This is a genomic window from Flindersiella endophytica, from assembly GCF_054779015.1.
In genome coordinates, this window is the sequence record NZ_BAAGYY010000014.1 from 1 (window position 1) to 46,701 (window position 46,701).

27 protein-coding genes and 3 pseudogenes are annotated in these 46,701 nt (G+C 67.9%); 13 read left to right on the forward strand and 17 right to left on the reverse strand.

The genetic code is table 11. The features are described from left to right. Positions 1-435: 435 nt before the first annotated feature. The 5 genes from ACYVF6_RS15440 to ACYVF6_RS15460 all read left to right on the forward strand — a co-directional run bounded on the left by ACYVF6_RS15440 (position 436) and on the right by ACYVF6_RS15460 (position 4,606). The gene (locus ACYVF6_RS15440) at positions 436-1,803 is read left to right on the forward strand and encodes a serine hydrolase domain-containing protein (protein ID WP_460521656.1); all 1,368 of its coding nucleotides are present in this window, start codon (positions 436-438) and stop codon (positions 1,801-1,803) included. A 732-nt stretch (positions 1,804-2,535) separates the two neighbouring features. Next, positions 2,536-3,003, forward strand: coding sequence for a Rossmann-fold NAD(P)-binding domain-containing protein (locus tag ACYVF6_RS15445; protein ID WP_460521658.1), 468 nt, complete (start codon positions 2,536-2,538; stop codon positions 3,001-3,003). 226 nt (positions 3,004-3,229) lie between these two features. Next, a complete protein-coding gene (locus tag ACYVF6_RS15450; RefSeq protein ID WP_460521704.1) occupies positions 3,230-3,655 on the forward strand; it encodes a site-specific integrase in 426 nt (141 codons plus the stop codon). A 125-nt stretch (positions 3,656-3,780) separates the two neighbouring features. Further along, the gene (locus tag ACYVF6_RS15455) at positions 3,781-4,305 is read left to right on the forward strand and encodes a hypothetical protein (protein ID WP_460521660.1); all 525 of its coding nucleotides are present in this window, start codon (positions 3,781-3,783) and stop codon (positions 4,303-4,305) included. Positions 4,306-4,354: 49 nt separating this feature from the next. Then, positions 4,355-4,606 carry a hypothetical protein gene (locus ACYVF6_RS15460; RefSeq protein ID WP_460521662.1) on the forward strand — a complete coding sequence of 84 codons (252 nt, stop codon included), beginning with the start codon at positions 4,355-4,357 and terminating at the stop codon, positions 4,604-4,606. 303 nt (positions 4,607-4,909) lie between these two features. Here the strand turns inward: ACYVF6_RS15460 and ACYVF6_RS15465 are convergent, their stop codons facing one another. The 10 genes and pseudogenes from ACYVF6_RS15465 to ACYVF6_RS15510 form a co-directional block, all read right to left on the reverse strand. After that, positions 4,910-5,197, reverse strand: coding sequence for a hypothetical protein (locus ACYVF6_RS15465; protein WP_460521708.1), 288 nt, complete (start codon positions 5,195-5,197; stop codon positions 4,910-4,912). 321 nt (positions 5,198-5,518) lie between these two features. Continuing rightward, positions 5,519-5,767 (reverse strand): annotated as a pseudogene (locus ACYVF6_RS15470) (helix-turn-helix domain-containing protein); the annotation flags it as partial. A gap of 51 nt (positions 5,768-5,818) precedes the next feature. Next, entirely contained in the window at positions 5,819-9,211 is a 3,393-nt protein-coding gene (locus ACYVF6_RS15475; protein WP_460521664.1) for a glycosyl hydrolase family 2 protein, read from the reverse strand. Between the two features lie 1,234 nt (positions 9,212-10,445). Then, positions 10,446-10,831: pseudogene (locus tag ACYVF6_RS15480) on the reverse strand (IS21 family transposase); the annotation flags it as partial. Between the two features lie 153 nt (positions 10,832-10,984). After that, positions 10,985-11,773, reverse strand: a complete 789-nt coding sequence (locus tag ACYVF6_RS15485) for an alpha/beta fold hydrolase (RefSeq protein WP_460521706.1) — start codon at positions 11,771-11,773, stop codon at positions 10,985-10,987. A 125-nt stretch (positions 11,774-11,898) separates the two neighbouring features. Further along, positions 11,899-12,816 carry a 4'-phosphopantetheinyl transferase family protein gene (locus ACYVF6_RS15490; RefSeq protein WP_460521666.1) on the reverse strand — a complete coding sequence of 306 codons (918 nt, stop codon included), beginning with the start codon at positions 12,814-12,816 and terminating at the stop codon, positions 11,899-11,901. Beyond that, positions 12,782-15,919 carry a type I polyketide synthase gene (locus tag ACYVF6_RS15495; RefSeq protein ID WP_460521668.1) on the reverse strand — a complete coding sequence of 1,046 codons (3,138 nt, stop codon included), beginning with the start codon at positions 15,917-15,919 and terminating at the stop codon, positions 12,782-12,784. Before ACYVF6_RS15495 ends, ACYVF6_RS15490 begins: the two co-directional genes overlap by 35 nt. 22 nt (positions 15,920-15,941) lie before the next feature. Next, entirely contained in the window at positions 15,942-22,358 is a 6,417-nt protein-coding gene (locus ACYVF6_RS15500) for an SDR family NAD(P)-dependent oxidoreductase (protein ID WP_460521670.1), read from the reverse strand. A gap of 23 nt (positions 22,359-22,381) precedes the next feature. Next, positions 22,382-34,648 (reverse strand): SDR family NAD(P)-dependent oxidoreductase, encoded by a 12,267-nt coding sequence (locus ACYVF6_RS15505; protein ID WP_460521672.1) that lies wholly within the window; start codon positions 34,646-34,648, stop codon positions 22,382-22,384. A 608-nt stretch (positions 34,649-35,256) separates the two neighbouring features. Continuing rightward, positions 35,257-36,063 carry an alpha/beta fold hydrolase gene (locus ACYVF6_RS15510; protein ID WP_460521674.1) on the reverse strand — a complete coding sequence of 269 codons (807 nt, stop codon included), beginning with the start codon at positions 36,061-36,063 and terminating at the stop codon, positions 35,257-35,259. An 876-nt stretch (positions 36,064-36,939) separates the two neighbouring features. Between ACYVF6_RS15510 and ACYVF6_RS15515 the strand changes: the two are divergent. Further along, a pseudogene (locus ACYVF6_RS15515) lies at positions 36,940-37,429 on the forward strand (transposase); the annotation flags it as partial. A 976-nt stretch (positions 37,430-38,405) separates the two neighbouring features. Further along, a complete protein-coding gene (locus tag ACYVF6_RS15520) occupies positions 38,406-39,065 on the forward strand; it encodes a hypothetical protein (RefSeq protein WP_460521676.1) in 660 nt (219 codons plus the stop codon). 68 nt (positions 39,066-39,133) lie between these two features. On the opposite strand, the gene ACYVF6_RS15525 is transcribed toward ACYVF6_RS15520, so the two are convergent. After that, complete coding sequence (locus ACYVF6_RS15525) at positions 39,134-39,652, reverse strand: hypothetical protein (RefSeq protein WP_460521678.1); 519 nt, start codon at positions 39,650-39,652, stop codon at positions 39,134-39,136. Between the two features lie 71 nt (positions 39,653-39,723). Between ACYVF6_RS15525 and ACYVF6_RS15530 the strand changes: the two genes are divergently transcribed. Next, positions 39,724-40,308: an alpha/beta hydrolase gene (locus ACYVF6_RS15530; protein ID WP_460521680.1), complete on the forward strand. Its 585-nt coding sequence runs from the start codon at positions 39,724-39,726 to the stop codon at positions 40,306-40,308. A 431-nt stretch (positions 40,309-40,739) separates the two neighbouring features. Here ACYVF6_RS15530 and ACYVF6_RS15535 read toward each other — a convergent pair whose 3' ends face one another. From ACYVF6_RS15535 to ACYVF6_RS15545, 3 genes are all read right to left on the reverse strand, one after another. Continuing rightward, positions 40,740-41,393, reverse strand: a complete 654-nt coding sequence (locus ACYVF6_RS15535) for a hypothetical protein (RefSeq protein WP_460521682.1) — start codon at positions 41,391-41,393, stop codon at positions 40,740-40,742. A 42-nt stretch (positions 41,394-41,435) separates the two neighbouring features. Continuing rightward, positions 41,436-41,771 (reverse strand): hypothetical protein, encoded by a 336-nt coding sequence (locus tag ACYVF6_RS15540; protein ID WP_460521684.1) that lies wholly within the window; start codon positions 41,769-41,771, stop codon positions 41,436-41,438. 86 nt (positions 41,772-41,857) lie between these two features. Next, positions 41,858-42,031: an RICIN domain-containing protein gene (locus ACYVF6_RS15545; protein ID WP_460521686.1), complete on the reverse strand. Its 174-nt coding sequence runs from the start codon at positions 42,029-42,031 to the stop codon at positions 41,858-41,860. Here ACYVF6_RS15545 and ACYVF6_RS15550 point away from each other — a divergent pair. After that, positions 42,012-42,233 (forward strand): hypothetical protein, encoded by a 222-nt coding sequence (locus ACYVF6_RS15550; protein WP_460521688.1) that lies wholly within the window; start codon positions 42,012-42,014, stop codon positions 42,231-42,233. The two genes, ACYVF6_RS15545 and ACYVF6_RS15550, sit on opposite strands and share 20 nt — an antisense overlap. An 81-nt stretch (positions 42,234-42,314) precedes the next feature. Here ACYVF6_RS15550 and ACYVF6_RS15555 read toward each other — a convergent pair whose 3' ends face one another. Next, complete coding sequence (locus ACYVF6_RS15555) at positions 42,315-42,767, reverse strand: SRPBCC family protein (protein ID WP_460521690.1); 453 nt, start codon at positions 42,765-42,767, stop codon at positions 42,315-42,317. Positions 42,768-43,014: 247 nt separating this feature from the next. On the opposite strand from ACYVF6_RS15555, the gene ACYVF6_RS15560 reads away from it, so the two are divergent. Further along, on the forward strand, positions 43,015-43,629 hold the full coding sequence (locus tag ACYVF6_RS15560) for a peptidase inhibitor family I36 protein (protein ID WP_460521692.1): 615 nt from the start codon (positions 43,015-43,017) through the stop codon (positions 43,627-43,629). Between the two features lie 122 nt (positions 43,630-43,751). On the opposite strand, the gene ACYVF6_RS15565 is transcribed toward ACYVF6_RS15560, so the two are convergent. Beyond that, positions 43,752-45,008: a tetratricopeptide repeat protein gene (locus tag ACYVF6_RS15565; protein ID WP_460521694.1), complete on the reverse strand. Its 1,257-nt coding sequence runs from the start codon at positions 45,006-45,008 to the stop codon at positions 43,752-43,754. 320 nt (positions 45,009-45,328) lie between these two features. After that, positions 45,329-45,451, reverse strand: coding sequence for a hypothetical protein (locus ACYVF6_RS15570; RefSeq protein WP_460521696.1), 123 nt, complete (start codon positions 45,449-45,451; stop codon positions 45,329-45,331). A 91-nt stretch (positions 45,452-45,542) separates the two neighbouring features. Between ACYVF6_RS15570 and ACYVF6_RS15575 the strand changes: the two genes are divergently transcribed. The 3 genes from ACYVF6_RS15575 (at position 45,543) to ACYVF6_RS15585 (ending at position 46,514) form a co-directional block, all read left to right on the forward strand. Beyond that, positions 45,543-45,773 carry a hypothetical protein gene (locus tag ACYVF6_RS15575; RefSeq protein ID WP_460521698.1) on the forward strand — a complete coding sequence of 77 codons (231 nt, stop codon included), beginning with the start codon at positions 45,543-45,545 and terminating at the stop codon, positions 45,771-45,773. A 9-nt stretch (positions 45,774-45,782) separates the two neighbouring features. Further along, entirely contained in the window at positions 45,783-45,932 is a 150-nt protein-coding gene (locus tag ACYVF6_RS15580; protein ID WP_460521700.1) for a hypothetical protein, read from the forward strand. Between the two features lie 342 nt (positions 45,933-46,274). Then, entirely contained in the window at positions 46,275-46,514 is a 240-nt protein-coding gene (locus tag ACYVF6_RS15585) for a hypothetical protein (protein ID WP_460521702.1), read from the forward strand. The last annotated feature ends 187 nt before the right edge of the window (positions 46,515-46,701 follow it).

Genomic DNA, 46,701 nt, shown 5'->3' on the forward strand with positions numbered 1-46,701 from the left:
CGACGTCGAGGCGCGCCTGATCTGGACCGACGACCCGACGCGCACACCCCACCCTGACCCGTGGAGTTTCTGACACCGAATCTCTCCCGAAGTCGGCGGCAACCTATCGACGCGTGTCGAGCATGTGTTCCCTTTAGCCTGGTCTGTCGCCGGTGGGGTTGGCCTGCTGGTTTGTGTTGTCGATGCTGTCCTTGACGTGGCTGGTTTTAGGTCGCCTTGCCGATGAGGCCGGTACGCGGCAGACGCCTGCTGTGTAATCTTCACTGGTTGAGACTCCTGCTGACCTTGCCGGCCGTGCTGTCCGCGGTCGGGGTCTAGCGGCCCGGGTGCCGGCGGTGAGTTGCTGCTCCCACCGCTGCTGCCTCGGGGATGGGGCGTCAGTCGGCGTATTCGTCGTTGCGGTGTAGGCCGGAGGGTCGGCCATGAGGGAGGGCTATGGCAAGGCTGGACGGGGTCGGGGACTGGCTGGATGAGACGTTCGCCGGCAAGGTGGCTGCCGCCGGTGTTCCGGGTGCCGCGATCGCTGTGCTCGCGGGCGACGAGGTGGTCGAGCGGGCAGCTGGGATCCTCAACCTGCGCACCGGACTCGAGGCGACCACCGACTCGGTCTTCCAGATCGGCTCGATCACCAAGGTGTGGACGGCGACGCTTGTTATGCAGCTGGTCGACGACGGGTTGCTCGACCTGGATGAGCCGGTGCGTAGGTACCTGCCGTCTTTCCGCGTCGCCGACGAGGTGGCCAGCGCGGCCGTCACCGTGCGCCAGTTGCTGTGCCACTGTGGCGGCTTCGAGGGCGACTTCTTCGTCCCGACCACTCGCGACGACGACGCTATCGAGAAGTACGTCGAGGAGGTGGTGCCGGGGATTCCGCAGCATGCCAAGCCCGGCGAGGTCTACTCGTACTGCAATGCCGGCTACTCGATCCTCGGCCGGATCACCGAAGTGCTGATCGGCACCTCGTGGGCACAGGCGCTGCGTACTCGGCTGGTCGAGCCACTGGGCCTCCAGGACGTCAGCACCCGCGCCGAAGAGGCCATCCTGTTCCGCCCAGCGATTGGGCATGTGCGGCCCGCGCCAGACGGGCCGCTGGAGCCCACGAAGCTTTGGGCACTGGACGAATCGATGGCGCCCGCCGGCGCGATGGTCATGTCCGCCCGGTCCGTGCTCGCGTTGGCCCGGCTCTATCTCGCCGGTGGCGTCGCACCGGACGGTAGGCGGCTGCTGTCCACCCAGAGCGTTGCCAGCATGTGGCGATGCCACATCGAGGTGCCGGGGCATCGGACAGGCGGCTGGGGGCTTGGCTGGGGCCTGTACGACTGGCCGGGTGGGAAGGTCGTTGGCCACAACGGCGGGCTCTTCGGGCAACAGGCCTTCCTTCGGGTGGTCCCCCAGCACGATGTTGCGATCGCCCTGCTCGCCAACAGCGAGAGCTCCGTGCCGCTCTACCTCGACGTCTTCACTCACCTGCTCGGCGAGCTTTGCGGCATCAGCGTACCCGCGCCGTCCGAGCCGCCTGCCGAATCAGAGCCCATCACCAACGCGGAACGCTACATCGGACGGTACGAGTTCTCCGCTGCCCAGCTGAAGGTCGAGGAGGTGCGACGTGGCGGGCTCGAACTGGTGGTGACGCAACCGCCTGAAGCGCCAGAACGACTGCGCTTGGTGCGACTGACCAAAGACGTCCTCATCGTCACCGAGCAGCAGAACGGCACCTACGACGTCTGCACGTTCCTCGGAGATGACGGCGCCGGCCGTGCGAGGTTCCTCCACATCGCTGGCAAGGCGATTCCGCGTGTCGGTTGAGGGGTGAGAGCGATAGCAAGTCTCGACAAGATCGGAGACTGGCTGGCCGATCACCACACCCTGGACGGCGACGCTCGTCATCCAGCCGGCCGACGGCGGGTTGCTCGACCTTGAGGTGTGTCCACACCGAATCGAATCCTCCAGACGGGTGATCAGCCCGGCTGCCACTGAGGCGACGCAGCCTCGACCTGACCGTCAACGACTGCTCCGTCAGTCGATTGGTGTCGTGCCGCGGCGATTTGGTCTGCGCGTCGTTGGCCGTGTGCCAGGGCGAGCTGGGTTCGGAGTGTGGTGTTCTCGTCGGCGAGTTCCTTGATCCGCAGGTAGGCGAGTTCGAGTCGACGTCGCCACGATTCGTCGCTGGCGGGTGAGCTGGTTGGTTGGGTCGAGGTTTGGTCTTGGTGGAGCAGGTCGTCCTGGGTGTAGATCCAGGAGCGGGCGACGCCGGCGGTCTTGGCCAGGCCTGCAACCGTCAGCTTGGTCTACGTCACCTGGTTGCCCGCTCGTTCGGACGCCGTGGTCCGCAGGCTCACCGCTCTTGCCGCGTGGCTGAGTCCTGGAACCACCAGCGTCACCTGACAACGCCCACCGCCAGGTGACCCGGACGTTCGGGCTGCGAAAGCTCCTGGTCAATACCGTTTCCTTACCGGCCGGTGGGTTCGCCGTGCCGTGCGGGTGGTCGATGTTCCTGGCATGCTGATTCCGACCGCTCGAAATCAGTTGTGGAGGGCCATGTCTTCATACGCCGAGGTCCTCGAGGCCGCGAACGACATCGTGCTGCACAATTGGCCGAAGGAAGACGTGCCGGAGACTCTGGCCAGAGCCGGTTACGCCGTGACCGTCGTCGTCGGACCGCGGGCCGACGACATCTATGTGCACGAGGTAGACGGCGGCGAAGTGGTCGTGCGCAGGGCTGGACGGCCGCTGGAGCATGCCGACCTTGTCTACGTGTTTCCCTGGCCCGGCTTCGTCCTGGGTGAGGAGTTGCCGCGGATGGCCGCTGAGGGCAAGCGGATCGGCGCCTCCGTACTCTGGTACCAGTCCGGCCGTGCAAGCGACGGCGCCGACGATCTCGAGGGTTGTTGGCTCCCTGACAAGGAGGTCGCCGAGATCCGGAGGATCGCCGAGGCGGCGGACCTCCGTCTCATTCACGACGTCTACATCGCCAACGTCGTACGTGAGTTCCCTAGGGCCAATTGATCGGTGTCCTTGGTGTAGTTGACGGAACCGTGGATCCCGTCACCAGCTCTGAGGTCTGCAGTGTTCTCTTGGATGTGTCCTTGAGGTGATTGCCTTGCTTGTGGGTACAGTCGCTATCTGTATCTTTTCGTTTACAGAAGGTAAGGTGGCGGTTGTGCGGGTGCAGCGGGTGCTGGATCCGGGCGAGGGTCCGGAGTCGTGGACGGTCCTAGGTTCGGGGTTTGTGGTGGTCGAGCCGGTCGATCTGTTCTTGGCGCATCTCACCTCGATCGAGCGGTCACCTGGCACGGTGCGGTCGTACGCGTTCGACCTTCGGGACTTCTTCGCGTTCCTGATTGCGCATGGTCTTGACTGGCGGTCGGTGCGGCTGGAGCATTTGGGCCGCTTCGTGGGCTGGTTGCGGCTCTCACCGTCGGCTCGTGCGGCCGAGGTTGCGGCGTTGTCGACGGTGGATGGGCGATGTTCGGCGGCGACGATCAACCGCAAGCTGGCAGCGGTGGGGTCGTTCTACAGGTTTCATCACCGACACCCGGCTGATCAACAACGACGTCCCGCAAGAAGTTGTCCGCAAGCTCCTCGATCACACCTCCGTCGAGATGACCGCCCACTATGCGCGCCTGCACGACAGCACCCGTACTCGGCGACCAGGTAGTCGGTGTAGAGCCGGATCAGCGCAGATGGGACCGGGATCTCCCGCTGACCGCTCTTGGCCCTCGCGCCGTTGTCGTTGGATCTCAGCCGAACCCGGATCAAGGTTCCCGCGGCATCAATGTCTTCGTGGCGCAAACCAAGCACTTCACCGATCCGCATCCCGTATCGGCCAGAAGCTGGATCAGGAACCGGTCCCGCAGTCGGTCGCAGGCATCGACGATGCGCTGGACGTCCAGGTCCGACAGGGTTCGTGGTAACCGCCGCTGCGTCTTCAGCTTGATCGTGCGCCGGCACTTGTCGCCATCCGATCCCAAGTGGGCCAGAAACGGCCGCCACCCCCCACGCACCCCGCCCGGCTTCATCGACGACAACAGCTCTGCGCAGTCGACCCCGGTCTGCTTCGCCGCAGCGTGCCGGCCGAAAGTCGTTCAGAAGCTGCTCGGCCACGCCTCGGTGACCACTACGACCTCGACGTATAGCCACCTCGGGATCGAGGACATTCGTCGCGTCCTCGACAAGGTTGGCTGGCTCGGCACCGAGCGCGGCGCAGCGGAGATCATCGAACTGACGGGAAGCGGCGTGTCGCAAGCATTGGGAACGGGCACGCAAGGTCGACATCCACGGCAACGACGTCATCATCACCCCAGATAGCCCGCTCGTCGACGCCGAATGGGCCAAACACCATCTCGCCCGGGCCACCGTGGCGCTGCCCAACGGTTACTGCGGGCTGCCGCTGCAGCAAAGCTGCCCCCACGCCAACGCGTGCCTGACCTGCCCGGTCTTCATCACACAGCTCAAGCTCACCCGCGGGATCATCGAACGTGCCCGAGAACGCGGCCAGCTCCGACTCGCCGAGATGAACCAGCGCACGGCGGACAACCTTCTCACGATCATCACGAGCCTGGAACATCCCTCGCCGACGACAGAACCGAGCTCCAGCGATGCAAGCTGACAACTCCGCATATCTCAAGGACGCGGCCCGGCGCCGACACCAACGAGCAACTCAAGCTCTCCACGACCTGCAGGCCAAGAGAACTGCGCGGCTGCGACCGAGCCGGGATCGAGGTCTGGTCTGAGGTATGTGTTCCGTTCTGCGATGCCGCAGGGTCTACCGATCTCCTCATACGCGACCCACCACGCCTTGGCGGGCAGGACGCGCGTATCCAGCCCGGCCTGGACGAGCATCCGCCGGGATGCTCCAGCTGGGCGACGAAGTCGACGGACACTGCCTCGGACCATCCAAGCTGGACGATCTTCAGCCCGCGCCGGCGTTCGCGGCGTTGGAGACATCGTGCTGCCCGAAGATCAGCGCGACCTCTTCGCACAGGATCATGACCTCGGGAAGCTGCGGAGTCGGGGTGATCTTCTCCCCGCCAGCCGCGCTGTTGGCGCGGTAGTCGATCACGGCCTCGGCCGCGCGGAGCATCTTGTCGACCTCGGCCTGGCTGGTGGCGACGCAGTCGATAACCGGCCGATGAGTCCGACCTTCGAACCATGGTTGGAGCCACGGCCGTGCGGTACGCCGGCCCTTACCATCGATCATCCAGACAACCACGTCCACGCACCGCGTGAACGTGGTTGTCTTGACGTTGATCATGTTGGACTTGCCCTTGCCCCGTAGGCCGACCGTCGGCGACCTTCTCTGCGAAGGCCGGGTCCCTGCTGACCTTGAACGTGCCTTGCCGATGCGGTTCGAGCCCTTCGGCACGCTACAGCCCGGCCACATAGTGATGGGAGACATATACGCTCTCCACCCGCTTGACGAACTTCGCCATCTCGCGACTCGACCAGTGCGACAGGCCAGTCTCCTTGGTGGACTCTCCTGCGTGGCAGCCAGAATCCATGCCCGGATCCGAGACGGCACCTGTTCACGGCCGGCTCCATGCGGGCGATCCAGCAACCCGGCCACGCCGTCGACCTCATACCGGGCAAGCCACACATCCACCGTCGGCCGCGACACCCCAGCCAGCGCAGCGATCTCCTGCTTCCGCCGACCCTCAGTGCACCACAACACGATCCGCGCCCCCCGTGTGCCCACCAACGCCGACAGCCCGAACCGCCCGCCACCGCACGCAACTCCGCCGCCTGCTCCACCGACAACTCCATACCCCATAGCCACGCCAAGTTCATTAACCCCACGTAAACAAAACAGAATCACGAGACACTAGTTGCTCGAGGTTCTGAGGATCTTCACCGGCCCGAGAAGGCCGGAGGGAAGGAGCGGGGAGTCAGCGCGGAGGACGTTCAACGACGTCCATGTGTACTTCTTCGTGGTGTTGGGCTGTAGGTCGCCGATCAGCCGGTTGGGCCAAAGGTTGGTCACCTTGATCTCCAGCGTGTTCGTGCCCGGCTTCAGCGCGCCGGTGACATCGGCCCGGAACGGCGTGCACCACAGCACGCCGGCGGACTTGCCGTTCACCGTGACCTCGGCGACGTCCTTCACGCTGCCCAGGTCCAGTACCAGCCTGGCGCCGGTGGTGAACCAATCGGCCGCGGCCTGGACGGTTTTGGTGTAGGTGGCGGTGCCGGAGAAGTACTTCACCCCGGGGTCGGGATGGTCGTTCCATGCGCTCAGCCTGTCGAGGGTGATGCTGGCCGGAGCGCCTCGGTTGGGCTGGAACGCGACCTTCCAGGAGCCATCGATCGTCCCGATCGGCGTCTCCTCGACTTTCGGCGGCGTGCCGCCTTGCGCGGACCCGGGCTTGCGGAACACCACGAATACCGATCCACTCGCACCGAGATCCAAGGGGACGGTGGTGCGTCCGTCGGCGACGCGGTACGCCGCCGGGTTGATCTCGCCGGTTATGGCATCCCAGAGTTCGGGTGCCTTGCCGGCCACCCGGAACGTGGCTTCCACCCTCTCCGCGCGGTTGCGGCGGTTGTGGACGAAGTAGATGTCGCCGTCTGGCAGCGTGCGATGGAAGTAGGCCAGGGCGGTGTCGCTTTGCGGCTTGGTGTGCGCGAAGTCCGGCAAGACCTTGAGTGCCTGCAGAACCTCGGCCGCGGACTGGCCGGCGAACACCTGCCCGTTTCCGACCTTCCGCGTTCCCTCGCCGGACCCCCAGAGCTGATCGGCGATGGACGTGAACTCGGCTTGGTCGTCGCTGTTGCTGGGGCTGTCTGTCGGCTTCGGACCGGCCACGCTCGCGCCGGCGGTCACCAACTGGTAGATCTTCTTCAGCACGCTCAGCGGCATGTGGACGGCGTTGTCGTCGAGGACCAGCAGGCGATAGCTCATGCCGGAGCGCGTGGTGATCCGGTCGTTGGTGACGTCGATGCGGTTCAGGACCACGTGCGAGCTGGCGTAGTCGAGCGCATAGCCCTCCGGCACGTCCGGCCCTTGGTCGCCGAAGAGTGCCGTGATGTTGGAGTCTTCGCCGTAGTAGTAGAGGACGTCGGCGACGGCGCGGCCCTGTTGAAGCAGATGGCTGCAGCGCGAGAGGTAAGTGATCCAGGGCTGGGCATACTCGGCCCAGGTTTCGTGGCGGGTAAACCACTGCCCGTAAATCTGGGCCAGTCCTGGAAGTTTGTCGTCCACCGGCTGGTGGGTGCAGCCCTCGTAGTCGATCCGGTTCACCCCGTCCGCGAACGCGACATCCGCGGCCGGTTTGAGCCTCTCGGGTGAGAAGGCGAACGCATTGCTTTCCTCGCCGCCTGAGTCGGCGGGAAAGGTATTGGACACGACCAGGTTCTGTCCATAGATATGGGCCACGGAGGCAGCTTCGCGGAGGTCCTCGTTATGAGGAGGATCTTCCCCCACTGGGTTGCCGGCCCACGCCGCGCCCATCGGGGCGGCGGCGCTCCGCTTGACGTCCATGCCATCTGCGACGTACTGACGGTAGAACTCGTGGGACTGACTGTGACGGCCCATACCGCGCTCTTTGAGCATGTCCGTGAGCTGATCGTAGGTGTACTCGGCCGTCATCTCGGCGATCGTCTTGCGGAAGTCCCAGAGGAACCGGTCGCTGGCTTCGGAGCTTTCCACGACATGGCCGATCAGCACCGGGAGCCATGGCTTCATGTCGTAGCCGCGGCGCTTGGTGAACTCCGGGATCATTTCGTCGGTCCAGTTGGCCTGGCCGCGTTCGTAGTTGTCGTTGTGCAGGTAGTTCAGGCCGCGTTCGCCCATCAGCCCGCCGGTGGCTTGCTCGAACTTGTCCAGGTAGTAGTCGTAGTAGGCCTGCACGGCCGACTTGCTGAGCTTGTCCACTTCGAGACCGGTCGCCTCAGGGGTTGTGCCGCGGTTCATGGCGCCGACGAGCGAACAGCCCAGCCGCAGAATGGCCCATTTGCCTGCCGGGGGTGTCCAGTTCAGCGTTCCGTCCGGCTCCATCGTCGACGCGAGATCAATGACGTCTTCCTTGCGCACCACGGCCTCGCCTGTGACAGGAGGCGTCGTCCACTCGTAGATGCCGGGGGGCGTTGAGAACGTCGCCGACTTCTCCTCGACGCGGTTGACCCGACCGGAGGTGTGTAGGGCGAGCCCTGAGATGTTGGCGGCTTGCGGGGCGGACGAGCCCGTTTGCCTGGCGAGGATGGCGACGCGGAAGAACTTCGCGGTCACCGGAGCGAACGAAATCGTACGCGCGCCGACCGAATACGGCAGCACGAAGCTCGACAGGCGAAGCCCAGGAATTTCAGCGGCCACACGGAACCGTTGACCGTCGTCGCTCACCTCCAGAGTCTGATCCGAACCTTGACCTGGCATCGTCGGTCCTCCCCGTTTGAGGTCGCCGAGATAGATCGACAGCCCTCGCACCGTGACCGGCTTCTGGAACTCGAGTTGAATCCACGACTTCTCGCCTACTGGCGCGGGCGGAAGCAGCGTGCCGTCGGCGTAGTCGCCGTCGGTCAGCTTGGCCAGGTCGAAATCGCCGCCGCTGGAGGTGACCTTCGGCTGCAACCCGGCCAGGGACTCGTCGTTGTCCGGGAGCCGGTACGCCATCACGGCGGCGTCGGCATACCAGGGGTCCGGCAGGTTCAGATCACCCCCACCCGGGGTGTTCCTGATGTCCAGGTTCTGGAAAGGGCCGATCACGGTCGGCGGATGGGCCAACGTGCCGCGGAACGGCTTGCCACCCTCCACTCGGGTCTCCGTCCACACGAACTTCTTCATGGCCTGTTCGGCAGGGACCCAAGGGCCGCCGCTGGCCGACCATCCGGGCGTGGCCGAACAACCCATCTGGAGGCCCAGTTGGTCAGCCAGCCTGGCCGTATACCCGATGTCGTCCATCCACTGAGGCGACATGACCGGCACGCGTTCGACGATATCCGGCGTGCGCAGGGTTTCGTCCTCCCGCATGAAGCCGCCGAAGCCGACGCGCTTCATCCACCCCAAATCCTTCCTGATGCCATCCTGAGTAACGTTTCCCTCGCCCCAGAACCACCACACGCGCGGTTTGGCACTGTTCGGCGGATCCTGGAAGTCTCGTTCGAGCTGGTCGCCGGCACTCCCCGCCTGGTTCGCGGCACTGCCGCCAAGCTCCGGCGTGGCGCACGAGCTCAGCGGCGCGACAGCCAGAGCGGCACTCAGTTTCATCAGCGTACGGCGTTTCATCGGCTGGCCTCCACAAGTTCTGAGTGATGCGGGCGCCCGCCAGCCAAGCAAGCGTGATGTTGTCCGCGCGTATGCAGATTTCGATATGCCCTCGATATGCCCTCGATATGCCCTGGCTCGGCTCGTCGGCTACTGCTCCGCCATTAACAAACAACCAGCGGAAAACTTAACACGGCCTAGTGTCTCGTGATTCTGTTTTGTTTACGTGAGGTTAATGATCTTGGTGTTGGCAATGGGGTATGGAGTTGTCGGTGGAGCAGGCGGCGGATCAAGTCGAAGGCGGCCATCGGCTCCGCATCCCCTGGCACGTAGGTGCCTTCCGCTTGCACAGAGGCAGCCGTCCCATGATGATGTGCTGGTCGAACCGGGCACCCGCAGAGCCGATCGGTCGAGGTTCGTGAGACGTAGAGCACCCAGAGCCGGGGGCCACAGTCCGTTTGCCCTCGCCGGAGATCCTTAGGGCGTTATTGTTGCAATGCGCGGGGCAGTAGCCTCGCGGAGTGGGCCCGGCAGCCTTCCGGACGGTGGGTGAGCCGGGTTTCGCGTATCTGGGCAGCTCCTATACCCGAGCGACTCGGGCGACGACCAGGCGGACGGTGGCGCGCCAGCGGCCTCCGCGGGTCCAGCACATGCGACAGCATCGGGATGGCTAGCAAGGGCTCCTCGTGGGCACGCAGGTGCACGTACGTCAGGCTCTCGGCGGACAGGCCTTGTGGGCGCGGGCGTAGAAGACGCGGCGGTCGTTCTCGACGAGTGAGTCGTCGCGTTCGAGGGTGAGGCGGTGACTTCTCTCATGAGTTTTCGCCCCAGGTTCTCGCGAATTTTTGGCCCCACCCGAGGGCTGGCACGGTGATTGTTCGTACGAGCTTGGCCCCACTTGTTGATCTTGGTCGCGGTTATGGGGCCGGTGGCTCGTCGGGATGAGGCGGCGGGTCGGCGCTGAACTGGCGAGCGTCGAGGGACGCGGGTGTTCCGGTGGTCGGGTGCCAGCCGCGGCGGCTGAGGAAGCGTTGTAGTTCGTCTTGGACGGTTGGGCTGGCGTGGGTGAGGAAGTCCCAGGTCAGGGCGAGCAGCTCGGTGACGAGCCGGTCGTGGCTGGGCCCGTAGTCGGCGTCTGGTGGTGGGTCTTCGGGCTGGTCGGTGTGGCCAGCCGTCGCCTGGTCAGTGATGCCACCGGCGGCTGCTCACCCAGCACGTCGGCTGGTGTCGGCATCTGGGTGGCGGCGTCGTCTTGGGCGGCCTTGCGGGCCTCGACGGTCAGGGCGTCGGCGGTCAAGGTGCCGGCTTTGAGTGCTGTGGCGATCCCGGCGACCACGTGTTCGTGGGCCATGCTGCGGTGCAGCAGCAGAACCTCGATCAGGGCGCGGGTGCCTTCGGCATCGCCGCGAGCCTTGCGCACCGCTGCCACCAGGCGTCATGCATCGGGGTGAACTTGCCGGCCGCGCGGGCCTGTTCCAGCGCAGTCGAGCCGGGCAACGCCCCGGGCTTGCGCAGCAAGGCCTCCAGGTAGTGGTCGAGCTCCAGAAGGGACTCCAGCTTCCCGGTGAGCCGATCGTGCCGCGCGACCTCGCGGCGGCCATCGAAAACGACCAACTCGTTGGCGTGCAGCAGCACTCGCACTTTGGTCAGTTTGTCTGGAGAACCCAGCTCGGGCCGCCGTTGAGCTCCCGCAAGTAAGGCACCACCCCGTGATTTGCATGCGGCCGCCGAGCATCGCGCCGTTCGCAGCCGTGGATGCCTCGCCGGGAGTTGCTTGTGAACTGGAACGGCTCGCTATGCGGTTTGATCGTGTCCATTCCGTGATGGCTGGGTCCCTGGGCGGCTGGGCGAAACTTCTGGAACGGCCGCACTTGCCACCGGTGCAGCTATCGCGACCGAAGCGAAAACAGACACCGCTGCGATTGAAGGCAGGATGTCGTGCGCATATCTGACCCCTAACGATGCTGTTGGCACTGATGCTGACCGCCTCCGGGGAGAAACGAATGGCCATTGACACTCGCGGCCGGCTGCAGACGGAGTCACCAAATCGTCGGCAAAGTTGATCACCAGGCAAGGCGCTCCGATGGCGGGGAGCGTGGCGCGCTGGTCGGATACAGCGGCGGCAGCGTACTGCTCGGCCATACCGCTGTCCCCGTCTGCCGCCAGCTCCAGTAATGCCAGCCAGTCGGCGATCACCTTGTCGTCGGCCAACGTGCTAGGAGAGAGCATTTTCAGCGCCATCAGGGCGGCGGCGTAACCGGACGGTAGCTTGACGCCGCTGCACAGGTACTCCGTCAGGCCGCCTAAGAACGCCGAACGGAAGGTATCCACGCCGGGTGCGGTGGCGATCAGCGCCATTGAACGGATCAAGTCTGGACGACTCCCGGCGAGCTCTTGACCGATCTTGGCGCCGAGCGAGTAGCCAACCAGGCGGCACGGCGCGAGCCCGAGCCCATCGATCGCGCCAACCGCGTCGGCTACCAGGTCGTCGAAGCCGTAAGGCTTGGCCGGCTTCGCGCCCGAAGGGCCACCCCGGTGGTCGTAGCTAATCGTCTGGTAGCCATCGGTGACCAGTGCACGGATCTACGGCTGCCAAATCGTGCTTCGGGTCCCAGCACCCGTGACCAGCAGGATGGGGTCGCCTTCCCCACGTATGTCATAGTCGAGCTCGACATCGTTGACTGCTATGCGTGCCATCTCAGCTCTTCTCATTCGTTTGCCAGCGTTTCCGGGCGGTGAGCGCCCGGAGGATCGGGATGAGCGAACAGCGCAGTAGGTGCGGGTGGATCGGCTAGCTCTTCCTCTGGTGCCGCCACCGCCGCGGCGAAGCCGGGTGGCGCTACGAGGTCGGTTACCCGCCATCCCGGCAAGCTGGCGGGTGCCGACGCCGTGCCGAGGTAGTCGAGCGCCGGGTCACGCCCGAGGCCTGTGCCCAGTCCCTTGAGGTAGGCCTCCTTGCGCACCCAAACCCGAGCGCAGGCAGCTGGCTGCTCGTTCTCGGGCAGTACGCGGATCTCCGCTGCCTCCCGCGGATGCAGTGCGGCCGCGATGTGCTCTGCCGTTGCCACGGAGGGCATCTTCTCCACATCGGTGCCGACCGGCTGAGCGGCGACCGCTACCAGCGCAAGTCCTTTGCTGTGGGAGAGGGAGAAGTACACCTCGTTACCAGCAACCGCTGGCCGGCCGTGAGCTCGACCGCACAGCGGACAGGCTTCGCGGACGAGCTGCACACAGTGTGGAGCAAGGCCGAGGTACGCCCCCAACAGAACCCGCAGCGCCACGTGAGCGGCCACGTACGCCACCCGATCGGCCTCGCGGTGGAAAAGGGTGGCACGCCTCAACTCCTCGGCATCGAGCATCGTGGAGCCCGCAGGTACGGCTGCGTCCGCCCGCCGAACGGAGTCCACGAACCAAAGGGCGGGAGACTCCCCAGGTGCGGGTGAGCTGACCTTCCCGGGCCCTGCGGCGAAATCGAACCATGTGGATGTGGTGATCGCATCAGACATGTGCAGGTTCCGCCCCTGAAGCGTCCAACCAGCGGCACGTTGTTGGCCGTGCCGCCCAGTGGGACCGGCTGGAACGCCGCGCAGCTCAGTGTGTCCGGCCGGCAGCTGAGACCTCGGCATCGATATCTTGGCCCGCCGACTCCGGCGCTGCAGGCGAGCTCAGCATCTCGGCGATGTGGCGGGCAAGGGCCGACGCCGAACCGCTGGCAAGGATCTCCTTGGCGGGAACGGCAATTCCGTAGGCGCGCTCGATCCGCTTGCGGAGGGCGACGGCGCCGATCGAGTCGAAGCCGTGGCGGATCAGCTCGTCGCCCGGGTCGATCCGGTCCTCCGGAACCGCGAGGATCCCGGAGACCCAGGCAAGTATGCGGCTCCGGAGGGCCGACTCGGAGTAATCCACGGCATCGTTCGCGTCGTCGTCCTGCGGCAGGTCCTCGGCGATGCTGTGCGCGCTTCGGCCGTTCCCAGGAGTCACGAGCCCAGCCGGTTCGAGCCAGAACCGCGTGCGTTCGAAGGAGTAGGTCGGCAACGAAAGGGATCCAGGTGCGTTGGGAAGAACGGCCGCCCAGTCGACGCCGACGCCCCGGGTGTGGGCCGCCGCCAGCGCGCTGAGCAGCGCCGTGCTCTCCGCCTGATCCCGCTTCATGAGTGGGGCGAAGAGGTGGTCGTCACCGGGCAGGCAGTCCGGTCCGAGTGTGCTCAGGACTGCGTCCGGGCCGAGTTCCAGGAACACCTTCACCCCGCTGTCCCTCAGCGTCCGCACCGTGTCGAGGAAGCGGACCGGCGCACACGCCTGCTCGACCCAGTACTCGGCCGAGGTCAGACGCTCGGCCAGGGAGCCTGTGACCATGGACACGACCGAGATCTTCGGTGAGTGGAAACGCAGCGGCTTTACCGCCCGCCCGAACTCCTCCAGTACGCCCTCCATGTGCGCGGAATGGAAGGCGTGGCTGACGTGCAGCCGCCGGGACGACGCTCCGCGGCGGGCCGCCTCCGCCGCGATGGCGGTGACCGCGTCGAGGTCACCCGAGATGACCGTCGCGGCAGGACCGTTGACCGCGGCGACGTCCACCGCCGCGCCGTTGTCGCTCCACGGCTTCAGCAACTCGCGTACGTCGGCTTCGGGCGCCTCGATCGCGAGTACGGCGCCTCCGGCTGTGGCGGCATGCATGAGCCGGCCACGCGCCTCGACCAGGGTGGCCGCGTCGGTGAGCGACAGCACACCGGCCACGTGCGCGGCCGTCACCTCGCCGATCGAGTGACCGGCCAGGTAGTCGGGCCTGATCCCGTACGCCTCGGCGAGCCGGAACAGCGCGACCTCGACGGCGAACAGCCCGGCCTGCGCATAGCGGGTCTCGTCCAACCGGGCCTGATCACCGTGGAAGACGAGATCCGTCAGCGAACCGCCGAGTGCGGGGCTGAGCTGGGCGCTGACGGCGTCGAACGCCTCGGCGAACGCCGGATGGGTGGCGTACAACTCGCGGCCCATCCCGATGCGCTGGCTGCCCTGGCCGGTGAAGAGGAACGCCAAGCGCGACCATACGGCGCGGCCGGTCACAACGGTGTCCGACGCGGCGCTGGTGCTCAGCGCGTCCAGCCCTGCGAGGAAGTCGGCACGGTCCGTCCCCGTCACCGCACCGCGATGGGTCAGGGCGGCCCTGGTGGTGGCCAGGGCGCGGGCGACCTCCGCCGGCGTCAGGTCGGGGTTCGTACGCGCCCATGCGGCAAGGTTCGCAGCCTGCCTACGCAGCGCCGGTTCGGTGGCCGCGGAGACGAGCCAAGTCAGCGGCATGACCGGGGCTGGGGACGCCGGGGTCGGCTGCTGGGTGGGGGGTGGCGCCTCGATGATGACGTGAGCGTTGGTGCCGCCGGCGCCAAAGGAGGAGACGGCCGCACGGCGAAGGCGGCCCTGATCGGGCCAGGCCTGCGGGTGTGTGAGAAGGCGGACAGCGGAGTCCCAGCTGACATCGGGGTTCGGCGCGTCGATGTGGATGGTGCGCGGCAGCTGGTTGTGGTGCATCGCCTGGACCATCTTGATGACACCCGCGATGCCCGCGGCGTGCGCGGTATGGCCGATGTTGGACTTGATGGAGCCCAGCCACAGCGGCCGGTCGGCGGGGCGGTCGTGGCCGTAGGTGGCCTGGATGGCTTCGACTTCGATGGGGTCGCCGACGCGGGTGCCTGTGCCGTGGGCCTCGACCACGTCCACGTCGCCGGGCGCGAGGCCGGCGTTGGCGAGAGCGGCCCTGATCACCCGCTGCTGGGAGGGGCCGTGGGGTACGGTCGGGCGGCTGGAGGCGCCGTCCTGGTTGACGGCCGAGCCGCGTACCACGGCCAGGACGCGGTGGCCGTTGCGACGAGCGTCGGAAAGCCGCTCGGTGAGCAGGACGCCGACGCCCTCGGACCAGCCTGTTCCGTCCGCAGCCGCCGCGAAGGACCTGCACCGGCCGTCCGGCGACAGCCCGCGTAGACGGCTGAACTCGATGAAGGACCCTGGTTCGGCCATGACGAATACGCCGCCGGCCAGGGCCAGCTCGCATTCACCCAAACGCAGCGCCTGCACGGCCAGATGCAGGGCGACCAGGGAGGAGGAACACGCCGTGTCCACCGTCATCGAGGGCCCCTCCAGCCCGAAGGCGTACGACAGGCGGCCTGAATGCATGCTGGGTGCGAACCCGGTTATCCGGTACCCCTCTACCCCCTGCGGAGGGTGGTGCCCCGAGGAACCGTAGAACTGGTAGTTGCTGCCCACGAACACGCCCGTATGGCTTCCGCGGAGCGAAGTCGGATCGATCCCGGCGCGCTCCCAGGCTTCCCAGCTCGTCTCCAGTAGCAGTCGTTGCTGCGGGTCCATGGCCAACGCCTCGCGCGAGGAGATGCCGAACAGGTCGGCGTCGAAGTCACCAGCGTCATAGAGAAAGCCGCCCTCGCGCACGTAGCTGGTGCCGACTTGGTCCGGGTCGGGATCGTAGAGGGCATCGACGTCCCAGCCCCGGTCGCTGGGAAAGGTTGAGACCACGTCGCGGCCGGAGTCCACCAGCTCCCACAGCTCTTCGGGCGAGCCGACCCCGCCGGGGTAGCGGCACGCCATGCCCACTATGGCGACGGGCTCCCGCGCGGCCTCGGTCAATCGCAGGTTCTGCCGCCTGAGCTGCTTGGCCTCGCGCAGCGACGTGCGCAAGGCCTCGACGAGTTCCTCGTTCGAGGGCTCGGTCTCGCTCACTGTGTACCACCCATCTGATCGGCTATGAATTGGAGTCGTTGAACGCGATGTCGATAAGGCTCCGCGCGTCCAGGGAGTCGAAATCGGTGTCGTCGTCCGGGTCGGACCCGGCCGGGCTGACACCGACCGCCACCTGCTGCGCCGGAGCGTCGATCGCCAGCTGCAGCAAGGCATCGAGCAACCCTGCCTCGCGCAGGCGTGCGAGCGGTATCGCCGCAAGAGCGTCGCGTACCGTTACCTCGTCCGGCTCGGCCGGTTCGCGAGGCCCCTCAGAGCCGGGCAGCAACTCGGCCAGGTGTTCTGTCAGCGCGAGCGGTGTCTGATGTTCGAACAGCAGCCCGACCGGGAGCCGCAGGCCTGTCGCTCTTGCCAGGCGGTTGCGCAGTTCGACGGCTGTCAGCGAGTCGAAGCCCAGGTTCTTGAACGTGTCCTCCGCCGCCAGCGCCCGGGCGTCGACATGACCTAGCACCGCCGCCGACTGCTCACACACCAGGTCGAGCACCGCGCGGTTGCGCTGGGTGGTGTCCAGCCCGCCCAGACGTCGCACGAGGTTGTCCGCTGACTCGGTCCGGTCGGCGGCGCGCGGGGCGCGGCGGCGGTCGCCCACCAGGCCGCGCAGCACCGGAGCCACCCCCTCGATCCGCCCGCGCAGCGCCACTGCGTCCAGCTTGACTGGCAGCAGCACCGCCTCCCCCACGCCCAGCGCGGCGTCGAACAGCCGCACGCCTTCCTCCGCAGAGAGTGCCAGCGACCCCGAACGTGCCAGCCAGGCCTGGTCAGTGATCCCCGTCGCGCCGGTCACCCCGCTCGGCGAGCTCCACGGGCCCCAGGCCAGCGATGTCGCCGGCAGGCCGCTCGTTTGCCGGTACCGGGCCAGAGCGTCGAGGAAAGCGTTGGCCGCCGCATAGTTGGCCTGCCTCGGGGATCCGAGCGTTCCCGCGGCTGAGGAGAACAGCACGAACATCGCCAGGTCGGCGTCTCGGGTCAGCTCGTGCAGCGCCCACGCCGCGTCCACCTTCGGCGCGAAGACGGTACGCAGCCGCTGCGCCGTCATCGATGTCAGCGCGCCGTCATCCAACACGCCCGCCGCGTGCACCACGCCGGTCAGCGGATGCGCGTTCGGCACGCTCGCCAACAGGCCGGCCAGCGCCTGCCGGTCGGCGACGTCGCACGCGGCCACCGTGACATCGGCGCCCAGTTCCTCGAGTTGGCTGATCAACTCGTCCATTCCTGCTGCAGTTGCGCCCGGGCGTCCGGCCAGGACCAGATGCCGTACCCCGTGCTCGGCCACCAGATGGCGGGCGATCAGTGCGCCCGGCACCCCGGTGGCTCCGGTGATCAGAACCGTGCCCTGCGGATCGAGTGGTCGCGGCACGGTGAGTGCGGCCTTCCCACGAAGCCTGGCCTGGCCGAGCTGGCGGAACGCCTCGGGGGCGCGGTGCACATCCCAGGCCGTGAGCGGCGGCAGCGACAAGGTGCCGTCGTCGAAGAGCGCCAGCACTTCGGCGAGGATCGCCGCGAGTCGTTCCGTCCCCATCTCCAGCATCTCGAACGCCGTGTACTCCACGCCGTGCGACGCCCGCATCGTATCCGCGTCCCTGATGTCCGTCTTGCCCATCTCCAGGAACCGGCCCCCCGGCCGCAGCAGCCGCGCCGAGGCGTCAACGAACTCATTGGTCAGGGAGTTCAGCACAACGTCGAACCCGGACGGGAAGGCAGACTCGAAGTCGAGTGTGCGTGACGAGGCGATGCGTTCGTCCGTCAACCCTTGCTCACGCAGCGCCGCCCACTTGCCGGTGCTGGCCGTGCCGTACACCTCGGCGCCCAGGTGCCTGGCCAGTTGCACTGCCGCTGTGCCTACACCGCCCGCCGCCGCGTGTACGAGTACCGACTGACCGGGCTTCAGCCCGGCGAGGTCTACCAGTGCGTAATAGGCGGTGAGATAGGCGGTCGGCACGGTAGCGGCCTGTGCGAACGACCAGCCTCGCGGAATTCTGGCCAGCAGCCGCCGGTCCGTCCTGGCCAGCGGACCGATGCCGCCCCTCACCAGGCCGAACACCTGGTCTCCGGGGGCCAGGTCGGTGACGTCAGCCGCGTTCTCGGTCACCACACCGGCCACCTCGGAGCCGTTGTTCAGACTGCACGGGCCTAGGCCGAGTGCCGTCATGACGTCGCGGAAGTTCAGCCCGGCAGCGCGTACGGACAGCCGTACCTGCCCTGGCGCCAGCGGCGCCGTCGCCTCGGGCGCCGGCAGCAGCGCCAGCCGGTCCAGAGCCCCTGCCTCGGTTACGTCGAGCCGCCACGCGCCTGTCTGCTTCGGCGGCACGAGGTCGGGTGGACCGACGCGACCGAGACGAGCGACGAACAGCTCCCCTTCACGTAGTGCCAACTCCGGCTCCCCCAGAGCCGCCGCCGACGGAAGGACTCGCGTCGACGCGGCGGAGCCATCGGTGTCGACCAGTACCAGCCGCCCAGGGTGCTCCGCCGCCGCCGAACGCACCAGGCCCCACACAGTGGCCGCAGCGGGATCGGGTTGCTCAGTTCCGACGGCCACGGCTCTTCGGGTGAGGACGATGAGGGAACCGGCGGCGAAGCGGTTGTCGGAAAGCCAACCGTTGATCGCGTCGAGCACGTGGGCTGCCACGGCGTATGCGGCGGCAGGTGCGGGAGCGTCGCCAGTGGTCACGGGCAGCACGAGCACGTCCGCAACCTCTTCCTGCGCCCGTGCTTCGCCCAGCACCGGCAGGCCGCCTTCCGGCACCTCGGCGCCGGGCATGGGAAACACCGGTAGCGGCGTCCACTCCAGCCGGTAGAGCGGCTCGGCGGCAGCAGCTGCGGTGAACGGACGCAGCAGCAGCGATCCGACGGCGAGGACGGGTCGGCCCGCTGGGTCGGTCGCGGTGAGTGTGACGGTGTCGGGACCGGCGGGGGTGATGCGCACATGGAGGCTGGTGGTCTCCTCGGCTCGCAGGGTATGCAGGTGCACGTCCGTCCAGGCGAACGGGAGGAGCAGCGCTGCGCCCTGCTCGGGACCGGTGAGCACGAGGGGGTGGAGGGCCGCGTCGAGGAGCGCGGAGAACGGGGATCGGCCTCCGGGGTCAGTCGGGTCGCCATCCGCCGACACCTCGGCGTAGATCTCCTCTCCGCGCCGCCACATCGCTTTGACCGCACGGAAGGAGGAACCGTAGTCCACGCCGAGGTCGGCCAGCCGGTCGTAGAGGTCGGCGGGCGAGATCTCCGCTGGCCGGGCGTCAGGTGGTGGCCAGGCCGCAGTGAGCGGAGCGGCTGACCGGCCGGGCTCGCCCTGCATGACGGTGCCCTCGGCGTTTCGCGTCCACGGCTCCGGCTCAGCTCCCCGCACGATGCGGGAGTGCACGGTCACGGTGCGCCGCCCGTCGGCGTCGGCGGCGGCCAGGAGTACCCGCAGCTGGATCTCCCCGTCCTCGGGAACGATCAGCGGGGCTTCCAGGACGAGTTGTTCCAGCTGTCCCGCCTCCACCTCACGGCTCGCGCAGGCGACCATGTCCAGCACCGCTGTGCCGGACAGCAAGATCTGCTCCCCAACCCGGTGATCGGCCACCCAGGGATGCGTCGCCAGAGAGACACGTCCGGTCAGCAGCAGCGCTCCCGCATCCGGCAGTTCCGTCACGGCGGTCAGCACCGGATGGCCAACGGGGGTAAGGCCGGCCGCGCGGATGTCACCCTGCGCCGGCGCGGGCCAGTAGCGGTGGCGTTGGAAGGCGTAGGTGGGCAGGGTGATGTGTTGTGCGCCTCTGCCTTCGAAGCAGGCGAGCCAGTCGACGTCGATGCCATGGCAGTGGGCCTCGGCCAGTGATGTGAGCAAGAGGCGGTGTTCGTCCTCGCCGCGGCGCAGGGTCCCCAGCGCGACAGCCTCCACACCGGCCTGCCAGATGGTCGCTCGGAGGGGGACAGTGAGGACGGGGCGGGGGCTGATCTCGATGAAGGCGCGGTGGCCGGCGGTCAACAGCGCCGTGATGGCTTGTTCGAATCGCACTGTCTCCCGCAGGGAGAGATACCAATACCCGGCGTCCATCACGGTGTCGTCGAGCAGGACGTCGCCAGTGAGGGAGGAATAGACAGGTATGTCGCCTGCGTGTGGTTGGATGCCGGTGAGGAGTTCGGCCAATTCGGCTTCGATCTCCTCCACGCGGGCTGAGTGGGAGGCGTAATCCACCCCGATGCGGCGGACCCCCGCTCCTTCTTCTTCGCAGTGGTTGAGGAACTCGTCCAGCGTCTTCTGGTCGCCGCTGACGATGACCTGGGTCGGGCCGTTGATGGCGGCGACGAAGATGTTGCCGGGCCAGGCTCTGATGGTTTCCTCGACCCAGCTGGCTGAGCGGGTCACCGAAGCCATGCCGCCTCTACCGGTCAGGGTTCGTAGTGCGCGGCTGCGGAGGGCGATGATTCTGGCGGCGTCCTGGAGGCTGAGCACTCCGGCGACGCAGGCCGCGGCGATCTCTCCCTGAGAGTGACCGACCACCGCCGCCGGCTCCACACCAAACGACCGCCACACCTCCACCAACGACACCATCACCGCCCACAACACCGGCTGCACAACATCGACTCGGTCGTACCCCGGTGCGTTGTTGGTGCCGCGGATGACATCAAGCAACGACCAGTCGATCAGGGGTTCCAGAGCGGCGGCGCACTCACCCATCCGGCGGGCGAACACAGGAGAAGATTCGAGCAGGCCTGCAGCCATGCCCAGCCACTGCGCACCCTGCCCGGGGAAGACGAACACAGGGCGGACAACCGATCGGGCGGACCCGGTCACCACTTGAGAGGTGTCACCGCCATGGATCAGTGTTTCGAGGCCGTGTTCGAGTTCGGCGCGGTCGCTGGCCACGACCACAGCCCGTTGTTCGAAGTGTGCACGACCCACGGCAAGGGAGTAACCGATGTCAGCCAGTTGGATGTCGGGATGGTTCCGAAGATGGTCGAGGAGCCTGCCGGCTTGGGCACGCAATGCCAACTCCGTTTTGGCCGAAAGCAGGATCGGGATCTCCTGCGATGCTTCGCGTAAGGATGCAGTCTCCTGCGACCCGGACTCTGACACCTGCTCCAGGATGACGTGGGCGTTGGTGCCACCAATGCCGAACGAAGAGACCCCCGCACGGCGAGGGTGCCCGGTCTCGGGCCATGCTGTCGCCTCAGTCAGCAACGCCACCCCGCCGCCAGACCAATCCACATGCGGGGTGGGCTCGTCCGCGTGCAGGGTCTTGGGCAGCAGCCCGTGGCGCAGCGCCATGGTCATCTTGATGACGCCGGCGACACCGGCGGCAGCCTGGGTGTGCCCGATGTTCGACTTGAGGGAGCCCAGGTGGAGCGGGTGGCCGGCCGGCCTGGTGCGGCCGTATGTAGCGAGAAGGGCCCCGCCCTCGATGGGGTCGCCCAGCGCGGTGCCCGTGCCGTGCGCCTCGACGGCGTCGATGTCATCGGGAGCGAGGCCAGCGGCGGCCAGTGCGTCGCGGATGACGCGCTGCTGGGAGGGGCCGTTGGGCGCCGTGAGGCCGTTACTGGCGCCGTCCTGGTTGACGGCGGAGCCTCGGACCAAAGCCAGGACGGGGTGGCCGAGGCGGCGGGCGTCGCTGAGGCGTTCGACCAACAGCAGCCCGGCTCCCTCGGACCAGCCAGTGCCGTCCGCGCTCGCGGAGAACGCCTTGCAGCGGCCATCGAGGGCGAGACCGCGCTGCCTGCTGAACTCCACGAACAACCGCGGGGTTGCCATCACCGTCACACCGCCCGCCAGGGCCAGCGAACACTCGCCCCGCCGCAGCGCGGCAACGGCCAGATGCAATGCCACCAGCGAAGAGGAGCACGCCGTGTCCACGGTGAGGGCGGGCCCTTCCAGGCCGAGGACATAGGCGATGCGCCCGGACACGACGCTCCCGGAGGCGCCGACGGCCAGCAGCCCTTCCAGGTCTCGGGGGGCGGGAGTCAGGAGGGTGGCGTGGTCGCCGTACATGGCACCCACGAAAACGCCCGTGCGACTGCCACGCACCGAGTCCGGGCGGATGCCCGCGTCCTCGAACGCCTCCCAGGCGGTTTCGAGCAGCAGCCGCTGCTGCGGGTCCATCGCGTGCGCCTCGCGCGGTGAGATGCCGAAGAATCCCGCGTCGAAGAGCGTGGCGTCTGTGAGGAAACCGCCCTCCTTGACGTATGACGTGTGCGGGGTGTCGGGGTCTGGGTCGTACAGAGAGGACAGGTCCCAACCGCGGTCGACGGGGAACTGGCCGATGGCATCAACCTCGTCGGCGACCAGTCGCCACAGGTCCTGGGGCGAGGCGACTCCGCCGGGGTAACGGCAGGCCATGCCAACAATGGCGATCGGCTCGTGCTCACGGTTCTGCAGCCGCTCGTTCTCCTTCAGCGCGGCTCGCAGCGCCTCGGTGAGCTTCTCGGTCGATGTGGATGCCATGGGTGTGCTTTCGCCTTCTAGGGTCAGGACTCGCTGTCGCCGAGTGCCCGGCGGATCAGGTCCTCGGCGGTCATCGTGTCCAGCTGGCTGGGATCGTCGGGTGCGACCACCGCGTCGTCAGGTGCGTCGTCGAGTTCGGGCACGAGGTCGGCGAGCAAGCGCTTCGCCACCGCTTCGGGCGTGGGGTGATCGAAGACCAGCGTGGCTGGCAGAGCGATGCCAGTCGCGGCGGTCAGGCGGCCGCGCAGTTCGATCGCGGTGAGAGAGTCGAAGCCGAGGTCCTGGAACGGCTGGTCAGCGGTCACCCGGTCGTGGGAGGCGTAGCCGAGGACTGCAGCAACCTCCCACCGCACGGCCTCCCGGAGAATGTCGCGGCGCTCTGGCCGGCGCGCGCGGGCCAGCCTGGCCCGCAGATCGGTCACCGGTGTTCGCTGGGGCACGGCGGGCGAAGGGCGCGCAGCGTGGGCGAGGGCGCGCAGCGGCGGCGGGGCCACGTCCGGGTCCAGCGCCGCAAGGTCCAGCTGGGCCGCGGCCAGAACCGGTACCTGGGCGACGACGGCCGCGTCGAACAGGGCCAGCGCCGCCTCTGCAGGCAACGCCACGATGCCGGAGCGGGCCATCCGGCGCAGATCTGCCTCGCCCAGTCCCTCGGTCATCGTGCTCTCGTCCGCCCACAGGCCCCAGGCCAGGGACACGGCGGGCAGTCCTTGGGCGTGGCGTGCCTGGGCCAGCGCGTCCAGGCAGGCGTTGGCCGCCGCGTAGTTGGCCTGGCCGGCGGAACCCAGTAGGCCCGCGAGCGAGGAGAACAGGACGAACGCCGACAGCGGCGCCTCACGGGTCAGCTCGTGGAGGTGGACCGCGGCCTCGGACTTCGGCCGCAGCACCCGGTCGATCTGCGCCGGGGTGAGCCGCTCGACGACCGCGTCGTCCACGACCCCGGCCGCGTGCACCACGCCGGTCAGCGGCCACTCCTCCGGAACGGCGCCTACGACGGCGGCCAGGGCGTCGCGGTCCCCGGCGTCGCACGCCACGACGGCCACCTCTGCGCCGGCCGCGACCAGTTCGGCCACGAACGCCTCGGCGCCCGGCGTGTCGATGCCGCGCCGCCCAGTCAGCAGCAGCCGCCGCACGCCGTACCGGTCGACCAGGTGACGGGCGACCAGCCGGCCCAGGGTTCCCAGGCCGCCGGTGATCAGCACGTGGCTGGTCTTGACGAACGGCGCCTCGGCGGCCGCCACCTCGAGGCGTTGGCGGCGCAGCTCCGGGACTCGCAGCTGCCCGGCGCGGACGGCCACCTGAGGCTCACCGCAGGTCAGCGCGGGAACGATCTGGCGGATGGATTCCGGCCTGCCGTCGGTGTCGGCCAGGAGGAAGCGCCCGGGGCGTTCCGCCTGCGCGGAGCGGATCAGGCCCCACGCGGCGGCCCCGGCCACGTCGGCGGTCTCCAAGTCGGCGCACGCGACGGCTCCCTTCGTGAGCAGGGCGAGACCGGAGCCTTCGAGGCGATCGTCGGCGAGCCACCACTGGACGACGCCGAGCACTGCGTGGGAAGGGATACCGGGCACGAGTGGGTCGGTGGCGATGGCGAGCGCGGGCACCGGCGCGCCGTCGTCCAGCGCGCGGCTGAGGGCGTCCAGGTCGGGGTAGGCGCGCACGGCCACACCGGAGGCGCGCACCACCTCGGTTACCTGCGCCGCGATGTCGTTTCCGCCCACGACGGCCCACGGACCCGCGGCGGAACCCTCCGTCAGCTCACGCCGTGCCCACTCCAGCGCCAGCAGCGCGGCGCCGCTGTCGGGGCTGACCGCGTCCACGGGGAGCTCGCGCACTGCGAGCGCGTCGGCACGAAAGACCGGCGTGCCGGCCTCGTCGGCGACGAGCACGGCGCGGGTGCCGTCCGGCTTCCGGCGTAGGCGGACACGCAAGGCCGTCGCGGTCGCCGCTGCGGGCGTGGCGTGCAGCGTCAGGCCGCTCCAGTGGAACGGGACGAGGAGCCCGCCGCCTTCCTCACCACCGTCCTCCCCGCCCGTGTCGGCGAGCGCAGCGTGTAGCGCGGCGTCCAGCGCGGCCGGGTGGATGCCGAAGCCGTTGCCGTTCGCGCGGGCCGCCTCCGGCGGGATGACCTCCGCGTACACGTCATGCCCGTCCCGCCAGGCGGCGCGCAGTCCCTGGAAGGCAGGCCCGTAGGCGTAGCCGCGCTCGGCCAGCCGGGGGTAGAGGTCGTCGACGGGAAGCGGCGTGGCCTGCTGGGGTGGCCAATGTGCAAGCACGCCGATGTCGGCTTCTGCGGCGGAACCCTGCGCGCCAAGGGAGCCCGTGGCGTAGCGGTTCCACGCCGCGTGCGGCGCTTTCTCGGGCCGTGCGTAGAAGGTGAACGCGCGAGTGCCGTCCGCGGCGGGGGCGTCGATCACCAGCTGGACGGTGGTGGCCTCGGTGAGCGGCAGCGGCTCGTGCAGGGTCAGCTCGGCCACCGCGCCCACGGCGCTGGTCTGCCGCGCCGCGTGCAGGGCGAGCTCGGCGACGGCGGCACCCGGCAGCAGCGGCCGGCCCAGGACTGCGTGGTCGGCGAGCCACGGTTGCGCGTCGGCGTCGAGCCGCCCAGTGAACACCCATCCCTGGCTGCCGGCGAGCTCGACGGCGTGGTCCAGCAGCGGGTGGCTGCCCGCGCTCTTCGCCGGGGCAGCGGCCGGTGCGCTTAGCCAGTAGCGTTCGCGCTGGTATGCGTACGTGGGCAGGGCCACGGTCCGGCCACCGGGGAAGAACGCGCCCCAGTCGACGTCCGTGCCGTTCGCGTATACCTCAGCCAGGGCCGCGGTGAACGTACGAGCCTCGTCGTGGCCGCAGCGCAGCAGCGGAACGGCGGTGACGGGACGCCCGGAGGTGTCGGCCGAGCCGGACCGCACCAGGGCCGAGAGCACCGCGTCCGGGCCGAGCTCCAGCCAGTTGGTGACGCCATGCTCGGCCAGGAACCGCACCCCGTCGTGGAACCGGACGGTCTCCCGCAGCTGCCGCACCCAGTACTCGGGGTCGGCCAGTTCCCCTGCCGTGGCGGGCCGGCCGGTGACACCGGAGACGATCGGCACGACCGGGTCGGCGAACCTAACCTGGGCCGCCACCCGGCGGAACTCGTCGAGAACCCCATCCAGGTGCGGCGAGTGGAAGGCGTGGCTGACGCGCAGCGGCTTCGTCCGCCGGCCGGCCGACGCCCAGTGGGACGCCACCCGGGTTACGGCCCGCTCGTCGCCGGAGACCACCACGGCGTCCGGCCCGTTGACGGCGGCGATGACGGCCACGCCGCTTCGCCGGTCCAGTTCGCCCAGAGTGACGGCGACCTCCGCCTCGGTGGCCTGGATGGCGGCCATCGCGCCGCCGGCCGGCGCCGACTGCACCAGCCGCCCGCGGGCCGCCACCAGCGTGCAGGCGTCCTCGAGGTCGAGAACGCCCGCCACGTAGGCCGCGGCGAGCTCGCCGATGGAGTGGCCGATGAGGTAGTCAGGGGCGACGCCGTAGTGCTGCACGAGCCGGAACAGCGCCACCTCCACGGCGAACAGGGCTGGCTGGGTGTAGCGGGTCTGGTGGAGCAGAGCGGTCCGCTCGGTTTCGTTCTCGGCGAGGATCAGGTCCTTCAGTGGCACGTCCAGGTACCGGTCCAACTGCTCGCAGACCGCGTCGAGGGCGGCGGCGAAGGCCGGCTGGGTCGCGTAAAGCTTCCCGCCCATGCCGGCCCGCTGGCTGCCCTGCCCGGTGAACAGGAACGCCAGCTCGCCCGAGCCACCAATGCTGCCGGTCACGACGTTGGACGCCGGTTCACCGCGTTCCAGGGCTGCGAGGCCGTCGAGCAGTTCGGCGGTGCCGGCGCCCAGGACGACGGCACGGTCGGTGAGCAGGGAGCGGGTGGTGGCCAGGGAGTATCCGAGGTCGAGGTGGGCGGGACCCAGCTCCGGACCGGCGGCGGTCGCCAGCGGCCGCAGCCGGGCGGCCTGGGCCCGCAGCGCCGTGGCACCGCGGGCGGAGAGCGCCCAGGGCAGCACGGCGGGCAGTCGCGGTTCGGGTGGCGGCGACGCGGTATTGATTTCTGGGTCAGTCGCGGGGGGCTGTTCAAGGATGAGGTGGGCATTGGTGCCGGAGATGCCGTAGGCGGAGACGGCGGCGCGACGGGGGCGGCCGGTGTGTGGCCAGGGCGTGGCCTCGGTCAGCAGGTGGAGTGTGCCGGAGGACCAGTCGACATGGCGGGTGGGCCGGGTGAGGTGGAGGGTCGCGGGAAGCCGGCCGTGACGCATGGCCTGCACCATCTTGATGACGCCGCCGACGCCGGCTGCGGCCTGGGTGTGGCCGATGTTCGATTTCAGGGAGCCGACGAGGACGGGGTTGCCGGGGTCCCGGTCCTGGCCGTAGGTGGCCAGGAGGGCGTTGGCCTCGATGGGGTCGCCGAGAGTGGTGGCGGTGCCATGGGCTTCGACGGCGTCGATGTCGGCGGCGGTGAGGCCCGCGGCGGCCAGGGCGTCGCGGATGACTCGCTCCTGGGACGGGCCGTTGGGTGCGGTCAGGCCGTTGGAGGCGCCGTCCTGGTTGACGGCTGAGCCACGAACGACGGCGAGCACCTCATGGCCGTTCCGGCGCGCGTCCGACAGCCGCTCCAGCAGCACCACTCCCACCCCCTCTCCCCAGGCGGTACCACTGGCGGAGTCGTCGAACGACCGGCAGCGGCCGTCGGCGGCCAGCCCGTACTGCGGGCTGAACTCGACGAAGGGCGCCGGTGAGCTCATGACCGTGACGCCGCCGGCCAGCGCGAGATCGCACTCCCCCTGCCGCAGCGCCTGGGCGGCCAAGTGCATGGCCACCAGGGAGGACGAGCAGGCGGTATCCACGGTGACAGCGGGTCCCTGCAGACCCAGGGCGTAGGACACGCGGCCGGAGACCACGCTCAGGACGGTGCCGGTGTGTAGTCGCACGCCGTAGTCGCTGTACATCACGCCGCTGAACACACCGGTGCGGGTGGATCGCAGCGTGGCGGGGGCGATGGAGGCGTTCTCGACGGCCTCCCAGCTCGCCTCCAGCAGCAGCCGCTGCTGCGGATCCATCTCGATAGCCTCTCGCGGGCTGATGCCGAAGAAGCCGGCATCGAACCGGTCGGCGTCGTACACGAACCCGCCGTGCCGGGTGTACGTCTTGCCTGGACGGCCCGGCTCGCGGTCGTACAGGTCCTCGATGTCCCAGCCCCGGTTGTTGGGGAACGGGCCGATGGCATCAGTCCCGGCGGCGACCAGCTCCCACAGATCCTGCGGCGAACGAACTTCCCCGGGGTACCGGCACGCCATTCCGACGATCGCGATCGGGTCGTCCTGGGCCGGCGCGGCGCCTCGGCCGGCCTCCGCGGAAGTGGCGGGGGCAGCACCCGTCGCCTGTTCCAGCTCGGCGAGAAGACGGTCGGTCAGGGCGGCCGGAGTGGGATGGTCGAAGACGGCGGTGGCCGGCAGCCGGATGCCGGTGTCGGACTCGATCCGTCTGCGTAGCTCCAGTGCCGTGAGGGAGTCGAAGCCGAGGTCCTTGAACGTCGCGTCCACTCCGACGGCCGCGGGACCGTCCAGCGCCAGGATCGCGGCGGCCGCGCGGCGGATCACCCCGGCGGTAGTCCTGCGGCGGTCGGCCGGTGGCAGGCCGGCGATGCGGCGGGGCCAGGTGGACGCGTCGGTGCCGGCAGCTGCCGCACGGCGGCGCGCAGGGCGAACCAGGGAGCGCAGGATCGCGGGGGCGGACGCGGCGCGTTCAGGGTCGCGGAGCGCGGCCAGGTCCAGCTTGGCGGGCACGAGCATCGGCCGGCCCGAGGCGAGCGCCGCGTCGAACAGTTCCAGGCCACGCTGGGTCGACAGCGGCAGGATCCCCTGGCGGCCCGACCGCGCAACGTCCGTCCGGGCCAACGCCGCGGTCATGGCGGATCGCGTCTCCCACAGCCCCCAGGCGAGGGAGACAGCCGGCAGCCCCTGGACACGGCGGTGGTGCGCCAAAGCGTCGACGAAGGAGTTGGCGGCGACGTAGTTGGCCTGTCCGGGGTTGCCGACCACGGCGGCCAGCGAGGAGAACAGCACGAACGCGGACAGTGGGAGATCTCGGGTGAGGTCGTGCAGGTGCCAGGCGGCGTCAGCCTTCGGGCGGAGCACCTCGTCGACCATGTCCGGGGTCAGATTCCGCACGGTGGCGTCGGAAAGGACGCCCGCGGTGTGGATCACGGCCGTCAGCGGATGCTGGTCCGGGATGCCTCGCAGCAGCTCGGCCAGCGCCTCCCGGTCGGTGGCGTCGCAGGCGGCGATGGTGACCTCGGCTCCGGCCGCCGCCAGTTCGGCGGCGAGGTCGGCCGCGCCCTCGGCGGCCTCACCCCGGCGGCTGGTGAGCAGCAGGTGCCGTCCGCCGTGCCGGGCGACCAGGTGGCGGGCGAGTGCACTGCCCAGGCCACCGGTTCCGCCGGTGATGAGTACGGTCCCCTCCGCCATGTCCGGGGCGAGGAACGAGGTGTCGCCGTCGGGGGCCGGCGTGGGCACGAGGCGCGCCGCGTACAGCTTTCCGTCACGTAGGGCCAACGGCCGCGGGTCGGCGCACGCGGCGCTGATGGCAGCCGCCAGCCCGCTGCCGCCGTCGATGTCCAGCAGCGCGAACCGGTCGGGGTGCTCGTTCTGGGCGGGAATCATGAGCCCTCGAACGGCGGCGCCGGCCAGGTCCGGTACGTCCTCCTCCGGCCGGATCGCCACCGCCCAGCGGGTGACGAGCAGGACGCGGGGTGGCTCGAGGCGCTCGTCGTCCAGGCAGCGCTGAACGAGGGCAAGCACCTGCCGGACGGCGGCATGGACCGCGGCAGGGCCGGTGTGGTCGCCGTCTGCAACCGCCTGGACGTACACCAGCGTGCTGGGGACCGGCGCGCCCTCGTCCATCGCGGCGCACACTGCGTCTGCGTCCGGGTAGCGATCCACGGAGATGCCGTCCGCGGCGAGCGCGTCGGCCACGCTCGCGGCGTCGGCGAGCACGGCCCATCGGCCCGGTCGCGGCTCCGAGGTGATAGGGACGACCGGTTCCCAGTCGAGGTGGTACAGATCCCGTTGAGCGGCCGGCGCCAAGGCGGTGAGCCGGTCTGCGGGCAGGCGCCGCAGTACGACGGATTCCACGGTCAGCACCGGCTGGCCGCTGGGATCGGTGGCTGTCAGGGAGGCACTGTCCGGGCCGGTCTCCGTCCAACGTACGCGCAGGGACGTGGCTCCCGAGGAGTGCAGGGTGACGCCGCCGAAGGAGAACGGCAGCCGAAGCTCCGGCTCGCTTCCGGCCTGGCCGCTCAGCAGGAACAGGTGCAGGGCTGCGTCAAGAAGAGCGGGATGCATGCCGTACCGGGCGGCGTCGGCGTGGCAGTTGTCGGGAAGCGACACCTGCGCGTACCAGTCCGTCCCCTGCTGCCAGGCAGCGTGAAGTCCTTGGAACGCTGGCCCGTAGCCGTAGCCGATGTCGGCCAGCCGCTCATGGAGGCCGTCGAGCGCAAGCGGGCGGGCGCCCGGCGGAGGCCAGTCCGCCGACAGGGCTGCGGACGGGGCCGCCTGCGCTGTCGGTGCGAGCAGACCCGACGCGTGCCGGGTCCATCGATCGTCCCTCGCGTCTTCGTGCGGTCCGGTCACGGCGGTGTCGGAAAGTGAGTGGATGGAGAAGGGGCGCGCTCCGGCGTTGTCGGGAGCACCCACGGTCACCTGGAACCGCACGCCGCCACTGGGAACGACCAGCGGCTCCTCCAGGACGATCTCGCGCAGCAGCTCGCAGCCGAGCTGGTCGCCGGCGGTCACCGCGATGTCGACCATGGCGGTGCCGGGGAGGAGGACGGTGCTGGCGACGGCATGATCGGCGAGCCAGGGGTGGGTGTGGAGGGAGAGCTGGCCGGTGAGGAGCAAACCGTCGTCGTGGGCGAGGGTCGTCATCCCGCTGAGCAGGGGATGATCGATGGGGTTGAGACCCACGCCGGTGGCGTCGGTCGCCGGGGCTGGAGTGTCCAACCAGTAACGGCGGCGTTGGAACGGATAGGTGGGCAGCGTGACGCGTCGCGCGCCCGTGCCCTCGAACCAGGCGGACCAGTCGACGTCGAGGCCGCGGCAGTGGGCCTCGGCCAGCGAGGTGAGCAGCCGGCGGTGCTCGTTCTCGTCGCGGCGCAGGGTGCCCAGCGTGACAGCGTCCACGCCGGTTTGGTCGATGGTGGCTTGGAGGGGGACGGTGAGGACGGGGTGCGGGCTGATCTCGACGAAGATCCGGTGCCCGGCCGTCAGCAGTGCGGTGGCGGCCTGCTCGAACCGCACGGTCTCGCGCAGGTTGCGGTACCAATATCCGGCGTCCATCAAGGTGTCGTCGAGCAGCACCTCGCCGGTGAGGGAGGAGTACACCTGCACGTCACCCACGCGCGGCTCGACACCGGCCAGGAGCCCGGCCAGCTCCGCCTCGATCTTCTCCACGTGGGCCGAGTGTGAGGCGTAGTCCACTTCAACGCGGCGGGTCTTGGCGCCCTGCTTCTCGCAGTGGGCGAGGAACTCCTCCAACGCCTCGGAGGCACCACTGACCACGACCTGCTCCGGGCCGTTGATGGCGGCTACGGAGAGCTGGCCGGCCCAAGCGCCGATGGCCTCCCGCACCCAGGTGGCCGGACGTTGCACCGACGCCATGCCACCCCGACCCGAGAGGGCCCGCAACGCGCGGCTGCGCAGGGCCACCACCTGGGCGGCGTCCGCAAGACTCAACACCCCAGCTACACATGCCGCGGCGATCTCGCCCTGGGAGTGGCCGACCACGGCGGCAGGCTCCACACCGAACGACCGCCAGACCTCGGCGAGGGAGACCATCACCGCCCAGAGCACCGGCTGGACGACGTCGACCCGGTCGTATTCCGATGCCCGGACCACGTCCAGCAGGGTCCAGTCCACCCAGGGTTCCAGGGCGGTGGCGCACTCAGCCATCCGCCGCGCGAACACCGGGCAGGACTCGAGCAGGCCCGCCGCCATGCCCACCCACTGCGCACCCTGCCCCGGAAACACGAACACCGCACGACCCGCCACCGCGCGAGTAATCTCGGCGTCCTGCACCAGCGCCTCGAGGCCACGCTCGAGCTCAGCTCGATCCCCCGCCACCGCCGCGGCCCGCCAGTCAAACCGAGCCCGGCCCACAGCGAGAGAGAAGCCGGCATCGGCCAGCCGGACATCCGGACGTTCCCGCAACGCCTCGAGAAGCCTGCCGGCCTGAGCACGCAACGCCGGCTCTGACTTCGCCGAAAGCAGGACCGGGACCGCACTCATAGGCGCGACATCCCGCGGCCCAGACCCGGGCGCCTCCTCCAGGATCACGTGGGCGTTGGTGCCGGAGATGGCGAACCCGGAGACGCCCGCGCGGCGGGGACGACCGGTCTCGGGCCACGGTGTCGTCTCGGTCAGTAGCGAGACCTCACCTGCGGTCCAGTCGACACGTGAGTTCGGCCGGTCGATGTGCAGGGTGCTGGGGAGCAGCCCGTGGCGCATCGCCATCGTCATCTTGATCACCCCGCCGACGCCGGCGGCGGCCAGGGTGTGTCCGACGTTCGACTTCATCGACCCCAGCAGCAGCGGTCGGCCGGGGGCTCGGTCCTGCCCGTAGGTGGCGAGGACGGCCTCAGCCTCCATCGGGTCGCCGATGGTGGTGCCGGTGCCGTGCGCCTCGACCACGTCGACGTCGGCGGCTGTGAGGCCGGCGGCGGCCAGCGCGTCGTGGATAACCCGCTCCTGGGACGGGCCGTTCGGCACAGTGAGGCGTTTGCTGGCACCGTCCTGGTTGAGCGCCGAACCCCGGACGACGGCGAGCACCTCGTGGCCGTTACGGCGCGCGTCCGACAGGCGCTCCAGCAGCAGCATGCCCACGCCCTCGCCCCAGGCGGTGCCGTCCGCCGCGTCCGCGAACGGCTTGCACCGTCCGTCGGGGGCGAGGCCGCGCTTGCGGCTGAACTCCACGAACAGGCCAGGAGCGGCCATCACCATCACCCCGCCGGCCAGGGCGAGGTCGCACTCGCCACCGCGCAGCGCCTGCATGGCCATGTGCAGCGTGACCAGGGAGGAGGAACAGCCGGTGTCGACGGTGACCGCGGCGCCCTCGAGACCCAGGGTGTAGGAGACCCGTCCCGACAGCACACAGGTGCCGGTGCCGGTAGCCAAGCGCCCCGCGACCGCGCCGCTCGCCTCGTGCCACCGCGGCCCGTATTCCTGCGTCATCGCGCCGACGTACAGCCCAGTGCGGCTGCCGCGCAGCGTGGACGGATCGATGCCGGCCCGCTCGATCGCCTCCCAAACGGTCTCCAGCACCAGCCGCTGCTGCGGTTCCATCGCCGTGGCATCGCGAGGACTGATGCCGAAGAACGCGGCGTCGAACTGGTCGGCGTCGTGGAGGAAACCGCCGTTGCGCGTGTAGGAGCAGCCCGCACGGTTCGGATCGTCGTCGAAGAGCGTGTCGAGCGGCCAGCCACGGTTGTCGGGAAAGGCGGAAACGGCGTCCCGTTCCTCCATGAGGAGTTGCCACAGATCTTCCGGGGAGGCGACCATGCCCGGGAACCGGCACGCCATGGAAACGATCACCACGGGGTCGTCGGATGTCACGGCCGCGCGCTGGGACGCCTCCTGGGTGCGCTCGGTGCCTGACAGCTCGGCAGCGAGGTGGCCGGCCAGTTGCCGCGGCGACGGATGGCTGAACAGCAGCCCCGCCGGCAGCCGTAGGCCGGTGGCGGCAGCCAGCCGGTTGCGCAGCTCCACGGCCATCGCTGAGTCGAACCCGATGTCCCTGAACGACTCGGTGGGTCCGACCTCGCCTCGTGCGTCGTGGCCGAGGACCGCAGACGCCTCGGAGAGCACCAGTTCGGTGAGGCGCTGGGTGGCGGCCCCTTCGACCCGGTTCGGTAGGCCCTCGCTGTCCGGCTCGGCCGAGGGCAGCTCGACCACGGAGGCGGTGCTGGGGAACGCTGGACGCCAGTCCACCTCGGCGCCCGCTGTGTACAGCTCGGCCAGCGAGGTCAGGAAGCGGCGCGGGCCGTCATTGTGGCGACGCAGCGAACCCACCACGACCGCGGCCGGGTTCGTATCGTCCAGAATCTGCCCCAGGGCCAGGGTAAGGACAGGGTGGGGGCTGATCTCGACAAAGGTGTCGTGGTCGCGTAGCGAGCGAATAACCCCTTCGAACCCGACAGTTCCGCGGAGATTGCGGTACCAGTAGTCGGCGTCCAACGACCGGGTGTCCAGCAGCCCACCTGTGACGGTTGAGTGGAAGGGCACCGATCCGCTGCACGGCCTCAAGGGCGCCAGTGCGGTGAGGAGTTCGTCGCCCAGCTGCTCCATCTGTGGGGAGTGAGCCGCCACATCGAACGGGATGCGTTTGGCGTCGACCCCCTCGGCGGTGAGCTCCGCCAGCAGCTCGCCGATGACGTGCCGGTCGCCTGAAAGGACGACGGACCGCGGCCCGTTGACCGCCGCCAGTGCCAGTCTCCCGGGCCAGCGTTCCAGCAGCGGCTCGACCGACGCTGACAGCAACGGCACCGAAATCATCGCGCCGCGGCCGGCAAGCTGGGCCTGCGCCTTGTTCCACAGTGCCACCACGCGGGCGCCGTCCTCCAGGGACAGTCCGCCCGCGACGACGGCGGCCGCGATCTCGCCGCTGCCGTGTCCGACCACCGCGGCAGGCTCCACGCCGAACGCGCGCCAGAGCTCGGCCAGACCCACCATCACCGCGAACAGGGCGGGCTGAACGACATCGTCGCGGTCCAGGCCGGGCGCGCCGGGCGCGGCGCGCAGCACCTCCTCCAACGACCAGTCCACATAGGGGACCAGTGCTCGACTGCAGTTCTCTACAGTGCCCCAGAACACCTCCGAGGCGTCCAGAAGATCGGTCGCCATGCCGGACCACTGTGAGCCCTGCCCGGGAAAGACGAACACGGCGCGTTTCCGCGTCCTGGAAGTCCCGTTGACCACATTGGTGCTGGGGCGGCCCTCGACCAATGCGGTCAGCTCGGCGATGACTTCCTCGCGTGTCTCGGCCAACAGGACCGAACGGCTGGACATCTGGGTCCGGGATACGGCCAGCGACAGGCCTAGATCCGCGGGCGACGGCTCGTCGACCGGGCCGTCGCGCAGGTGCATGAGCAGTCTGTGGCCCTGGGCGCGCAGGGCCACTACGGTATCCGCGGACAGCACCCAAGGAATCACCCTGCTGCGGAGAACTGCCTGGCCCTCCGTCTCGTCGCCCTTCTCACCGTAGACGCTGTTTCCCACTCAATTTCTCCACTCAACCGACAGCCCGTCTGGAATTGCGAGCCCGAACATCCTCCGACACCGCATCGGAACCACAACGAACAGCGGTCTTCACGGACTCGGCGGACAGTTCATTTGGGCACACCGTTCTTGCTATGGCAACTTCTCCGCATGGCTGCTGGCGGAGAGGCGAACTGCGCTTGATGCTCGGTGCGCCGTCCGATGCGACAATATAGATGGCGGCATCAAAGTTCTGTGAAAAAGCGATACACGTTCTTGAGTGAGCATCCGAAATTCCCACCTGCCCGGTAAGCGTTCATATCGAACCAATGTAAAGCCGTACTTGACACATGTATTCGACGTGCGTCTAAGCACCCACTAAGTTACCGGGTACAACAGTACGCCGACACGTCGCGCGTATTCGGCGCCCGATGCGCTCATCAAAGCAACCTCGGCTGGCGACGATCTTGACTAGTTGCCGCTCAGAGTCGCGCACCTCACCTGCGAACGTCTGTGCGTAGAACCTCGGTCAGCTCATTCACGACCAGCCGTGGCGTGGCGGGCCGCGGATGACCTGCCGCGATTCGCCGATCAAAGGGCTAGGTCATTTCGAACCGGTGCACAGCCCCTCATACTCGATTCCTCCTGAAGAAGTCGAGGACGATCGCGTTGATGTCCTGCGGCCGCTCAAGCAGCCCCAGATGGCCACAGGCGGTCAGCTCCGCTCCTTCGCAGTCCGGGATCAGCTCGGCCACCTCGCGACCGGCGGCGGCCGGGGTCACCAGGTCGTCGGTGAAGCTGATCACCAGGCAGGGCGCTCGGATCGCGGCCAACTCGGTGCGCTGGTCGGGTACGGTGGCGGCCGCGTACTGCTCGGCCATGCCGTTCTCCTCCTCCGCCGACAGCGCCAGCAGCTCCAACCAATCGCCGATCACTCGGTCGTCGGCCAGGGTGTGAGGAGAGAACATCTTCAGTGCGGTCAACGCGGCGGCATAGCCGGCGGGCAGCTTGATGCCACTACGCAGATACTCGGCAAAGCCATGCAAGAGCGCCTCCCGGAAAGTGTCCACGGCAGGCGCGGTTGCGATTAACACCATCGACCGAACCAGCTCCGGGTGGTTGCTGGCCAGCGCCTGAGCGATCTTGGCGCCGAGCGAGTATCCAATCAGGTGGCACGGCGACAACTCGAGCTCGCCGATCAGGCTCACGGCGTCCTCGACCAGATCCTCGAAGCCGTACGGTACGGCTGGTGTAGCGTCCGGCGAGCTAGCCCGGTGGTCATAGCTGATGGTCTGGTAACCCGCAGCGGCCAGCGCGCGGATCTGCGGCAGCCAGATCGTGCTGCGTGTGCCGGCACCTGTGATCAGCAGGATCGGCTCCCCGTCTCCACGGACGTCGTAATCGAGCTCGACGCCGTTCACCGCGATGCGTGGCATCTGATTGTCCCTCCCCGCCTGGCGGCGTCGACAGTTGGCGTGCCGCAGCTCAGCCTCCCGGGCACCCGCTCTTTCCAGTCATTTGCTGAGGTCAGCATTGACGGGGGTAAGGTAAACAACCTGCTTTGGTGGACATTCTTCTTGGTCGGGCTAAGTCGCATCCTTGCGTACTCCAGGGCAACCATGCTGTGACACGCGACACGCTGTTTCCGCCGAGCGTGGCGAGCACCTGCTCGGCTTCGGCTTTGGTGTAGCGGCCAGGCTCGAACGTCGAGTAATGCTCCGTGAGAGTCGTGGTCAGCCTCACGTAGTTGGCGCCGCGCGGAACGAACTTGCGCCCGGTTGTCACCTCCTCCAGATGGCCGTACCGCTCCCCAGCGGGTGTCACCGACAGCGGGGGCGAGTCGGTCGCCTCCGACCAAACCGGCGACCTGCTCGCCGCTGCGATCCCAGCGTCCTCAGCCGGCCGGCTCGCGGCCGCGACCCCCGGCATAGACACCAGAGTCGTTGCCAGGGTCGCCAACGAGATGGTCGTCGTCTTACGCCACATGAAACCTCCACTCCAGGCCGGGGGCCGCCCGCCAAACGCTACATATCGACCAGTGCACTCATCTTCAGACGCCGAGCACCTTGGCACGCGCTGCTGGCGCGGTACTAGCGCGGCGCTGCACCCCCACTTGGTTGAGGGAGCTGCAGTCGCTGATCCGTGCGACTCGATCGGCGCTGCGATCTCGATCCGAGGCCGAACCCGTCCGACGATCGAATGGAATGAGGCGACCATCTCAGGTCCCGGGTATGCGTCAGTACAACGCCGGCGATCCGTGGTGAGTCGCCGCTTTAGGTGAGTTCGTCAAGGAAAGGAAAGGAGCTGCCCGGGTGTCTCCCGACAAGAAGGCCTCCGAGACAACGGATGTTGCTGGCGAGTACGCCGTGGCCGAGGAGTTGGCTCGGCGGCCAAAGGCGGCGGGGGTGGGTCTGGTCGGTCCTGGTGGCCTGTTGCAGCGGCTGACCAAGCAGGTACTCAAGACCGGTCTGGAAGCCGAGATGACCGAACATCTGGGCTATGAAGCACGAGGCGGCCGGCCGCAACCGGGGCAACTCCCCCGACGGCACCCGTACCAAGACCGTCACCACCGATGTCGGTCCGGTCGAGATCGCCGTCCCGCGCGACCGGGACGGGTCGTTCGACCCGAAGACCGTGGCCAAGCGCAAACGCCGCTTGCACGGTGTGGATGAGATGGTGATCTCCCTTGCCGCCAAGGGACTGACCACCGGGGAGATCTCCGCACACCCGGCCGAGGTCTACGGCGCCGAGGTCTCCAAGGACACCATCACCCGGATCACCGACGCCGTGCTCGAAGAGATGAGCGAATGACAGAACCAACCACTGGAACAGGAGGCGGTTCTACCAGTCGTTGCGAATCTTGATCGGATGGGATTCCTGTGCCGAGGTACTACGCACCGAACAAGACGCCGGTTGGGGTGAAACGGCGGTGCTTCGAGCTGATCCGTCGAGGTGTCCGCAGCTCCGTTGCGTCTAAAGGTTGTCCCCTAACGGGCGTGTCGCCTGGCTGGGACGGTTGCTGGTGATCATGATGTTGGCCCGTGGGGCAGATCAGTGCGGATCGGGTGGAGTGGGTGCCGGTGTTCACCGGCCTGTCGGTGCGACAGTTCAAGCGGCTAGCGCGACACCGGCGTTATTGCGAATATCCTGTAACGATTTGTCTTGACGGTTGGATTTCGTGCTCCTGCCGGGCGTCAGTGGCCAGTCCGACCTCGACAGATACGGACAGGTCGGCTCCCCACAGTGGACGTACTGACTTCCCACGGGCGATAGGTCGGTTATGTGTCGGCTCGGCGAAGAACAGAGCGATCGTCTTGCTCAGCGGGCTGTGGATGCTGTACACGCTGCGGGCGCCGGCTAGTGGCGCCAGCGGCGTGCCAGCGCGGGCCACTATGGTTTCGCTGTGATACGGACATTTTGGCGCCGCTACTTGCTTGTTCCAGCCGCGCTGCTCCTCGTTTCCGGGTGGATCACCGGGTGCGCAGCAGCCGGCTCCAGCCCTTCCAAGCCGTCGAGTCCTGCCAGCCCGAAGCCCACAGCCAGCTTCGACGAATGCGCCCTGTTGACCGGCGACGACTTTCGCCGAGTGCTCGGAGTGTCCGGCTACCGCATGTTCCTGCGTTACGCCAAGCCACACGAAACCGGCTGGAGTCTCCATTGCGTCTACACCGGGCCGAAAGACGGCCAGCCCAGCGTCACTGTCAGGGTCGAGACCGGCCGGCCATCCGACTGGTTCGCCAGTCCTGAGAAGCCGGCGAAAGACGCGAGCGGATCGCCGATGCCGCAGGCCAAGCCGACACCCGTCGCGGATCTGGGCGATGCGGCCTGGACGTTCGTCTCCTACAGGGAGGCGCTTGGCCAGTACCAGGCCAGCGATGCGACCGTCCGGGTCCGCAAGGGCTCGACCGGCCTCGAGATCAGCCTGAGTATCTCTGATCAGGACGACCCCGACAACGTGGACTTCGGGCCTGGTCTGCGCCTGAGCGAATCGGCGATCGGCCGGATCAGTGATCCTGTCGAAGTCGTGGCCGAAGCTGCGACCGGTGCGTGTCGCAAGCTCGACCTCGCCGCTGCCTCGGCCGCCTACGGGATCGAGCTGACCGGCAGCCGCTCGCACACGCTCGACGAGACGACCACCTGCGCTCTCGCCGGGCGGAAAGGCATGTTGTGGATCCACGCTGAACAGGGGGATGATGCCGTCGAACGGTTCCGCCGTAACAGCGGGGCGGGTCTGCCGATCTCCGGCCTCGGAGATCAGGCGTATGGCACACCCAAGAGCAAATACATCCTGACCGGCGACCGGATGCTGACCGTGAGCCTTGCTCCGGACGACGGCGAAGCGTACGCCCGCGAGTCGGGTAGGTCCGGAATCGAACTGATGACACCGACGAAGCAACAACTGGCGTTCCTGAAATCCGTGGTCAGTAGCTTCAGCTAGTACGTCGTGAGGCGGCGGGCGTAGTAATCGATGCGGGTCGCCGCCTCTCTGAATAGCGGCTGCGCGTTTCATGGTCGTTGTCCGGAGATGCTGTCCTGGAGGGCAGTCAGTGAGATGAAGGCGCGGTCTGTGCCGAGGTGCTCCGGGGTCGGGCCTGCGGGGGTGGGCACTTTGGCGAGCCTGCTGGCGAGCGCGGTGAGTGCGTCGCGGTCGCCTTCGAGGGCGGTGCGTTCGTCGTCGGTGAGGGTGAGGCGTTCAAGCATCTGCTCGACGCCGTCTTTGACTTCGAGCAGGCGCCCAGCGCTGGATTCCTTGGGGAGGTAGAACGGGCAGTGGGCGCAGGCGAGCCGGTGTGGGCATGTGGCGAAGAAGTCGTAGGTGCAGTACCCGTCGCCGAGGTCGTAGTACTTCCACGGTTGCTCGCCGCCGGTCGCGGCGCCGGACAGGATGGTCTCCCGGTCGATGAGTACCTGGATGGTGCGCACGTTGCGGGCGAAGTAGTCGGCCTTGCGGTAGGCGGCCGACAGTTTGCGTTGCAGGATCGCCGCGTAGTGCCGGGTGCTGGAGTAGTGCTTGTGCCCAACCATTCCTTCAAGTCGGCAAGGGACAGTGGTTCGGGTGCGTTGAGGAGTTGGGTGGCGATGGTGGCGCGGGCGCGGTGGCTGGTCAACGCGCCGCGGGAGTCGGACTCGGGGATGCCGGCCTTGCCGCACAGAGCGGGCAGGACGGTGTCGTTGACCCGGTCGAGGACTCCTACCCGGCCATCTGGTGCTCCGACTGGCTCTGGAACGTCAGCGGTCTCGCCGAGCTGCAGGCCTACCGCACGAAGCTGGCCCAGACCGTCGCGCCGCACACCAAGCTGTCTCCCTTCTGGTCGGACATCACCAGCTGCCTCAACTGGAGTGGGCCGTTCAGGAACCCGCAACACCGGCTTGCCATCAACGGCACACCGCCGATACTGGTGTCCACTGCCAGATACGACGTAGCCACGCCGTACGCCTGGAACCTGGCAGCCGCACAGCAGATCCCCAACTCGGTACTGCTCACCTACGACGGCGCAGGCCACAGCACGTTCCGCAACAGCCCCAACTGCGCCCGCGGATACATCGAGCGTTACCTGATCCGACTCACGCTACCGCCGACCGGGACACACTGCCCGGCCGAGTACCCGACCCAACCAAGTGCGGCCACAACCACCCAGCCAGACACCGCCGCCCTCGCTCGGCGAGCGCACACCCGCTAAGGACTCCTCCCACTCGTACACGACGCGGCGCCCGCCATCCAGCAGATGGCGGGCGCCCAGTGCGCTGACAACGAGACCGTAGTTGCTCCTCGTTCGATCGCCAAAGCGGCGGAAGGCCGCCGCCTGTGCTACTCGCGGGTATCGGCGGGGAGTGTCGCTCCAGCGGTGTAACTGCGGTTCCTGACAGTCTCTGGCCGGGAGGCCAGGGTGGGAGGAGTCGCAGTGAGTGGTAAGGAGGAGCATGAGCCGCGGCCGATGCCTACCGTGCCTGTTACGACACTTCAACAGCTACGACGCTCCTCTTCCCGGTTCCCACCTGACACATCACGTGCGCCTTTTCCCGCATCGCCCACCACGACAGTCTTCAGCTAACGCGGCAGTGTGCGGCTTGAAGCCTTCCCCGCAGGGCGACTCCAAGGGGGGCCAGACCCTCATCGCCCACGTAGCAACGCCTCAGAAGCCCCTCCTACATCAGCTCCCTTCGACACTCGTGACACACGTGAATCCAGGCTGCGCGTTTCGCGCAGCCAGGCCAGAGCCACCTCGACCAGTGCTTCGGACGGCCGCGTTGTGAACCTCGGTGCTCCCTCTGGCCGTGGGTCGTGCAGCCAGGTACGGACCAGCGGGGTGAAGCGGTCCAGATTGAGATAGCGGTCGCCGAGCAGGGCAGGCACTTCGACCAGTGCATCGGCAATGCCATGGCCGGCCAGGACGTCCGTCAACGCGTCCGGTAGCCGGATCCGATAGCCGGCCGGCAGGTCATGGAAGTCGATATGGATCAGGCGGCCACCCGGGATCCTGACCGGGTCGGAAATAAAGGACGGGGATGGCGTCTCCTCCGAATTCGGCCACTCCTCCGGCCGCGGACCTAGATCCCAGATCGCCTGCACGACCGCAGACATCGCCGCGTCGAGCGCGACCAGGTCCTGCGTCCGCACAACGAACGTCACATCAATGTTGTCCTGGAGCTGACCTCTCAGGACAGGGTCGACCCGTATGGGCACGCCAACACACTCCTCGAATCGGGATCCACCGCAAACGCTGGGTACCACCAAGAGCGCCGAGACCCCCGCGGACGGATCCACCGGAGGCGCCCCGGAAAACCACGAAGCCGCATCCGCGACTCCTCAGCTGCTCGCCTGCACCGTGCTGTCGTACACCGCCTCTTGGCTGCTGCACAAGACGATCGACTCTTCCGGGGTAGGCGCGGTGCGGTAAGGACCATAGCGCACGATGTTTTGGCCGGCTACTCCGTTGTGGCAGTACGCGACGGCGCGAAACGAACCAGTGTTTCCGTTGCACCGCGCCCACGCGTACTGACTGGAAGGGACTGTGCCGTGATAGCAGGGGTAGATAGTCATGGGATGGACCTCGGGGACCGCGGCGCTCGCCACCGGCGCGACGATCATCGGCAAAGCGATCAAAGAGGCCATGACGGCGAATCGCCGAACTGCTGCCTGCATAACTCAACTCCTTGTCCGATTCGAATTGACAGAAGGCTTTCAAGAATGAGTGTCACCGGCAATAGAAGAACGCGTCAAGGCATTCCTCATGGTCGTTTGAAGAACCAGCGCCGGCACGGGCCGCCGTGGTAGAACCACGTGATCACGTTCGCGCCTTGGGCTGAGCTACAGCAGGCGACGTCCGGCGACAGGCCGGTGCCAACCTGCAGGACGCTGTAACTACCGCCAGGGCTGGGTTCGATGCGCCAGAGCTTCGGCACCGTCGGGGTGGTCGGGATCCTGATCGACCCGATCGTGGGTGGCTACCTGGTTGCGTTCGGGCTGCTCGGTCACGCAGCATGGGACGTCTACCACTTCAGAACGAAGCGGGTGGTATCGCGTTCACTGGCAGAGTTCTGTATGGTCCTCGACGCCACGCTGAGCATCGTGATCCTCGTGCTGATCAACGCGAGCGTTCTGTAACCGTCGCAAAGCGTGCCAGGTCTGGCGGGGGGCGAGCTTCCCGTTCGTGGGTAACTCGCCGCCGCCAGCCCGTAACGGGGGTTAGTGCCAGTTGCTGATCTTGACGTCGTTGGGAGCGGGTTCGCCCTTGCCGGTTTCGACCAGGTGCTTGAGACTCAGCAGGAAGGTTGCCCACTTGGTACTGCAGTGGTTCATGAACTCCACCGGCTCCTTCCAACCCCCGTGGGAGAACAACACGATCGTGAGGCCGTCCTCCTGCTTCAGCTCGAACCGGATCTTGGTCCCGACCCATTCGTCGGGACCGTAGACGACCTCCCAGACCACGAGCTCGGCCGGCTTGGCCTCCAGGACCTTCATGTCGAACCCGGCCGGAGGCGGCGCGTCCTCGAACCGGACCCGGAACACACCCCCGACGCCACCCTCGCCCTCCATGCCTTGGGTCCACCAGCCCGACAACCCGTCGGCCGTGGTCAACGCCTCATAGACCTCCTCCGGGGATGCCGTGACGCCGATCCGGTGCAGGATATCTACCATCTCGATACCTCTTTCTCGCGTGGAGCGCCCCTGTTCAGGCGCGGGCCCTACCGTTGCGCCAACCGCCATCGATTCGCTATCGATCGGCTATCGGCGTCGCCGCGGACGTTGCGGCGCTCATTCGCAAAAGGTCGGCCGTGGTTCACCCGCTGGCGCCAGCCCTGCGCCAGCAGGTGATTCTAGTGTGGCTCGAGTATCCGATGGTCGCCGGAACCCGACGGCCTGAGCATCGATTCAAGGAGAACGGATGACGGACCGGCAACACATGTGGGGAACCAGAGCACGACGACTCGCGGTCAGGTTCGGGACAGTCGCCGCTATCGGGGCGGCGGTTCTCAGCGGTGCTCCCAGTGCCGGCGCGGACACCGGCGATCCTGGCCGAACAGCATCCATGCACGGCCGAGCCGTGCAGGTGACCTACGTACCAACACCCGTGCGGCCGCTCGGCGATGCCCTCGGAGCCACCCAAGCGACAGCTATCAATCCGAACGTCACGCCCTACGCCATGTACGTGACCGACAAGAACTGGGAATACTGCGAGGACTACCAGGTGTGTATCTGGCGCGAGGACGGCTACAAAGGCCCCGGATACTTCTTCGGCGGCGACTACGCACCCTGCGAGGGCTGGCGATTCGAGGGTACAGCGATCCAGGACCACACCTGGTCGATCTGGAGCCGATCATCCGGACCAATCTCGATCTGGGACCGATACGCAGACGGCACATACCGGTACAACAAGTACGGCTGGCTCCCCCGCGAATACAGCCACGAGAAGAAGTTCAGCTACATCATGGACGCCTGGGTCTACGATCCCGGCAACAACTGCACCAGCCTCGTCCTCCACTACCCCAGCGACGCCTGAGTACGTGTGAACGAACTGATGTGTGCTGGGAGGCGTCGAGCTCACCGGCCGCCTCGTGCCGGATCGACGCGACGCCTCCCATGACCGGACGGCCCGGGCCTATGCCCGTCAGTGCCGGTCCGTCAGCTGGCTTTGCCGGGGGCGATGTAGAGGTTCATGGTGGTGAAGTCGAGGGTGAGGTTGTACGGCTTGAAGAAGGTGTGGGCGATGTGGCTCCACACGTCGAACCCCCATGGCTGGGTGAGCGCCATGTCTGGGGTCGTTACGCAGTAGACCTCCTTGGCGGTGGCATTGCCGAGGCGGATGTCCTTGGGGTAGCAGGGGTAGGCGATGACTGGGTGGCTGTGGGCAGCGGTCTCGAGCGGGCGGTCGTAGTCGGTGCGGATCCCCAGCTGCTTGGACGCTTCCCCTGGCATGTGCACGGCGTCCTCGCCGGATCCGCCGATGTTCACCGCCGCCATCCGTGGACCGGAGTCCGCGACGCCGGCGATGCTGCCCCGGCTGTGCACCATGTGATCAAAGGCCAGCCACAGCGGCAAGGGGCTGGCACCCGCCCGGGTGGCATCGGCGCGTGCCTTCCTGGCTGTTTCGGGGGTCGGGCGGCGCAGGATCAGCGACCGGCCCGCGTAGTCGAAGGTGGTCAGCAAGTGGTAGAAGACCCACGTGCCGATCATGCCGTCCTTCTCAGTGCCGACATCGTCGCTCCACCAGCTCACGGGGACGTTGCGCAGTTCGATGTCGCCCAGCTTGAACGAATCCAGCACCCCGTAGTACACCCATACGCCTGTGTCGATCTCTTCCTCGGCCACGGCACGCAGCCCGGCTTCCTTGGCTACCGTTGAGGACACGCCCAGATTCGGGGCGCCGGTGTAGAACGTGAAGCGCTTCGCCGGTCCGCCGTTGACCGAGGCCTCGATCAGCGGGAACGGGTCCATCTGCTCGATTTTCACCCGCGCGATGTCGCCGTGAATCTGGTACGCATCGCCAGGGACTGCCGCGAACCATGTGGCGTAGCCTTCGTCGCCGGTGGCATGGTAGCGGGGTGCGGCGAGGGAGAACTTGTCCTGCCGGATGTAGCAGTCACCCAGCAGCTTGTTGGTGTCCTTGTCCTCAGGCGCCAACGCTAGGGCCCTCTTGAGGTACGTCTCGGCCTCGGGGAACCTGTTGCTCAGTAGCGCGACATGGCCGCGCTGCCGGGCCGCTCGCACGTTGGTGGGGTCTGTTTTCAGGATCTCTTCATACGCGCGGCCGGCTTCCTCGAACCTCCCCGCCTTGAACAGTGCATCCGCATCTCCGCCCTGGCTTCCTTCATTGCTGGGGCGGACCTGCGCCGCGGCCGACTGACCCAGCAGCGGCGCGATCCCGGCCGCACCCGCCATCACCGCGGCTCCTCGCAACACCGAACGCCGATCCAATTCTCCGCTACCAGCCAACGCATTCTCCTTTCCAATGCAGCGCCTCACAGCGGCTGCGGACCTGATACAGAAGCTGATACACCGTACCGATCACCAAGTATCGTCGGCGTATCCAAAACCGCATATGTGCTGACTGGGTTGACGTGGCAGTCCGAAGAAGACCGAATCAACCCCGGTCGACGCTCTGCTGGTCCCCTGAAGCACGGCCCACACCTTTCAACGATGCCGACGACCGGCGATGCTACCAACAGATGTACTACGGCTTCGTACTATTGTCGTTTTCGTCAACGGGTGAGGCGGATTCTCGATCCGCGCCAGTGTCGCGCCAGCAGGAGGTTGCTCGGCTCGGCGAGGGTGTGGTCGACTTCACCACCCGGCGCGCCCACGTCACGCAGCGGTTGGTGCATGAATGCATCCAGGGGAGCAGCAACCTTCCTGAGATGCTGACCCAGCCGCAGGAGATGGTCTACGACGGCGCACACACCTTCATCCGGGTCAATGAGACCTGGGCCGGGTTCGCCCTGGAAGACGCAGACCGACCGCGCAACGTCGCCGATCCGGTCTGGCCGCTGGGGCGCACTGTTCGGTGCCGGTGCGGATGTCACTTCGCTCGGCGAGCAGACCATCCGCGACGTCGCCACGACGGGCTTCCGGATCACCGTCGACCTCGTTGCCGCGGACGAGGTCCTTCCTGCCGGGATCGGCGTTCCAGAAGGCCCGTTCCGTTAGCTGCGCGCGTTGCCGGCCGAGGTGTGGCTGGACCAGGCCGGCCTCGCCCGGCACATCGAGGTCCGGCGATCCGGACGCGTCAGCTCCGAAGGCAGCCCGACCGCGGCGGTCGTCGAGTTCTGGGACTTCGGAATCGCCGTGGCAATTGCCCCAACCTGAGCCCGACCAGATCACAACGCCCGACCCCGTGGCTTGGGCGCAGGACCTGACGGGCATACCGAAGATTGAAGGCGAACGCTCCCGCCACGTCCAGGCGAAGAATACGACCGGCGTCACCGATGTTGTGCGGGGTCGAGCGTCTGGTTGTTGTCTGAGAGATCGCGTCGCATCCTTCCCACGACTCTTGCTGTTTCACGTGCGAGTACGACCATTGGTTGCCCTCGTAACCGTGCTGGCGGCGGTCGGAACCGCGGCCGCGGCACCACCGCCGGCCAGGGCGACACCCGTGGAAAGACAGGCGGAAAACCATACGGTGCGCTGCTCACCGGTGACGTGGTGACCGTGTCGGCGGCTCCAGGGCGGCTTCCGAGTGTCTCCGTTCGGCCCGGCGCGGGCCGCGAGCGGATCGGATTCCAGGAAGGGTGGACCGCCACGTCGGTACGGATCGTGCCGTCGGACGCCGTTCCGCTGCTCGCGGCAGGGCGGCTGGACGAGCGGCTGTTCGATGTCACCAGCCTGATCGAGCAGCGATACGTACGAGCATCGTCGACTCCGACGACAACCGGGTCGACCAGACCGTAGTCTGCGCCTATCATCTGCAGTCGGCGAAACCCACGCACCGGTTCCTGTCCGGAGGCCGCCCTTCTCGGCCGGCTGGGCAGGACCCGGTCTGCGGGAGCTGCCATATTCGTCGAACTGGACCAGGACCACGAGAATCCGCCTGTGAGAACGTTATGGCTGACATCCGGCGACACCGTGCGGTGTATCG

Coding starts and splice junctions, on each gene's coding strand:
- ACYVF6_RS15440 (WP_460521656.1), top strand. CDS start 436: ATGGCAAGGCTGGACGGGGTCGGGGACTGGCTGGATGAGACGTTCGCC.
- ACYVF6_RS15445 (WP_460521658.1), top strand. CDS start 2,536: ATGTCTTCATACGCCGAGGTCCTCGAGGCCGCGAACGACATCGTGCTG.
- ACYVF6_RS15465 (WP_460521708.1), bottom strand. CDS start 5,197: ATGATCGATGGTAAGGGCCGGCGTACCGCACGGCCGTGGCTCCAACCA.
- ACYVF6_RS15475 (WP_460521664.1), bottom strand. CDS start 9,211: ATGAAACGCCGTACGCTGATGAAACTGAGTGCCGCTCTGGCTGTCGCG.
- ACYVF6_RS15490 (WP_460521666.1), bottom strand. CDS start 12,816: ATGCCGAGGTCTCAGCTGCCGGCCGGACACACTGAGCTGCGCGGCGTT.
- ACYVF6_RS15500 (WP_460521670.1), bottom strand. CDS start 22,358: ATGGCATCCACATCGACCGAGAAGCTCACCGAGGCGCTGCGAGCCGCG.
- ACYVF6_RS15510 (WP_460521674.1), bottom strand. CDS start 36,063: ATGCCACGCATCGCGGTGAACGGCGTCGAGCTCGATTACGACGTCCGT.
- ACYVF6_RS15520 (WP_460521676.1), top strand. CDS start 38,406: ATGCCGCAGGCCAAGCCGACACCCGTCGCGGATCTGGGCGATGCGGCC.
- ACYVF6_RS15525 (WP_460521678.1), bottom strand. CDS start 39,652: ATGGTTGGGCACAAGCACTACTCCAGCACCCGGCACTACGCGGCGATC.
- ACYVF6_RS15540 (WP_460521684.1), bottom strand. CDS start 41,771: ATGCAGGCAGCAGTTCGGCGATTCGCCGTCATGGCCTCTTTGATCGCT.
- ACYVF6_RS15550 (WP_460521688.1), top strand. CDS start 42,012: ATGCGCCAGAGCTTCGGCACCGTCGGGGTGGTCGGGATCCTGATCGAC.
- ACYVF6_RS15555 (WP_460521690.1), bottom strand. CDS start 42,767: ATGGTAGATATCCTGCACCGGATCGGCGTCACGGCATCCCCGGAGGAG.
- ACYVF6_RS15560 (WP_460521692.1), top strand. CDS start 43,015: ATGACGGACCGGCAACACATGTGGGGAACCAGAGCACGACGACTCGCG.
- ACYVF6_RS15565 (WP_460521694.1), bottom strand. CDS start 45,008: ATGGCGGGTGCGGCCGGGATCGCGCCGCTGCTGGGTCAGTCGGCCGCG.
- ACYVF6_RS15570 (WP_460521696.1), bottom strand. CDS start 45,451: ATGCACCAACCGCTGCGTGACGTGGGCGCGCCGGGTGGTGAAGTCGAC.
- ACYVF6_RS15575 (WP_460521698.1), top strand. CDS start 45,543: ATGAGACCTGGGCCGGGTTCGCCCTGGAAGACGCAGACCGACCGCGCA.